We start from the raw sequence: 49,593 nt of genomic DNA, 5'->3' as shown, positions 1-49,593 counted from the left end.
TCTAATTCCATGGCTTTTACACGTAAAAATAAAAGACATTTGATCATGCAAAACATCTTTTTGCAAGATGTGTATAAGATTCAGGGCATACCCTGCCGCTCGCCTGTCCCAACAAACCTTCAAAAACCATAACAGCAAGTCAATGTAGTGCCAACTTGTGCTTGTTCTAACCCACCAATGACACCATCGATGCAAGTAACGTTTGATTTTTAAGGGAGAAACCCCATCGATAACCATCGATTTGACTTGCTCGCGGGCCTTTCTCAAAGTCCTCGGATGAGGAACGATGTTTGATTCCAAGAGAGGCCGCTCTCTAAGAGATCCCCACAAAATTTATACAGTTTAATTTTTCATCATATAGACCATTTTTCTTTATATTTTCAAAATCAGTTTGAGCTAAATATTCCATATAACCACTTTGAATTGATAGTATGGACCATGCTTTTGTTCATCACCTATGGCCTACTCATTTATAGCTTTATAGATGAATAGCCTCTCTTTATAAATGTAACCATTGCTCAATAAGTAATCTATTTCTTTTATCTTACTCTTCGCTTGGATCTTTTTATTCATTTTACGACCAAGCGTATGACTGCAAAGTGAAGTTTAGAGCAAAACTTTGTTACTTTTAGACCTTCCGCTTTTGCGGAAGGAGACGGTATTGAGAGCATCGTCACCCTCTGCGCAAGCAGCTGTCTCTTGATGAGATAGATCAAGAGACAGATCATGAACAGAAAGAATACTTGATTCTTGGTGAAAGGTCGGATTTGAATGCAGTAAAATCCAGTCACTATAGCTCTTCTAAAGAAAAATCATCCTCTCTTAAAACAGGAGATTGGTTATAGAAAGAACACAAAGCATCTCTAAATTTTTTCGCGCGTAGCGATAACCCCTGCTTACAGTAATGGTTGACCTGATTATATACCAATTTTTTGAACAATACTGTATCTGATTCAACACCATTTAAGTTATCAATACTTATATGAAATTTATACCCCGAAGCCTTAGAAAGTATCCATTCTAAGGCTTGTGGCTTTACTTCTACACATTGGAACTCCGCTTGCTGCTCTTCATTTCGCCCATCAGGCATATACCAATAACCAAAATCAACCCGTTTTCTGCGTTCTTCCCCAGCAATTAACCAGTGAGCACATTCATGTAAAGCACTACTGAAAAAACCATGAGCAAAACATAAAGCATGATAAGGACGCTTTGCATCCGCAGGTAAGTAAATAGGTTCATCATCACCTTTTACAAGCTTTGTATTGTATTCATTAGCAAAACAAGTCTCAAAAAGATTGATTAAATCCTGATAATGATGCATAAATGGCTTTTTCTCATTAATTTACACATACTGATTAATTTATACTAATATATTTAGAGAGTCATTAATTTTTATGAGTTTGGATACTCCGACTGGAAAAATGCACAAAAAAACATTGTCGTACCGATTAGGAAAGTTAATTAATAAATTACGTTGGCCCATTATCATTTTTTGGGTACTCGTTATCTTGTCCTGTATTCCCTTTTTGCCACACATCATTGCTCCGTTTAAAACAACAGGTTTCGTTGATGAAAGTTCTCAAAGTGCAAAAGCAGAACTCTATATGGATCAAAAACTCGGCTATGATGATAAAAATCAATTCATTGTCATGTATCACAGTCCCAAACTTTTAGCCACTCGTTCTCTATTTAAGAAGAAAATGAAACGATCATTATCGGAATTAGAAGATTTTCCGATCAAGTATGAAATAATTTATCCTGATGACACACATCAGATCTCAAAGGACAAACATACTGCCTATGTTGCGGTCATCATAAAAACAAATAAACCAATTAGTGATGAGTTACTCAAGCAATTTAAAAACGCTATCAAAAAACCCACCAATATGACCATGCAGATCGGGGGCGAGCCACTTTTTGTACAAAACGTAAACAAGCAAACCCAGACCGACCTGTATAAAGCGGATTTCATTGCTACACCTGTAGCAATCGTTACTCTAGTCGTTGTTTTCGGTTCAGTAGTAGCTGCAACTCTTCCCATTATTTTGGGAGGCGGATGTGCATTAATTATTTTGACTACCCTATACTTTTTAGGTCATTCTTTTACACTTTCCATATTCACAATAAATATTGCTTTATTATTAGGACTTTGTCTTTGTCTGGATTATTCGTTATTTTTTATCAGTCGGTTTAGAGACGAATTGAAAAATGGCTCAAGCATTGAAGAAGCTATTGCAACAAGCCAAGAAACCGCTGGAAAAGCAATTTTCTTTAGCGGTTTAGCGGTTTTCGTGAGCCTTAGTGCCTTATTCCTATTTCCGGTTAATATCCTATTTTCTGTTGCAGTAGGTGGATTAGCTGCTGTGTTTTACGCCGTATTAATTTCGACCATTCTTTTACCAGCAATCCTTGCTGTCTTAAAGACAAAGATAAATTTCCTCTCTGTACGTATTTTTAGAAATAAAAATCATTCCAGTTATTGGCGTTGGTTAGCGGAACGGGTTGTCAACCACCCTTATCGATTTTTCTTTCCCATTCTTATTTTTTTATTATTACTAGGATATCCATTTTTAGAGGCTAATTTCGGAATATCAGATTACCGGATTTTTCCTAAGAACTCAGCAAATAGAGCTTTTTATGATACCTATGCTGAAAAATTTAATATTGGAGAACTCAATCCTATTGTAGTGGTAGTTGAATCACCTTCTTCGTCTATTTTATCTCGGCGCAATCTTTCTAAGATATATGACTTCGTTCATAAATTAGAAAAAAATCCTTTAGTGAAAGAAGTAAATGGCATTATCAGCAGTGATTCAGACGTGAAAAAAAGCCAATATTACACTTTATATCATATGAATAAAAAACTACTCGATGCTCGGGTAAAACAATTGTTAGAGACAACAACAACGAAACATTTAACAGTCATCCGAGTCGTAAGCAAATATCCCCCTGATTCACCCGAAACTAAAAAACTAATTACTCAATTATATCATATGAAAATTGGTTCAGGATTAACATTAGAACTCACTGGAACTGCTGTAAGTAATAGTGATGTGCTAAAAAGTATTTATCATGTTCTCCCCTACGCTATTCTATGGATTATGATATTTTCTTATTTGATACTTCTTCTATTATTACGATCACTATTCTTACCGCTAAAAGCAATTGTGATGACTTTATTAAGTCTTTGCGCCTCATACGGAGCACTAGTGCTGGTATTTCAAGATGGCTATCTGTCGCAAATGCTGAATTTTCAACCCCAAGAAATGTTGGACATTAGTTTATTAGTGATCATATTTTGTGCTTTATTTGGTTTTTCTATGGACTATGAAGTGTTCTTATTATCCCGGATCAAAGAAGCTCATCAGTTAACAAAGCATAATAATAACAGCATCGTTTTTGGAATTGAAAAAAGCAGTCGTATTATTACCAGTGCAGCACTTATCGTTATTGTTATTAGTGGTTCTTTTTTAGTCGCCGATGTATTAATGGTTAAAGCATTTGGACTGGGTATCGCGGTGGCTATTTTCGTAGATGCTTTTTTAATCCGTAGCTTTTTAGTACCGGCAACAATGGCAATTTTTAAAAATTGGGTATGGTACTTACCCAAATGGTTGGATCGAATCCTGCCCAAAATTTAGAGAATAATAATCCATTTAACTTATCCATTTATCATCGATTTCTTTTTGCAGACCATCTGTTTTTCTGATACAGTAAATGCCGCTATAAATATCTATAATTGAGGAGGAGTACGAATGATAAGAACAATATTTGCAGGATTATTATTTCTATTTAGTGCTGTTACTTTTGCGGCTGCTTGTGGTAAAGCCTTACCAATCGACCACCCAGATTTTTGCTCTTCTTTTAAAAAAACTGCAACTTGTTATTGTACCTCTAAAGGATTACCTCTACCTATATGTCAAAACATGCAGGCGTTATATAAGCAAATGACAAGTATATATGGTTCATTAGAAGCAGCATGCTCACGTCAAGTCGAAACTACTCCTGCAGATTGTGTTGCTAATTGGACATGTTATAAATCAGGTCCTAATGACAAAGCTAAAAACTGCGCAAAAGTTTGTGAGCCGTTTTAAATTTATTATTCAATAATAAGCCATTTTCAAGTTGGGCTTCGGCCCCAACGAAAATTCTGATTAGTTTATATTTCTTAGAGTATTTATTGTGCTTGTTAAACTATTGAAATTATCACTATTAGCTTACTTATTTTTATATGCCCCCTTAAGTGTGGCACATAAAGAAACGCCTGTACAACACCCTTTTTATTTTGGAGCTATTGCTGGTTATGGTTCAACTACCTGGGATGGCTTAGTTCCGTCTAAAGAAAATCAAAATGCAGCATTGATGTTATCTACTCCAATAGAAGTTGAAGAAGGAGGGAGTGCCTGGGGTGTTTTAGCAGGATATGAATTTACGCATTATTTTGCGATTGAAGCCAGTTATATGCGCTTTGCTGACGCAAACGTCTACTTTGATCCCTGGAGTCTCTTCAGTTTTTATCATGAAGGAGCAGAAACTTTAACCACCCATACTGAAACACTCAGTTTAATTGGTAAACTGATGGTACCTGTTCCTCATTCTAAAATGAAAATTTTCTCAGGTGCTGGAGTCGCGGGAGTACATCGTAGAGATCTTATAGTGAATGATTGGAATCCTGGACCTACTTTTACTGTTGGAGTAAATTATAATTTTGCGGAACATATTATGGGCGAAATAGCTGGAAACTTCACTGCCGGCTATGGTGAATCTCAACTTAGTCCGGTAGATGCTTATTATCCTTTTCTTTACTCCGTTGCAGCACATCTTATTTATCGCTTTTAAAAATAGCCTGATAATGAGATCAGATAACGTGTTAAGTAAGTAATCTTTATAAATAAGAATCTCATCACCCTCTGCGAAAGCAGGGGGTCTATTCTATCTCCCAAGATCTTGATATGATGAGCATCAGACCTATCATTTAACTACTCTGTTTACCAAGACAATAACTCTGATAGGACTTCTCTAGGGTCCGTTTTAAGTATTCCTGATTATCAAAACCTATTTGGTGAATTAGGGTTAAAGTATGTTTTATATGAGCCGCTTTAGCTTTGGTCGCTTTAAAAGAAACGACAACATCCGATCCTTGATGTGCTAAACTTTTCTCCAATAAGGTTCTTTTACTCATGTCTTGCACATGCTTACTTTCAGACTCTTGATTCGATAAATAATCCTTTTTCTTTACCAGACAACGCATTACTTTATAATAAGTACTGATCTGCTTATAAGTGAGATCCATTTCAATTGAATTATTAGTATTGTACATATCCATGGTTGGATTTCGTAAAAGCGTAGGCCGATGAATCTTAGCTAGTTCAGAATTATTCTCAACCGTCCTATTATCTTCTCTTATAAAAAACTTATTTAATACAAAATAGCCAAGTGGACGAAAAACATAAGTGTATGGAACTAAAAAATTATAATAAACAAAAGTTCTCGCAAGAGCATTGATTAAATTATAAGACGTATTTCGTTTGCGATTATCGTATTCTGCGGCAACATACCTAAACTCCGTTTCTGCAAATCCTGCATAATTTAAACAATGGTCACAAAAGGCATTAGGTCCTTGTTTGTCTTTAGGTGGAGTCACTTGCAGAATTTCCCAGTCTTTTTTCCAGACGCCAAACGCTGAAACCGGATCATCACCTTGTTTTTGTATCACAACTTTTGGCTTTTCAGATAACTCATCCCAGTAATCATAACCGCTTTTAAATAGCGGATCATAAAGACCTGGAGGATTTAATGCATCAATTCTTGATAATTTATAATTCCCTTTGTCAATGGCAAGCAACAAACTTAATGCCCCGCCAAGACTTACTCCACATACGTGAATGGTATTTTCCTGCTGACTTAACCATTCATGTATTCTTTCTCGACCTATTTGGTACAAGGAACTACCTACTGATTCAACACCTTTCGCGTCTGTTCTTATCTGAGTTAAAAAACCTTGACCTGCTGGATAAGTTGTACCCATAAAAATTAAATGAGATTCTGCATTTTTTTGAAAAAGAGGCTCCAAGCCATAAGCAAAAACTCGGTCATGGTCATATATAAATAGACTACGCCAACCTGATGTTGCTGTTAACTCAATTGGAGTAACCTGATATTCAACCAGTTCCCAATGCCCCGCAATATATTGAGGAATTTTAAAAGATTCATAAGGGGTCAAATCGCTATAAGGAAGCATGCACAAACAGTTACTCAAATAAAGCTGAACTTGTTCGCCTTGCTCTGGAGTTAACGCTTTCTCGTGTAACTGTTTAAAAAGCACCAAAAATCCCTGTTGCATGGCAAAACGCACTTCTCGCAATAAATTGGAATTACGTTCTACAAAAAACGAATACAAAACGGATGGTGTCAAAAATTGAGTCCATGACTCTGTCCACCCCATTGTAAAAAAGCGCAATATATTACGTGCAAGAATCGCTTCTTGTTGCGAGGATTCCACACCGTCAACGTCTTCAAATTCCATTTGTTCAAAAAATTTTAACTCAAGACCTCCTTTAAAAACAGCTCCAGTAGGCAAAATAAACCTCCATGTTCTATTTAACGTGAGCTCGACGTAAAATGTGGTATTTCCATATCTTTTACGTCACTAAACGAACGTTACCATTAAGCGTATTTACCCATACGATAGTCCGAATAACTTTTATCCACTACTGACTTTAATCGTTCATGATCAGCACCTAACTTCTGAACAAAAGATAAAGTATGGTGCATGTGTGCTGCTTTAGCCTTAGTCACTTTAAAAGAAATAACAACATCTGCATTTTTAGGATCTTGACTGTTTTCCAGTAAGACTTTTTTGGTCATTCCTTTTACATGCTTGCTTTCTTTTTCTTCACTAGGTAAAAAATCCTTGTTTTTCAAAGAGCGCATCAGCTGATAGTAAGTATGTATTTGTTGATAAGTGAAATCAACCTCTACCGCATTATCCTCATTATAGATATCCATAGTTGGATTTCGAGGAAGAGAAGGATCATGTAATTCTGCAAGTCCTTTTTCTACACAATGGTTCTTAGTAGTAGACTTTTTTGAATCCTTTATTATGGAGGATAGTGTGGAACCTATTAGACTGCTTGCTAATAAACCTCCAGCAACTCCTAAAAAAACGAGTCCGGGTATAATTCCAGCCATTGTAAGACCTGCAGCTACACTAAATGCTAATATATGTGCCGACAATACCCAATTTTGCGCCACTAAGTTAATGAATGGTCGAACTAAATAAGTATAGGGTACTAAAAAGCAATAATAAATTAGACTTCTACCCAGAGAATAAAGCCAAAAATTACGCGCTAAACGTTTGGAGTTATCATGCTCTGCTTTAATGTAGTTAAATTGAGTACCGGCAAAACCCGCATAATTTAGAAAATGATCGCAAAAACTAATCGGACCGCGTTTATCTTTTGGTGGAATGACATGGAAAATATCCCAGTCCTTCTTCCAGATTCCAAAAGCTGAAACAGGATCATCTCCCTGCTTTTGTACTACTACTCTGGGTTTATCACTTAAGTCATCCCAATAGTCATATCGACTTTTAGACCAAGCATCATGAAGTCCTGCAGGATTTAATGCGTCAACTCGTGATAGTTTATAATTCCCTTGATCGATAGCAAGTAATAAACTTAAAGAACCGCCCAGGCTTACCCCGCATACATGGATACTATGTTCTTGCTGGCTTAACCACTCTTGTACTCGTTTTCGACCTGTCCGATATAAGGATTTGCCTACTGTTTCAAAACCTTTGGAATCAGTATTTACTTGGGGTACAAAACCTTGCCCAGCAGGATAAGTTGTACCCATAAAAATTAAATGAGACTCTGCTTTTTTTTGAAAAAGAGGTTCTAGGCCATAAGCAAAAACACGATCTTTGTCTTGGATGAAAAAACGTCGCCAACCTGATACATCTGTTAACTCAATTGGGGTAATTTGATATTCAACCATCTCCCATTTCCCCTCAATATATTGAGGAATTTTAATCGATTCATAAGGAGTTAAATCACCATAAGGCAACAGGGTTAAACAATTACTTAGATACAGCTGAACTTGTTCTTTTTGTTCTTCAGTAAGTTCTTTTTCTTTAAGTTGTTCAAAAATTTCAAAAAAACCGTGCTGAAAAGCAACACGCAATTCCCTTAATAACTCATGATCCCGTTTCAAAAAAACAGCCTTAAGTACAGCTGGAGTCAAAAATTGAGTCCAGGAATCCGTCCATCCCATCATCAAAAATCGTGCAGCATTGCGGGCAATAATCGGTGCCTGTTTTGAAAGCTCAACTCCCTCAGTGGATTCAAATTCACGTTTTGCAAAAAAATTAAGATCTAATCCACCTTGAAAATCAGCTGTTACAGACACGTTTATCTCCGCTAATAAGTTGCCCTAGACTGGCAGTTGAATCTACTACGAGTGCCAACTGCCGAATTTAGGATTACAGTTTTTCCTGTTGTAGTGACATCACAACGGCTGGACGCTCACCCACAACTTTCATAAATCGTTCTAGATGTTTATAGGTTGAAAGATCCATCTTAAAATAATGGGCCCATCTTAGAACGACAAACAAATAAGCATCAGGTAAAGTAAAATGCTCACCCATCAAATAGGGACCTTTTTCCAAGTGTTTATTAATATAGTCCAACCTTGTCATAACTAGAGACATAAATAAGCTTTTTGTTTCTTCCTGCAAATTCGGGTTGAAAAACATACCTACTGTTTTATGTAATTCTGTAGCGACATAATTGACCCATTCCAGGGTATGATAGCGCATGAGATCCCCTACAGGTGCTAAAAGCTTTTGACCTGGGGTGATATCTGCTAAATATTGTAATATGATTTGATTTTCAGTAAGTACATCCCCATTATCCAGACGAAGTGCAGGAACAGCACCTTTAGGGTTAATTTTTAAATAATTCTCTTCTGTTTTTGTTTTTTTCGCCCTTAAATCGACCTCTTCCTCTTGAAAGACATGCCCTAACTCGTTAAGAACGATACGTACCGCTAATGAGCATGCTGATCTAGTGTAATAAAGTTTCATTTCAACTCCTTTGATAATAGTCAATGTAATCAATACAAATAGGTAAATCGCCCCAATTCTTGTACAAAAAATAGATCCAAGAATTCTTGTTTTAGTCAAGCAAGCTAAAAAACAACAATACTTTTTTGGGCACTACCATTAAGTTAAGGAATTGTTTTCCTCGGCCTACGTCCCGCGACTTGTTCCTGAGAGATGGTCACAAAATGTGACCATCTCTCAGGGATAAGCTGCTGTACGGAGGAAAGAGAGGGTTTTCCTTAACTATGGCAGTGACCTTTTTGGGCCACTTGAAGATCGCGCTCCACTTCTTCAATTAAACTCATAGTAGCCGATTTTCGAGTAAAAAATGAATCCCAAAAATATTTTTTTCGTAAGCTAGTTAATATTAATTCATTATCTTGCTTCCAAGTTTGAATACTTTTCAGTAACTCAGTAAGAGATAATTTTTTTTGTGGCCCAATTATATTTAAATATAATTCTTTTAAACGCAAAAACTTATCTTGAGTAGATTGAGAATTGGGTTCAAGCAACAACATATGCTCCATGCGTTGATACAATTTGGTGATTATCTTTGTTTCAGCGTTCCCTAGTTCAGAAAAAGCAGCAGGAGGAGCAGGAAGAACATAAAACGGGATATCATCACTCGGCTTACCGTAATCTAATACTGTTTTATAAGGTAAACTCGTCAAAAAGTGGGAGGATATCAAAGATGCAACAGGTGCATGCTGGGTGGCCTCCACCAAAGCTATTGCAGAATGTCTGCAGGTATTACCGACGTGCAATTCTGTAACATTTTTCTTAATTCGATGTTCTGGTTGAGGAGGAAAAGACAGGTTATTACTAAGCTCAAAAGTAATTTCATTATCATTTGTTGCAACGGGTTTATAGCACAAAAATTTATTATCATCCGTTTGTAATGATTCTAACGTTTGTATAAATTCCAAATATTGAGCATAAGTAATATCATAAGCTTGGTACGTTATAGGCGTTGATCCTTTTTTTGTTCTTGTAACTCCTTCATCCCCTAATTTAGCTTTATTCTTATAAAAAAGGGCATTACACAAAAATTTCGTCACTAAAGCACAATTTGGATCTTTATCCTCATTATCACCAAATTTTCCAACACGACAAAGCAAATGTTTCGCTTTATTTTGATCATAAACACCCAACATTACAAAGGAGTGCACTCCTTGCTTATTGATTGAAATAAAGAATTTATCAGTTTGCTTATTGATTGTAATTGACATATTTGGTCATTTTAAATCTTAAAGGACAAATTGTAGCACATTCAGTAAATGAAAGACTACAATTTGTTTTTATTTAAATCACTTTATAGAATGAACCAATAAAACTCAATCACCAATACAATTTAATTCAGGATAATTTTTCAAGATAATTTTATGTAAATTAACATTCGCTTTTTTAATCGCATCACCCAATTTAGAATCAGGATTCCCCTCCCCGGCTTTGCTATTTAAAGCGACAACGGTGGTCACATTATTACAAGCCTGCCAAGTATACGCGAATCTATACCCCAAAGTACTGCCTTCATAGAACCAAAAACGTTGCTTGAGTTCTTTATCGTAATAATAACCCACACCTAAACCAAATGCTAAAGGATCATTTTCTGTTACCGTAGAAATGGTTTTTCCGGTTTTCATAGATACAACCGATTCCAAATCGGCTAAGGCGCTTTCTCTATAAATAGGATTAATTAATGTTCCGTGATAAAGCAACTGCACCCAATGTAATACCTGTTCGGTATTGCTTACAATTGCTCCAGCAGCACCAGCCCAAGACAAATCATTAGTAATGGTATCAATAAGTTTATTTTTTTCTTCATCATAATAATAACCATGGACTCTTCGCTCTTGAATTGCTTTTGCTCTAGCTTGTCCATCTGGACCCGCTAGATAATACATATCATTTAAGCCATTTTTCTCATTCATAATGCGTAGCTTCAATTGATTTGCAAAAGTATCATGAGTTACTTTTTCGATAACCATGGCGGCCAAAATGTAATTTGAATTAGAGTATTCAAATTGATTCTCTTTTTTGGTAAGTGGCTTTTCAGGATGAGCATAAGAAAGTAATTCTTCATCAGTCCAAACAGTCTCTAAATGAGCCTCCATTTTTTGCGAAAACTCATCATCTTCAGAATAATTCGGAATACCGCTAGTCATATTCAATAATTGACGCAAAGTCACATCTTTCCAATTTTGATATTGTGGCAACCATTTACCCAAATGATCGTCTAAAGACAATTTATTTTCCGTTTGCAATTGCAATAACAGTAATGAAGTAAATGATTTAGTAATACTGCCAATATCAAATAAATTATTTAGAGTAATTGGCTGGGATAACGGCGGATACCCCATAGTTCCGTGTACTACAGTTTGAACCTCTTGCTTATTATTCGCTCGATTCTGAGGAATCAACACCGAAGCAGCAATTGCTGTAAACTTTTCCTTTTCACTATATTCCTTATAATAATTATCAACCTCCTGTTGAAATTGTTGTGTAAGATTAGTTGAAGCATTAGGGCTAGCAGAAAAAGCCGGTGCAATTAAAAAAGTAGAACATGCTGTTACAGCGAAACCCAATTGATGTAATTTTAATTTCATAAGTTTCCATCCGATCTTATTTTTAGTTGTTCCAACGCAGAAGCAAGACGAGTTAATACTTTTTCTCGACCTAATAACGTCAAAGTCATATCAATAGGTGGCGACATACCTGAACCCGTTACCGCTACTCTTAAAGGTTGTGCAATTTTTCCCATATTGATATCAAACTCTGCACTGATGTCATTAATGCATTCTTGCAAATGCTCCTTTTCCCAAAGCTCTACTGTTTTCAAGCGCTCATAAAGTGCAGTTAAAGGAGCTAAGACAACAGGGCGTAAATGTTTTTTTACTGCGGTTTCATCATATTCAATTGAATCAGTATAGAAATACGTACTCATTTGACATATTTCAGCTAAAGTCTTACATCGTTCAGCCTGAATAGTCACCAAATCAGCTAATGCTGGCCCTTGCTCCAGTTTAATTCCTTCCTTTTCAAAATGCCAATACAAAGCTTTGGCCACGTCCTCAACCGGATCATTTTTTTGATAATGTTGATTGAGCCAATATAATTTTTCATAGTTAAAACTAGAAACCCCTCGACTTACGTTCTTTAAATCAAAAGAGGCTATCATCTCTTCGATACTAAAAATCTCCTGATCCCCATGAGACCAACCTAAACGAACTAAATAATTTAATAAAGCATGAGGTAAAATACCTAACTCTTTAAATTGCAATACACTCACTGCACCGTGGCGTTTGGACAAACGTTTACCGTCTTCACCTAAAATCATTGGCAAATGAGCAAATACGGGTATAGGCGCATTTAATGCGTGAAATAAATTTATTTGCCTCGGTGTATTGTTAATATGATCATCACCTCGAATTACATGAGTGATTTTCATATCTATATCATCGATCACCACGGCAAAATTATAGGTAGGATGACCATCGGAACGTATCAAAATTAAGTCATCTAATTCACTATTAGCCACGTGTATTTCACCGTAAACCTGATCATGAAACGATACCATACCTTGATCAGGATTTTTAAACCGAATGACAAAAGGAGCATCAGATACGGGTAAATTTTTATTGCGGCAATGACCATCATAACGAGGCTTTTCTTTAGCAGCTATTTGAGCTTCTCGTAAAGCTTCCAGACGTTCCTTACTGCATTCACATCGGTATGCTTTGCCTTCATCTAATAACTGCTGTACGACACCATTGTATCGATCATAACGTTTTGTTTGATAAAAAGGGCCTTCATCATAATTCATACCCAACCAAGCCATACCCTCCAAAATTGCTTGGACAGATTCTTGAGTAGAGCGCTCCTGGTCCGTATCTTCAATACGTAAAATAAATTCACCACCATGACGTCTTGCATAAAGCCATGAAAATAAAGCAGTTCTTACTCCACCCACGTGTAAATATCCAGTCGGACTTGGTGCAAATCGGGTTCTCACAGTCATAATCGCTTCCACATTGTAAGGAATAAAATAATCGGGCTATAATAACTGACTTTGTAGCCTGGGTGAAAGGGAAAGATTTGTTTTTTCCCGATGAGCTTAAATATAATATCCAAACCATCTGGTGAATTATCTTGAAAAGCATTGGTGTTAAGTATCAACTGAGAATTACTACTCTAATCCCTGCTTTTCTTGTCGCCTTGCTTCTTGCCATTTTTTATAATGGGCTGTTTGGTAATGACTTAAAACAACACATGTCTCGCCTAGGTGAGGCATATATTCGACAGTTACTTCCAGCCGCTCAGTATGCTATGTTGCGTCGTGATGATCGAACCTTACAAGGTTTAATCAATGCATCAACAATTAATCCTGAAGTCAAAGCACTTGCTTTTTACAGTAGCGATGGACAACTCCTTGCTTATCGTGGCGGCAAACACTCACTAAGCAAACCATTTACTCCCCCTAAATTCACTGGCGATTACATTAAAAGTAAACAAATTAACCCTTTTACTATTAATTTTATAGCCCCTGTTACAATTCCAAAATTCAATTTGTACTCCAACTCTTCCTTTAAAAAACTGTTAAGCCCTATGGCCTCTCGTGCTGATGATATTCTTGGGTGGTTGTCTATTGATATCGATACTCGTTCCATGATAATCAAACGTTATCAGATGCTTATTGTCACTATTTTTATTACTTTATTTGGATTATTAGTAGGATTAACCATTCATTACTTTCTCTCGAAACAGATTTATTTACCCATTTCTCGCTTACGACGGAGCATGAAACAAATTTTGCGTAATGAGTTTGAAACAGAAATAAAAACCACCAGCTCCGGTGAATTAGGAATAATTGAGCAAGGTTGTTCCCATCTGCAAAAAAAGTACCTTGAAACCATTCGCGATTTGAATCATCACATCGAAGTAGCCACTGCTGATTTACAGCAAAGCCTAGAACTCCTAGAAGAAAAAAATATTGAACTTTCCCTTGAAAAGAAAAAAATCGAAGAAAAAAGCCGACAAAAATCAGAATTCATTGCCAATATGAGTCATGAAATTCGTACACCAATGAATGGAGTTATTGGTTTCACTAATGTTTTGCTTGAAAGCAAACTCGATCCGCTGCAGTTAGATTATGTAAAAACCATTAAATCTTCAGCCCAAGATTTATTAGGAATTATTAATGACATTCTTGATTTCTCAAAAATTGATGCTGGAAAACTTCATTTGGATTGTATTCCATTAAACATTCGTCATTGTATCGATGAAGTACTCGCACTTGCAGCACCCAATGCTCATAAAAAAGGAATAGATCTAATTCCTATAACCGAACTCAATGTACCTAAAATTGTTTTAGGCGATCCCTTCAGAGTGAAGCAATTTATTAGTAACTTGGTCACTAATGCAGTTAAATTTACCGATCACGGATATGTATTAATTCGCACTAAAGTAGATCAGGAAACCGATAAAGATTACACTTTATGCATTACAATTACTGATACGGGCCTAGGTATTTCGCCAGAAGATCAAGGCAAATTGTTTACCGCGTTTAATCAGGCAGATACAAGCATTACCCGTCGTTACGGTGGCTCAGGGCTGGGTTTGGTTATCTGCAAAAAGCTCTGTGAAGAAATGAAGGGCCGGATCACTTTTGCCAGTGAACTCAATAAAGGCTCTGTTTTTACTGCCTACATTAAAGTTGAAAAATTAGTTGCTTACGAGGTAGAAAAAAATCAAGTGCATCCTTTTGCTTCTTTTAAAATGCTTTGTTTTGACGATAATCCGATACACTTAGAAGCCCTCTGTAATGGTTTAGGCTATTGGGGAATAGAATGTATCGCGGTCAATTCATTGCATCAACTCGCTAATGCTCTGAAAAACAATAAAGACTGCAAGATCGCATTTCTTAATATCAATAAAGGCTACGAACAACAAATTACTAAACTAATAGCGGAACATAATTACTTTCCCTATGTGCTGATCTCCAAATGGCTTATTAATGATTATACAGCACTTGGAGCGCAAGGATTTTTATATAAACCTATTAGCATTCAAAAGCTCCAAGATATTATTGAGTCATTAACAAATCAAGAGAACATTGAAAAATCAGCCACCCATGAGTTAGAGGGTTTAAGAGAGCAATTACGTTTCCTACACCCAGATCTTCTTATAGCAGAGGATAATCCAGTTAACAAAATGCTTCTTGACTCGTTACTAGGTACTCGTGCCAACATTACCTCAGTTGACAATGGAGAAATGGCTGTATCGGTGTGTGATGAAAAGAAATACAGCCTCATCTTACTTGACTTACATATGCCCAAAATAAATGGCCTAGAAGCAGCACGTCTGATCCGCCAAAAATCAGAATTTAACCGTCATACACCCATAGTATTAATTAGTGCCAATGGACGAGATGTAAATGATACGGATTTAAAAAAATCAGGGGTGGATTTTTGTTTGCAAAAACCTATAGATGAGAAACAATTATTGATCCAAATCTTGCGTATTGCAGATAAAGCAAAACACCCTGCAATAGATTGGCAGTTGTGTGTCCAAAAAGCTTCTGGAAATCAAGCGCTTGCAGAAGAATTTTTGACTCGATTTGTAGAAGAGTTGTATAAAAATCGCGAAGAGTTTATCCAACTCATGCATGAAAAAAAGGTGAAGCAATTAGGCGAAGCCGCTCATAAGCTTCATGGAGCCTGTTGTTTTAGCGGTGTACCTACGTTACAAAAAAATGTAGTTCAAGTAGAAAAAATGGCTGCTCATGCAGCCTCGATCGAGGAACTAACCATTCCTTTTGCAGAATTAATTCAAAGCATCGATGCCGTAATTAGTGAATACGAACATCAAAAAATAAAAACTTAGCGCAATGCATCTGCGCATCTCAAATGAATAAGGAGATAGAATGACTATAAAAAATGCGATATATGCTCAATCAGGAGGCGTCACTGCGGTCATTAATGCCTCAGCTTGCGCAGTAATCCAAACAGCGAAACTCTATCCTCAACATATAGGAAAAGTCTATGCTGCCAAAAATGGAATTATCGGAGCGTTACATGAGGAACTTATTGATACATCATTTGAAAGTGATGAAGATATCGCTAAATTATTACAAACTCCTGCTGGTGCTTTTGGATCGTGCCGATACAAACTAAAAAATGATGGGGAGGAATACCAACGATTAATCGAAGTATTCAAAGCACATAATATAGGCTATTTTTTCTATAACGGAGGTGGCGACTCACAAGATACAGCCTATAAAGTATCGCAATTGGGTGCTACTATGGGTTATCCCATCACGTGTATCGGTATACCAAAAACAGTAGATAATGATCTTCCTTTTACAGATGCTTGCCCAGGCTTTGGATCTGTAGCTAAATATGTAGCTGTATCCACCAGAGAAGCGGGGTTTGATGTTGCTTCAATGGCAGCATCGTCAACAAAAGTTTTTATTCTTGAAGTCATGGGACGTCATGCTGGATGGATTGCGGCAGCAAGTGGTTTAGCGAGCCAAAGCCCTAATGAACCACCGCATATTATTTTATTACCTGAAGTCGCTTTTGAACCTACAAAGTTTTTGAGCAAAGTAGATGAATGTGTCAAAACCTATGGTTATTGCGTTATTGTTGTTTCAGAGGGAATTCGTACTACTGAAGGTACGTTTTTAAGCGATGCAGGATTAAAAGACGCTTTTGGTCATGCCCAATTAGGCGGAGTTGCCCCAGTCATTGCTCAGCTCATTAAAACCGAACTTAATTATAAATATCACTGGGCGGTTGCTGATTATCTGCAACGAGCTGCTCGCCATATTGCATCTAAAGTGGATTTGGAACAAGCTTATGCTCTAGGCAAAGCAGCCGTAGAATTTGCCATTAAAGGACATAATGCCATTATGCCTATTATCATTCGTGAGCAAGATGAACCTTATCAATGGTCCATAGGTCATGCTGCCCTAGCTGATGTCGCTAACCAAGAGAAAGCGTTACCCAAAGAATATATTGCCGCAGATGGGATGGGAATTACCGAAGCATGCAAACGTTATTTATCGCCATTGATTCAAGGCGAAGCTTATCCTGATTATATAAATGGACTTCCAGATTATGTGCGTTTAAAGAATAAACTGGTACCTAAGGTACTTCAAATTAAATAGCTTAAAATATCTGGCGAAGCAAAACCGAACCTAATTGCAGTGCAACCTGCTGAAATCTGTATTCGGCAATGGCTTCGTCCATTTACTATTTATTTTTAAAAATGTAACGCCCTACGTCATCTTCACTGCCATTGACTTAAGGAGCTTGCCGTCGTCCTCGCGAAAACGGGGACCTATTTTGATGTGGCACCAGCTCAAATAGAAAAGGATTTCCGCTTTCGCGAAAATGACGAAACCCTTGCCAATAGCAGTGAAGATAACGTAGAGAGTTACCAAAAAATGTATATTTAATATAAATATACAAAGCGCAATAAATGCAAAAATTATGCATATTAGGTATAGCATCTGCTAAACTTAATAATAAAAGAAAAGATCAAATAGGACTTTATCTTTTTCAACCAGGGTAAGGTTTGTTGTATCGTTGTTTAGCCTATTTGTGATGGAGTTGCATTTGATTTGCTTATTTTAAATTAGGGAGCTAACAATGAAGCAGAAGGGTTTTACTTTAATTGAATTGATGATAGTAGTGGCAATAGTAGGAATTCTTGCCGCAATTGCTATTCCAGCATATCAGGATTACGTCGTTAGAGCTCGTGTTACAGAAGGATTAAGCCTCGCCTCTTCGGCAAAAACCACAGTTTCTGAGAATGCATCAAGTGGTGCTGCTAATTTAAGCCAAGGTTGGGTTGCACCTGCAGCAACAGGTAATGTGAATGCTATAGCTGTAAATGCTAATACAGGACAAATTACAATCACTTATACTGCAGCTGCACAAAATGTTGTCATTACATTAACTCCTCAGTCCGGTGGTGCTGCTATTGCTGCAGGGGTTCCACCCACAGGTGCCATTACTTGGACCTGCGCAGTAAACGCAGCTGCAAATAACCGATATGTTCCTGCAAACTGTCGCATTTAATTATTCTCTTTTAAAAAGCTGCTTTCAAGCGGCTTTTTTATTTTATATGATATGAATAAGTTAATAAGTATTTAGAGTTGAATATGTCTCGTAAGTTCCGTATTGAAGAATTATTAAAGCAAGAACTAACCCCTGCTTATTTAAATGTTGAGGATGAGTCAGCCAATCATCATGTTCCAGAAGGAGCGCAAACTCATTTTAAAGTAACTGTGGTATCCTTTCATTTCAATGACTTATCGCGAATTGCTCGACATAGATTATTAAATAAGTTGCTTTACAAAGAATTTGAACTGGGATTACATGCGTTAAGCATGCATTTGTTTACTCCTGATGAATGGGAAAAAAGAAACAACACTGTTGCGCAATCTCCAGCGTGTAGAGGCGGATTTAAAAAGAACGAATCGTAACCTCTCTCCAAGATAATGAATCATTACTGAGCTGAGGAGGAGCACTGCCATTGACTTAAGGGGTCGTCATTTTCGCGAAAGCGGAAATCCATTTCTTTTGAGCAGGGTGCCTCAAAATGGGTCCCCGCTTTCGTCGCGAGGACGACGCCAAATTTCTAAGTCAATGGCAGTAGAGTTGGAGGAAGCATTAGGTCGCCTCGAAGCATTTACTCCTGCTAAAGCTACGGACGATGCTGAAGGATCTCCTCAGCAAAACGGAATCAGGTAAACACTGGACCTAATCTAATAAAATCCTTATCCAGTACTCACAAAAATTTTTCAAAACAGTTAATTTTCTTAAAAAAGAATAAAGATTTTTTGGTAGGATAAAAAATTGTAACATCAATCAATAACTTCCTATATAATGTATATCATTTTAGCAAATAGAATTAATTAATGAACAATTGGTCTTCTGAAAAAATATCTGTGCTTGCGTTGGTCTTATTGATTACTGGTGCAATTGATAGCATCAGAAATCTACCAGGAACAGCTTTATTCGGCTCTTCATTAATTTTTTTCTTTATTTTTTCGGCAATTGTATTTTTAATCCCTGTTGCTTTAGTCTCAGCAGAATTATCATCAACCTGGTCTGATGAAGAAGGGGGAATCTACAGTTGGGTAAAACATGCTTATGGTGAGAATCTAGCCTTTTTTACTATTTGGCTACAATGGATCAATACCTTAGTTTGGTATCCAACTATTTTATCGTTTATTGCGGGAGTACTTGCTTATTTGATCAATCCTGAACTCGCGCAAAATAAGTATTATTTAATTGCTGTTATTCTCATTATATTTTGGTCATTAACTTTTATTGCTTTATCGGGTTTACGTGCTTCAGCCCATTTTGCAGGCCTTTGCGCCATTTTAGGGATGATCATTCCCATGGGATTTATTATTTTTCTTGCGGCTGTTTGGGTCATTAAAGGAAATCCTATAGCCATTGATTTAAGTTTGCCTCATTTATTGCCCCAATGGAGTGACAGCCAATCTTGGGTGTCTCTCACCGCAATTATGACCTCTTTTCTGGGTATGGAGCTTGCAGCAGTTCACGTTCGTAACGTGGATAACCCACAGAAAAATTTTCCCCGAGCGATGTTTTTTTCGGTGTTGCTCATTTTGACTACCATGATTTTTGGTTCTTTAGCAATTGCTTTTGTTCTACCTAAAGAAAAAATCAGTCTTATTGATGGCGTATTACAAGCCTTTAATAACTTTTTATATGCGTATAACTTATCCTGGTTATTACCCATTCTCATCGTCCTTCTGTTATTAGGTAGTCTAGGCAGCATGATCAACTGGATTATTTCACCTGCCAAAGGTTTGCTCATGGCAGCTAATCATAATTTCTTACCTAATTTTTTATGTCAATTAAATAAGCGCGGGGTTGCTTCACGAATTTTAATTATTCAAGCAATTCTAGTAACGCTTCTCTGTAGTGGCTTTCTATTATTTCCAACCGTGAATGCTATTTATTGGTTATTTACAGCATTAAGTACAGAACTTTATATTATGATGTATGTTTTAATGTTTATTGCTGCATGGAAATTAAAGAGTAAATTCGCGCATATGAAAAGACCTTTTGCCATACCTGGTAAAAAAATGGGTTATTATTTAACCTGTATTTTAGGATTGTGCGGTTGCACTATGACGTTAATAGTAGGATTTATTCCTCCAGTTGAATTTATGAATTTCGGCAGTGCAGCGCATTTTAGATTTGTTTTTTCAATGGGAATTATATTAATGATGATTCCTGCATTTTTATTGTATTGGCGCAAAAAATACATTACCAAGAAATAAAAAAATTATTTAATAAGCAATAAATATTATAAATCATAAAGTTATTATCCAATCTTAACAGATTATCTTGTAGTTTAAGGTTTAAACCATTTAAAAATTGCAAAATATATTTGAAATAAAATCAAAATGTCTTAAAATTACCCACTATTAATATAAATAGTTAGCTAATTTCATGTTTTCAGAACTTACCCCCGCGCAAAAATCTCTTTTAATAAAACTTTCTGATGCTCCAGAAAATCAACAAGATTTTTTAATGGCGCAATTAAAAAAATACCTCACCATAGAGCCTGAGGAACAAAACACGCTAGGTAGTCAAAATCCAAAAACAAACAATCAAAACTATTTTCCAATAAATCCTAATCATGGTTATAGTGATCTTTTAAAAACAAAAAAAATCATAGCACCTCATCACCAGATAAAAAAAACAAAAAACCCTATGATGCCTCTGGACACCTCTCCAAAACCTCAAGTGACTCTATATCAAATCATTAATGATTATTACCAACTCGTGCGGGTTAAAGATAAAAATGCAAAAGATATTTTTCTTAAGACTGTCAGTTTTTACGCAGAAACATTTAAATTATCTGTGGATGAACTTACTGAATTAAACCAGTTTGCTCAAACTATAATAGACATTAAAGAGAACAAAAGCCCTTTTATTGATCTTGGATTATTTAAAAAACATTTGATGGAAAGCCATTTGAAAATTATTTTGCGTGAAGCAATATTATATGGAGCAAAAATAAAAGATATTTCTGAACAGCAACGATTAAACACTCAAAATCAATTAACCATTCTCACCGAAGTCTCTTGGGGTACTTTAGGAGATTATAACGCAGCAGCTCGTTTAATCCGGTTATTAAAATCGGCTCATCCTAAATTAACCATTCATTGGATTATTAAAGGGAGAGTTGCAGAAATTCCTGATGAATTAGCAACTTCTGATACTCTTTTCATTGATAAAATAAACAGTTGGGATGAGTTGTTCCTAGAGAAGAAAATCATTACAAATCTTAAGCGAACAGATGCTATTTTAGCGTTCCCTACTTTTCACTTTTTAACCGATAATCATCTGGAACAATTAAAATATCAATTTAAGAAACAAATTATTTCTTGCTTAGAATATTCTTTTGGGGTTAGAAAAACTCAACCTGACGTTATTGAATTAAAAACGGGGCTGGGTGAAGATGAAATGGGTATATTCATTCTTCCTCCTACTGATGGGCATCCTTTAACGCAAATACAAAAGCAACAAATTATTCTTGATGTTCTATTCCCCGAGTGCACTCTAGCTAAAACTCCTATGCCCCAACATGATTCATCAGAAACTGAAGTTCAGTCTACTGCTCAGCCTGGAGTATCTGAGGACCAAGCGAAAGCATATGAGGCAAATCATATGCTATTTTTCGGTTATGCTAATAAAGATGCACTACGAACTGCAAATAAAGGAGCCAATGTCAGTAACTTCGTTCGAATGGCTCTTTCGGTTGCAGAACAAGATAAAAAGAAAGATGTCGATATTGTTGTACCTATTACAAGAGAACAACTGAATGGACTTAATATTGATTATCAGAAATACAGTCAAATCCGCTTTATCACACAAAAAAATAATACGATTCATGAGGAAGCCCTTTATAAAAATCCTTCACCTCAAGATCTTCCTCAATTACGGATTATTAATTTGTTTCGCTTTGAGAATAATACATTTACACAATTAGTTGCCGCCTCTCATCCCTTGAAACTATGCACTGGCGATCAATCCTTATCTGATGTAGTGTCTGTTGAAAATGCCATCGTTTTTTATCAGGTAATGCAATGGAAGCAATGTTTAGCAGAGAATTACTTAGAAATAGCAAAGCAAGCGTTGAAGGCAGCACAAAGAGATTCAGAACAATCTGCGGCAATTTCTTTTCTAACGATCGTAAAGAATATGCAGGAGTTAGATTTAGAAGTACTAAAGCCCTTGCTTATTAATCCTCAATTGTTAGAAGAATTTCAAGTAATTCATCGTTATATTTTCGAGAATAAAAATCTAAATCATATCCTACCAACAAATTTGTTAGCTTTCTTAGACTATTTAAAAATTGAGGAGAGGCTACTCGTATCCGCTCACCAGCAAGTTGCACCAATAATACCGCAAACTTCAAAATTAGGGCTATTTAGTAAATATGAACATAAAATATCGCTAGAAGATACTCCGCAAAAAATGGAATCAAATTGTTTTTTAGGGAGCCCTGGATCTACAGATTAAAAAAAACTTCTCAATACCGTCGCCTTCCGCAAAAGCGGAAGGTCTAAAAGCAACCAATCTTTGCTCTAAACTTCACCTTGCAGTCATACGCTTACGAGACCCCCTGCTTACGCAGAGGGTGACGATGCTCTCAATACCGTCTTCTTCTGCAAAAGAAATAATTGGATCCTGTTTTATTTGCGATAGACAAGATGTGTAGAAGATTCAGATCAAGATCTTGGGACACACAGAATCTACAAATTAAAAGAATGCCAATCGTTCCAGAAACAAAGCGCTCAATATTTAGCAAATTCGTATTAGACCTTCCGCTTTCGCGAAGGGCGATGTTCGGTACAATTTTTCTATAACTTATCTTTTTCTTCCAATGGAATAACTCGAGCTTCATGCTCCAACATTACCGGAATATCATCATGAATAGGAAAAGCCAGCCGATCAAACTTACAGATCAGTTCTTGCTTTTTTAATAGTAATTTTCCTTTACATAGAGGACAAACTAATAGTTCCAATAATTTTTTATCCATGAAAGACTCCTAAGTGACTTTATTTCGGATATACACAGGGTGCGCGGCACCTGCTGAGACCGGTTTTAATGCAGAAAACTGGGCAAATTGAATCATAGCAGCTGCAGAAGGATTTATAAGCAATTTTTCACTAACTTGTGATTTAGTTTTAGAAGTAAAATTTTCCCAGTATAAATCTATCCCTACTCCTGCAAGGATTATAGACTGCTCTTCAGGTATACTCATTTCAGATACGGGATTGACCTTTTCCTCCGCCATCCATTGATCTTTAGCGAAATAAGCCCAATACATTTCATGCATGCGCGCATCCAGTACTGTTAATACAGGTAAATGCGCTCCTTGCCTTTGTTGACGAACTGACCAGGCAATAGCAACTAAATTACTTACTGGAATTAATCCCAAATCATGCGCATAAGCCAACCCTTTTGCAATACTACAAGCAATACGCAAACCCGTGAAACTTCCAGGTCCTCGCCCAAATACAATGCCATCAAGTTGATTCATGTGCAAACCAGCATTTACCATTAACTTATCAATCATAGGCAAAATAAATTGGGTGTGCGTTTTAGGGTTGCTTTGCTCGTCACAAAGTAACTCTTTTCCAGTTAGCAACGCTATACTGGCTATTTCGGTCGATGTATCAATCGCTAATAACTTCATAAGTCAACTCTAATTCTCTAATGAATTGAAGTACTTTGTGTTCTTCTCGGGTTTTCGGTAATTGTGGTAAACTTGCTAATATTCGCCTACCATACTCTCTACCAGTAAGACGAGGATCAGCGATCATCAATACACCTTTATCCGTGTTATCTCGAATTAAGCGCCCCACCCCTTGTTTTAAAGCGATTACGGCACTAGGTAAAGATAACTCATCAAAACCCGATAATCCTTTTTCCTTCAAATAAGCCATTCTACCACGAATTACGGGATCTACTGGGCTAGAAAAAGGTATTTTATCAATAATAACGCAAGATAGCGCCTCCCCTTTTACATCAACGCCTTCCCAAAACGTTGAAGTTCCTAACAAAACTGCATTCCCTAATTGCCTAAAACGTTCTAATAAAATAGGTTTTGCTTCTGTTCCTTGAATAAGTAACGGATAGTTTAAATTATTGGACATTATTTGAGCAACATGTTTTAAAGATCTATGGCTGGTAAATAAAAAAAAGCTACGTCCCCCTAAAGCTTCAATAAGTGGGATAGCGCGTTCGATTAATAATTCATTATAAGAAGCGTTTTTAGGATCAGGTAAACCTCTAGGTAAATACAATAATGCTTGCCGCTGGTAGTTAAAAGGACTAGGCAATACTAAAGTCTTAATTCCATGTAGCCCTAAAGGTTTACAAAAACAATCAAAGGAATCCGCCATTGTTAGCGTTGCAGAAGTAAATACATAAGTACATGATTGTCTTTTTAGTAATTCGCTAAACGACTCAGCAACATCATAGGGTGTAACATGAAAAACTAAAGTATGTTTAAAACGCTCCAACCATCTAATTTTATCCTTAGTTTCCTCAGTAAAAATTAATAGAATTCTAGCAAAATCGATGAGTCGCTCTTTACAACGCGCAAGTCCGGGAAATTCAGCAAGAGCGATCTCATTGAAACACTCCATTAACTCATCGTTCAATGCCAACCAATGTTCCCAAATACTCATAAATGATTTATTTCGCTTTATTTCCTCCCAACTCACTCGCTCCTCTGCAGGTAAGCGTGTTACTAACTCATCCATTAACTGGTCTGCTTTATGGCTTAACGCTTTTAAAGGCTGATTGGCACGATCGAAAACAGGCCATTCCTTAATAAGATCATCCAATAAATCACGAAACTGTCGCGTTCCAATTCGCTCTCCATTAAAATGAGTTGCTATTTCAGCAAGTTGATGTGCCTCATCAAAAACAACGACATCAACTCCGGGTAGTAACTCACCAAATCCTTCTTCTTTTAGACGTGAATCAGCAAAAAAAAGGTGATGGTTGATCACTACTACATCTGCATCTAACGCTCGCTTACGCGCTTTGACTAGAAAACATGTTTCATAGTGAGAGCATTCAACACCCAAGCAATTATCTACGGTTGAAGTTACATAAGGCCAGACCGAAGAATCCTCGCTTAGCTCAGGTAATTCAGAGCGATCCCCATTTTTCATTTGTGATAATTTACTTCGAACATGAGCCACTTCATGAGCACATTGTGGGTTTTGAAATTGTCCTTCCTCCGAATATAACGCGACACGATATTGACAGATATAATTCGCTCTACCTTTGAGATTTTGTACACGTACTGATAATCCTAATGCTCTGACTAAAGTTGGTAAATCTTTTTGATAGAGTTGATCTTGTAACGTTTTAGTAGCAGTAGAAATGAGTGTTTTTTTTCCACTTAATAAGCAAGGTAACAAATAGGCAAATGTCTTACCTGTTCCAGTTCCTGCTTCGGCTACAAGAGTGGATTTTTCATCGATTGCTGCAGCAATCGCTACAGCCAAATCAGATTGTGGTGCACGTGCCATAAACCCAGGAATTGCTGTAGAAAGTCGTCCTTTCTCACCAAGGGCTCGCTGACATGATTGAATGAGTGAGGTGATTTCTACCACTCTTCTTGTAGATATTGAAGTTTATCCTTAATCTGTTCCCAATCTTTAGCATCCGACGGCGCATCTTTTTTAGATGTAATATTAGGCCAATTCGTAACAAGCTTTGCATTTAATTCTTTAAATTGCTGCTGCTCAGGCGTTAAGTCATCTTCAGAAACTATTGCATTAACAGGACATTCCGGTTCACACAAAGCACAGTCAATGCATTCTTCGGGATGAATGGCTAAAAAATTAGGTCCTTCATAAAAGCAATCAACAGGACAAACTTCTACGCAATCCGTATACTTACATTTAATACAACTTTCTGTAACTACAAAAGTCATGACAAACCTTTTTTGAACTTGAAATACTAGTTATTAAAGCATAAAACAAGCTATTTAAGTAGTAATTTTCTCAATAATTGACTAAAACAATTGGTTCTTTATTTTTGAATAAAGATCATAATGGGTAATAAATCGTGATCTTACAACAATCTTTAATTACTTTTTGACCAAAAGCATCAAAATTGTCTATATTTATAAGCAAATTGGATCAATTTTTTCATAAGGACCTAAAACATATGGAGTTGGTACAAAAAAATAGGATTATTAAACGTTTCTTAACAGAAAAAAGTGAAAATCCTATTGCAGTTGATCTAAAGGATGAGGATTTAGAGATTTATGCTGATCTGAATGTTTTATTAAAGCATATTGAACTTCATCACAATGGCTTATTTAATTTTGAAACGCTTGAAACCGATCCAAACCAATGGCACGAGTTGTGTGGCATCATTAAATATTCCGCTACTCTTAAGCCAGGCTCTCCTCCTCTATTAAAGAGGATTAGTCTTAAAAAAGCCGAAGAAGGCATACGTTATACTTTAAATGCACATGATATCGTTGCATTACCCAATGATGATTATTATGCACGCTCAGCCAAAGTGCTTTCCGAAATAGAACCCGAACTAAATGACTTAATTAGAAACAGTAGAGCAAAACTGTATACTTTACTACAAACCGTTCCTGAAGCGATAACTTTTGATGCGTCTAGCTCCTCACAAATTACTTTACAAATTTTACAATTACAAGAAGAAATTAACTTAGTTGATAACAATTCTAAAAAAGAAAAAATACAAAAAAGAGTAACTATCCTCCAGGATCTTAAAAAAATCAATGAATTAAAACAAATAAGTATTACTCAAAACAATGGCTCCACCCTCGATTATTGTATGCTAGAGGAAGATATAGGGGGCGTTACAGAAAAAATCCCATTAGTGAGCTTAAAGAGTGTAAAAAAGCAATTACGCAATCTGTGTGAATGCTCAATTAACCTTCGTATAGATGATTATTATGCGGCAAGAGAACAGTATAAACTTTGTACCGAAGCCATAATAAAGCTGCCTAAACGCGGTGATATTAGAGAAGTTCAACATGAAGCTATGGCACTTAATATTTCTCGCTTATTGGGGCTAGATACAGCCATTACGATCTCTATTACTTATAATGATCATCCGGCGTTATTTATTCTTTTTTCCGACATACGTTTATTAAGTGAATTTTCTTCAGGAAAAACATTTACATCTTGGCTCAGTGGTAAGACCTACACTCATTACTCTACGATTAAACCTATAGGTGAAGGTATAGAAGCAGATTGTTTCATTGATGATTTCAGTAATGCATTGGGTTTGTTCTATATATGTAGTGATCCTGATACCCTAGGCGGCAATTGTCAAAATAAAGCATTAAAGGGGGGGAAGTCTCTTTTTATTTTTGATCAATCGTTAATGGATACGGATAAATTTATTCTTGATTCACGTCTTTGCTTAATACCTGGTGAATTTCTTCGAAAACATACACGTCATGGCATAGGACGTAATCGCACTATTATTGAAGATTCATCATTTAATTCCAAATTTGCAAGCATCATGCGACTTAAAACTCTAAAAGATAAACTCATTCAATATGCAAATCATGTTACATGGCAACATCATCAGAAAATAACTAAAATTCAGCGGAAGCTGCAAAAAAACCAGAGCCATGAAAAATATACTCGTCTCACAACTCAGTTGAACAACTTGATAATTCTTGAAAAAGATGCTGAGATACTTAAAACAAAAATACAAGAACGCATCGCAACAATAGAAAATTTGCTTCCTCAAACAACTGGAGAGATCAATTCTATAGAGATAAGACAAGCATTGATTTTCGAAAAATTGATGCATAATCCAATCTTATTTAGTGATGATGGACGCCCCTATAAAAACCCATGGACCTACAGACAGTTCAATACGATTAAACAAATAGATGACCTACGCAATGGCTACATTCAACTCACTTTTACTGACAAAATTTCTGCAGCTATGGTTGAGTTTATTAAACGTCGCAGCAAAAGTGACTCGATAATCATTAATTCAGTCAAAACAGTACTTATAAGCAAAGAACAATTAATGTTATTAAATGAAAATCTACTTCACCCTGAACATCAATTAATTCTAGATCCCTCTATCAATTACTTAGATCTTATGGATTTAACCGTCATTAAAGAAGCATATAATGTGGGTAATAGGTCTCACGTGATAAATACAATCAACTCCTATCACACAAAGATGGACTGTGACACACTTTCTGTGGATGAAAAAATAACATTGATTGCTGAAACTGAAAATCAACTCAAAGCATACCTCACTACAGCTTATGACAAGGGATTTTGTAAACATGTACTTAAAAAATTCTACTTTGATGTGCAACAACAATTACAGAAATTCATCCCTACTTTAGAGATTCCAGCTCAATTAAATAATGCATTTATTGCTGCATTACAATTGGATAGAATTTCGGAGTTTAATACCGTAGTTATGGAGGCAATAAAATACGATAAAACTAATGATTCTCAATTTATATGCTTTTTGGATAACTGTATTCAAAGGGTAAATAACACAAGAAACTATATAGAGGCACAACAAGAAAGTCGCGAGTTATCAAATACAGCTGAAAAGACAATACATAGTTTACGCACCCCTAAATCGTTTACAGTTTTATTAGCATCACAACAATATAGTGAATTAAATCCAGTTGATCCTATAATTATTAATAGGGCAGATTTAGAAAAAGGACTTTATACTGTTACAAAAGAACCGTTAATGGCAGTAACAAATACCGAGGAAATTAATGAACAAGAACAAATTTCACTCTCTTTTTGAGTCAGATGAATTAATTTTTTCACTAAGGTAGTAAATGGAGCTATTATGCCTATACATGAAAGACGTCAACATTTCCGGGTAGAAGATCACATCTACTTTAATTACCAAATTATAGAACCGGGGGAATTATGTCCTGATCGAGCGGTTGTGGAGCAACTCTTAGGAAAAAACGGGCAACGGTATTTAGAAGCGGCTCATTATTTTCAAGAAATTGATTATGAAATGGCCGAGTTAACCCAAGTTATAGCACTCAAAGAGCCAACCATAGCTCATTATCTTAATCTACTTAATGCAAAAATCGATTATTTATCGAGACAAATGCTCATGACAAATACTATTCATCTACGCAAAGTTAATATAAGTTTAGGTGGAATGGCATTTAAAACTCCTGATCTGATTAAAGAGAAAACGCTTTTAAAGTTAGTCATTTATACCAAACCCAAAATGATACCCATCATTGTTGAAAGTACTGTAGTTTACAGTCAATATCAGAATGAACATAATTACCGTACCGCAGTATCGTTTAATGAATTAACAACTGAACAAGAGCAAATTCTTTCGCAACATATTTTATTAGCTCAAGCCAAACATCGTTCTGACTAAAAAAATAAGCGATTTTAAGTACAAATTTGCCAAATAACACGTAAACTATAGCGGTGTTATGAACTATGAGGCAAATATGACCAGAACAGTACATTGTTGTAAACTAAAACAAGATGCCGAAGGCATGCTAAAACCACCATTCCCAGGATCATTAGGAGAACGAATTTATAATGAAGTATCAAAACAAGCCTGGAATATGTGGTTAAATCATCAAACCATGCTCATTAATGAATATCGCTTGAACTTAATGGAAGCCAAAGCACGGGACTTTTTAAAAGAAGAAATGCAAAAATACTTTTTCGGCGAAGGCTCGGAAAAACCAGCAGGCTATACTCCTGAATAATTATCCTAAATTATAGAATTGGACGATGTCATTTTTTTTGATTTAATTTATTATTTTAAATATAGATACTTAAATAGAAGGTACTCATGAAATTTTTTAAAGGTTTGTTGTTTTTTTTCTTTTGCTTTACTGCCACTGTTTATGCACAAGATCAACCTTTGAAAGTGGGGATAGGACGCTTTTATCCTCCTTTCGTCATGCAAGGAGCAAATAATGAGCTCTTTGGTTTTGATATCGAAATGGCAGCTGACCTTTGTAAAATTATGCGTCGTACTTGCACTTTTCATGCCATGAAATTCAAAGAAATGCTCCCAGCAATAAATAGACAAGAGATTGATATAGCGATCAATGCAATTTCTATCACTCCGGATCGTTTGCGCTTAGTTAATTTCAGTAACCCCTATTTGTTAAGCTATTCCAGATTTCTTACAAACCATAAATATGCGGATCAACCACTGCGTTTAGATCTTTTAAATAACAAACGGATTGGGGTGGATGGAGACTCTATCTTTGAAAATGAAATTAACGAAATGAACATAAAAGGTGCAACTATTGTTCCGTTTTATGGCGTTCATAGTACCGAAGAGATGTTAGAAGCATTGCAGAATGAAAAAATTGATTTTGTAATTATGGATAATCCTTCTGCGCTTTATTGGGCAGCCAATTCATCAGGTGAAGTGCAAACAATAGGCAGACCAATATTATATGGCTATGGTTTGGGAATCGCGGTGAAGCCAAATGACCTTACATTATTACAATTAGTTAATCACGCTTTATTACAATACGAATTCTCACCCCAATATATTAGAAATTACAATAAGTACATCTTACAGTTTTAGAGCATCGACAATTTAGTCCTCATCACCTACGTGCTTCGGCTTATCCGAAGCATAATAGATCTTATATAATTCCTTCCGTAACCCAGGTTAAGTTAAGTACTTGTTGAGATGATCGTTGATCCTTGATTTGCTTTCACCACAACATCATCATCGTCAGCAATAAATTGAGTTTCCTTGCATAATTTGACGTATTCTTTATGGGTGATCAACGCATAAAAAAGAGAGGACATTATTAAGATATAATAAATATTTTGATAAAAATAAATTAACCACAAATAAGTCAGAAAAGGTGTTGATAATACTAATAATGTCGTTACTTTCATTCTCCTTGTGATCTGTATTATTCCGTAAATTATCATCAAAATTGAGATGGATAAGTTCATCTTTAGGAAATCACCAGCAGGCAGAGTACTCATCATCAAACCAAGTACACAAAAGATAATAATCCCAAATATTCTGGTGTTGGGCTTGATAGCTCCCATACTAATTGGTGCAGCCATATAGCCAATTAAATGATAACCAGTAACAATGACCATTAATGAAGCCCAACTATCTGAATTCCAAAGAAATATTGCAGTCAACGTAAAATTAATCAATAACGAGCGACGACACAGATTATATCGAGGATGTAATTTAGTAATAGTTCTTTTTGGCATTTGCCCTTCTTTGGCCATAGCATAGAACATTCGCGAGGCCCCACCTAAATAAGAATATCCTGTCCCTGATGGACTCACAATACTATCAGCGATCAGAATCATTGCTAAAAAATTGACGCCTAGTAACATTGCTAAATTAATTAAAGGTGAATGAAAATTCAGACTACTCCAACCACTAGCTAACATATCGTGAGGCACCGCCCCCATAAACGATAATTGCAATAGCATATAAACACACATCACAATAACAATTGAAAGAATGATTGATAAAGGAATATTCCGTTTTGGATTCTCTATTTCACTCGCAAAAGCCACAGCTAATTGAAATCCATTATAAGAATAAATTAAGCCTGCCGAAATGATTGCAGTAACTGCTGAGCCCACACCATATTGAGAACTTGTATCTAAACTAAAATTGCTCGTGTCGAAACGCATAATTAAAAAAACAATAATAGTAAAAATTGGGCTAAGAATTTTAATTACTGTAACCGTATTATTTATTTTAGCGAGTAACTTAATACCAAAGTAATTGATTAATAAATAAACTACTAAGATACTCAATGCAAACAGTTTACCGCAAAGAGTCAATGAGTGTTCCGTCATCAAAACATCGCTTTTAATTGCAGCAGCTAAATATTGCGTAGTCGCTTGAGCTTCTGTACCAATAGTTACCATCAATCCAAACCAATTGGCAAAGGCAAAAGGCATACCAAAAATATTATTGTGTGACAACGCACTAGAACGAGCAGTTGCTCCTCGAACCGGATAAATTGATGCAACTTGTGCAAGGCATAACCCAACCGCCATCACTAATAATGCCGCCAAAATCCACGCAACAAAAGAATAATTTCCTGCAATTTTAGCGTTTAATTGAGCGCTAAAAAGCCATCCTGATCCAACCATAGCAGTAGCAGAAAGAGCTGTTGCACTAAATAATGAAATTTTGGCATGTTTACCCATAACAAACGACCCTTGAAAAATACATGTTCTTAATAATTGAAAATTAAATACCTATATTGCATATAATTATGACATCGTCAATAGATCTGATACATAGTGATCTAAAAAAAGATATCTCTTTGGTTAAAGTCACTACGGCATAATGGGTGTATTTCTAGATGGCAATTGCTCTTCAACCTATTGTTTTTTATTAAATTTATAGATAAAAAATCATTCCCATACCGCATTTATGGCCCAAGTTTACTCTTACGGAACAATAAATTACAAGCTCCAAAGTAAATTGATTTTTTTACTCCAAAAATTGGATGATATCTTGCAACTCAGATCGTGAACATTATTATGCTCATATGCCCTATTATCTATTTTAAATGATGCCGTTGTCTCAATTGACGCAATTGGATTGGAATTTAAAATTTATTCGTTTAGAACCTGATTTATTATCTGTTGATTACTGGGGAAATTTTTGCTGAAGGTTTAAATGTAAAGAATAGCTTTTATCTTTCAAACACTTGCTTTAGAATCATTCTAATTGTAGGAGATTGTTAGAGACGGTAAGGATTATTTTACTCTCGAATAAATAAAAAATTCATTCAGTTTAGAATCTAAATATGAGGCTCTGCATGCAGTACATACTCAGAAGATTTTACATAACGATCTTTTTATTTGCCGTAAATCCCATTCTTTTTGCAAAAGCAATAATTGATGTTGATGTTCTCGATACTGTCAAACACACCAAAAAATTAGAAATAAAGCATTCTTTATCACTTATCGTGTTTTTGCATCATCTCTCAGAAAAAGAATCATTTATTGATGAAATAAAAAAAATTCAGGGAGTACATGTACAAGATTTAGGTTTCATGCCTGCTGTGGCAATACAACTTCCTAAGGATCGTAATTTGCTCGATCAAATTGCTAATTTTGATGCTGCAGCGCAAATCTCTTCACATAAATCAGCTGAAGTCGAATTAGATATTACTGCCCAAGCTTTAAAACTGGTACCTTCAACTTTTTATCCTCATGCAGAAAATTGGTGGGCTAATGGTTATACAGGTCAAAAAGGAGTTATTGGTATCATCGATACCGGAGTAGATCCTTTACATCTTGCCTTATCTAATAAAAGGTTAATTGTACGTCAAGATGTAGGCTCAGGATATTCTAATCATATTAATGGTGTAAAAGAACCTCATGCAACTGGCGTAGCTTGTATTTATGCGAGCACCAATGAAAAATACAAAGGTATGGCTTATGGAGCATCGACTATTATTTCTGGATTAGCCGGAGAAGAAACAGCAGATCCTACAAGTATTCTACTCACTATGGAAACCTTAGATTGGATGTTGAATCGTGCTGAAGTAAAACCTACCCTCATCAATTACAGTATGGGAAACGGTAGATTAGATTTAAATTGTCCTGCGTGCCCTGAATGGAGTGGGCTTGCAAAAGTGATAGACTACATAGTTAATACTCAAAAAATTCTCTGGGTAAAATCAGCCGGGAATGCTGGATATATAGAAGCAACACAACAAGTTCCTTATGCTTCCACGCTGACTGTGCCAGGTGACAATTATAATGGGCTGACCATAGCCAATATGAATACACTTGTCACTGAAAATAATACTGTGGCTAAATCTGCAGAGAGACAAAAGCACCGTATTAGGAATACCAGCAGTCGAGGACCTACCCCTTTTGGTAGGCGCAAACCTGATTTAACTGCTCCAGGTCATGATACTATGACTTGTGCTCCTGATCCCAAAGTTTATGGTTTTATTTATTCCAATGCGATGAACTACAAAGATGGCTATCGTCTTATGGGTGGAACCAGCTCGGCAGCTCCACATGTAGGTGCTTCAGCACTATTAGTACAAGATGCCGGAATTCAAAATCCTATGGCAATTAAAGCATTACTTATTAATAGTGCTGATACTTGGACTGATGCAGGTACTGAAGACTCCAGACATTCTAAAATCATGGGCTCAGCCTGGAATAGAACTTATGGCTGGGGTTACCTCAACATGGAAAAAGCGTTTAAACAAAGAAAAAATATTGTAGAAGGTGAGCTGACTGTAAAAAATCCAATATGGGAATACCGTACCACACTTACTAGGGGACAAAAAGTTACTTTAGTACATGAACGACGAGTGGGATACACTCCTGAAGGATCGGAGTGGAAACTCAGTCACTTAGAATTAACCGTTTTTGATCTGAAAAATCAAAAAGTGATTGATAAAGACAGTAGCCCTATAGATACAGTTCATCAGGTTGCAAATTGTAAACGTGCCCTGTATGACATAGAATGTTCCGAGGATAGCCAAACTACAGAAGTTTTGATACGAGTTAGGTTATTAAACAAAACCATAGAAGGCAGTTTTAATGAACCTTTTGCCATCGTAGTTCCACCAGCAAAAAAAGAAAAAACCTAATAATCATTAGAGCGTCAACCAAAATTATACAGATAACTTATACCTCACTTATTATTTGCAATCAAAAAGAATTTATTTTAATCAACATGAAAATCTATCATACCAAATGAATCATATTGGATCGATCTTAATATTTCCTTAATGTTTAGAATATATCATACAAGCTCACTATTTAATCTATATGAAATATTTTTGATTAATTGAAATTTTATAATTAAACAAAGTCAGGAGATTAAGTAGATAAAGACTAAAGTATATTGGAGTATTATGATGCCACACCCCCTGACAACTCAGATTTTGAATATATTAGCCGAACATCGAAAAATTCCTGACTACGAAAAAGAAAGTCACGCAGTCACGGAATTTTCAGAGTCGATCATAAATAAAGTAGAAAGTATGGTACTTCAAGGCAAAAAAATTCGACTTGTGGCACCCGCCTTTCCAGAAAAAGCACCAGTACGAGGGAAAACTTTAGGCGATACGCCTGATATGGCCGAATTAGTCTCCTTACAACACTTAAATAATATCTGTAAGAAAATAGGTGACGTTTATGGCCCTGGAGCCGAAATGGTAATCTATTCAGACGGATTTGCATTTGCAGAAGTATTTCCTGATATTCATACTCAAGAAAAACGAGAAAATTATCTATCAAAATTAAATGAAATGATAGAAAAAAACGATTTAAAAAACATTAAAATTATTAACTTAGCAGGTACTGTTGATTTAAATAAATACGCAGAAAGTGAAACAAGCTTCAGACAAAGAATTTCAAAACCTAAAACTGATCAGGATATAAATAGCCTTAATTTATACAGAGGCCAAATTCAATTTTTTACAACTGAACTCAGTATGGGCTATCCGAGTAAATCAAAATCAAGAGTTAAAAAGGAAGCTGAAGTTATTGCTCGTGGTGTAGCACGAATGAGCGATGCACTTAGCAAATATCTATCAATAATTGAGCCTGAAGCACTACGATTATCATGCCATCCTAAAACAATAGCTACCGACAAAATTGGTATCTGGTTTAATGAAGATCATGCTCCCGGCGGTACTCCTTGGCATAACGCAGCTGTTTATGAACTCAATCCAACAACAAATAAATGTGTGGTTTCCTTTATGAAAGCCCAGGAAGCACGTGAAAAGGGTCATATATTAAAATCAGATCAAGAGGGAACTCCAAGCCACTTTGTATCAGAAAGTATCTACCGTCATGCGTGCACATTGCAGTCTTTTTTTAAAGCAGTAGTACATAAAAAAATGTCAACAGAAACTTCCAAAGAACCCATGCAATCAAGTACATTAGAGCATTTTTAATGAAATTCTGGGTTGGTCCTGCCAAGACCAACCTCAAAAATATCTTTTGCTTTATTCAAACCATTTAAGCTAAAGTATCAACATACCCAATGTTTCAAATTAAATCATAAGTTACTTATTAATGTAACGAATGGAAAAACTATTTTGTTAACGGCTTAGATGAGTGACAATTAATGAAGATTTGGATTGATGGTGATGCCTGTCCAAAGGTAATTAAACAAATTTTATTTCGTGCGGCCATGAAACGCCATATCTTGGTAATTATTGTCGCAAACCACTTAGCAACTATTCCCCCTTCGCCGTTTATTAAAAGAGTTAAAGTTGAATCAGGATTTGATGGGGCCGATAAATACATTCTCGCTCAGGTACAAAGCCAAGATCTGGTCATTACAGCGGACATTATTTTGGCGGATCAGATTATTACCAAACAAGCGTTTGCTCTGAACCCACGTGGCATATTTTATTCTGCCAACAATATGAAACAAATTCTCAGTATGCGTCATTTAAATGAATCGCTAAGAGAAAGTGGTTTAATTCGAGGAGGCCTAGATACTCTAAGTTCAAAAGAAATTCAGAGTTTTTCGAACCATTTGGATCGTATTATTACCCAACTGCATCCCTAACCTACTTTTTCTATTTTGATACGCTAAGAATATATAAGTCTTATTTCTTAAAATTGGTTTTTCGCAACCCTCGTGAGCGATTTTTATCATTCTTAAACAGCAGTTGGCCTCGTGATGAGAAAGGCTAACGTGCTGAAATTGGGCTTGGGAATCCTATGCCTGGATATTGATTCTTTACCTTCAACTAATATATAAGCTCTAAAATTGCCTAAAGTCACTTTTCCTAAAGCTTACAGTGAGTTAACATAACGAACAGTCTGGAAATTATATGTTTTCGTCATTACCAACGAAAACATTGTTCTAAAAATGATTTATTTCCATATTGCATAAAAAGACGCTAAGCCTAGATAACTAAAGGGAGGTACAATGGGCATTTTTAGAGAAATTGCAATCCGTTATTGTGAAAAAATATATGATGCCTATAAATTACAGGCGGATGAAAAAACCTATAAAGGTAAGGAAGCTGAATTATTAATCGAAAGAAATGAGTTCGCTCGATGTTTAATCAAAACACTTAAATCAAAAGAACTCAGTGATAATTATAATGAGTATTTTCAACAGCTTTTGAATGAAATTACCACCGCATTAGAGCAAGTTAACACTACTGTTAATGAACATAATAGCAAAAGTGGTACAACATTCACCGCTGATCTGTACGAAACGTTTTTTACCTCCAGTTTGAAAAACTTTTTGAATGCCTTAAACGACTTATATCAAAAAAGCCCTGAAATCATCAAGTGCATTAAGGACAATTCATCGTTTAATAATACTCGAAGTATACCCTGGATTTATCAATTTTCTTTTGTATTATATGAATACATCCTTGAAAAAGAATTTGAGCTTGCTACCAATAAAAACGGTAGAGATATCTTTGATACAAAAATACAATTAATTCTTAAGTACGTCCAAAATGCAGCAAGTCTTTATTCCCGTTTTGAAAATAATGAACATGAGAGCGAATACAAAGAACTTATGAAAATGTTATTACAAAGAATGCAAACGGATGAGAATGATATCCAGCGACGAAAATCTCAACAAAGCAATACCAGCTCCATGTATTCTTATTTTTCACAAACATTTTATAAAGCCAGTGAAACCATAATGGGCAAAAGTCAGTTAGGAGAAAAAATCGATTTCTTGATAAAGGAGTTTAATGAGCGATCAATGACTAAGACGCTTCAGTTTTGTTAATTGGTAAACATCTTCATCACCAATATGGGATTGATTTTAAATTCTTTATAAAACATCGTCCAAAATTAGATGTTTTTTCACCATACAGTACAAAGATGAGATCGAACAATGGAGCGCAGATGAGCTGAGACCCATCAAAATCATCGCAATGCCCATTTCATTTTTAATTATATCAAGCAGATGTGTAACACCTGCTTGTCAAAATGAAGAGGATCACTTAATTAATATTATAAAAATCCTTCGCAGTATCTGCAAAAAGAGCTTGTTGTTCTTGTATTGAGAGGTCTTTAACTATAGCTTGATATGCCTCATAAAGAACCTTAACTCCTTTTGAACATTTAGTAATGGGTAAATGACTGCCAAACATACATCGTGTCGGACTAAAAATATCAATTGTTGCTTTTATCCAAGGAGCAATTTGATTTAAAGACCATTCAAGACCAAAAATACACTCAATGGCAGTGATTTTCACATAGACATTGCGACATTGACTTAAGCGGCGCATATCGTCTTCCCATTTTAAAAAACCGGCTTGGGTTTGATCTAATGGCCAACCCATGCAATGTAACGCAAATTTAATCGTAGGAAATTTTTTTGCATAATCAAGTACTGAGGGTATTTCATGTGCATAAACTTCAAATTCAAAATTAAAGGGATAATCTTGAAGAATTGTAAACGATTCTTGTACGACAGGTTCTAGGAGAATCCCCGCTTTATCCGTATAACATCGATTAGGATTATTAGGATCCCAAAGTAAATGATCGCGGACGGAGCGTATCAAAGGAATCTGAAGATACTCTTTGAGAAGTTGTGAAAGATTTTTATCTCGTAAGCTAATATTTGCAATTGCTGCTGATAGATGCTGACTTTTATTTGCAATGTTCTGAGCAAATTGCATTTCTTTGAGTGGATCGGTTGACACTAATTCAGCCATAACCAGACCTTCTATTTGCATCTCCTCCATATCTCTAAAATAATCGGTAGGAAGATAAGACTCTGGCAATTTTTTCTGGTAATTTCTTCCCCATAATAATTCCAGATTATCATCACAATTTTCTAAAAAAGGGTAATTATTTATTTTCTTATCATAAAAATGAAAATGGGAATCTACAATTTTTAATGCCATTCATGTTCTCCCTGCTTTATTTTAATTTTTCACTGCAATTATAGATGTTATCTAAAATTTCTGATATTAAAGTAAAAACATACATCTGATTTGTACCACCTTCCAAAAATAGCGTAATTTTTTATTTGAATTATTCGAAAAATTGAAGTTTTGGAACAGTCTAAATTCAAAAACTTTTTATTTTGAATATAATCCTAAATTCGGTAATTGCCGAATTTAGGATTATATTTATTTGGCTAAGTTTATGCGATTTACAGTGTCTGATTGGTAAAACCAACATCTAAACTTCGATTAACCCACTTTTTATATTGAACGCATATTGAATAAAGCAGATAAATGAGTTTACCATGAGCGGTTCTGGCGCTCATTTTTATTGAGTAAAATTTTTACAAATAAATAGGCTTGACTAGAAAATGAGGAAGAGTCGTTTTCACGTTACAAAAATACAATTTATCTATTCTATTTTTTTATTATTCATTATTAAAAACTCTTGGGCAGATCATCGCTACGATACCCTAATTATTGGTGCTGGAGTATCTGGATTAACTGCAGCAAAACAATTACATTTAGCACACCAAGATGTACTCATCATTGAAGCCAAAAATCGTCTTGGCGGTAGAGTATATACTAATTACGATTGGGGTTTTCCCATTGAACTAGGGGCATCTTGGATTCATGGGATTGATCACAATCCATTAGTTCCGTTGTTAGGAAAACAATCTGTTGCAAAGACAAGCTATAATAACTCTAATCTAATAGCCATGCTCCGTGATTTTGCTTTATATGATAGCAGGGGAAAACCTGTATCGGAACACGATTTAAATCTATTCTCTAGTTTGACTCATGAGTTCTTACAGTATTGTCATACACGTAACAAACTGATCTCTTTTGAACAAAATTTCATTGAATTCGCGCAACAAAAAAAATTGACCTTGAAGCAAAGCTCTTTGTTGTATTATGCTTTGGATAATATTTATACTTACGAATTTGCGGAGAATTTGCCACATTTATCTCTTAACTCCTATTTTGTTTCTGAAAAATCAATCGTCTCTGGCAAAAACGCCATTGTCCCAGAAGGTTATTTCCAAATTTTCCAACAATTTTCACAACATATTCCTATAACTTTAAATCAAATTGTTCGGGAAATTGATTATGATACAGATGGGGTTACAATTATTACTCAAAATGATACTTATCATGCCAATCAAGTCATCATTACTGTTTCCCTAGGGGTACTCAAATCCAATAAAATTTTATTTCATCCACGCTTACCCAAAGAAAAACGTGATGCAATTGCTCAATTAAAAATGGGGAATTATGAAAAACTTTATTTATTATTTGATAAGGTCTTTTGGGATAAAGACAAGGAATGGATTGGTATGTTACCTAATAATAAAGAAGAAGCCTATAATATCTTCAATCTTTACAAATATACTCAAAAACCGATTCTCATCGTATTTACTAGTGGTAAACTTGCACGCGATATGGAAAAAGTTCAGCTAAGCAAGTGGGTGATGCAGCATCTCAGACAAATTTATGGTAATGATATTCCTGAACCGATAAAAACGAAAAAAACTCATTGGGTTAGCGATCCCTATACCCTCGGTAGTTATTCTTATTTACCTAAAAATATCGATAAAAAGGTACTTGCAACATTGGCTAAGCCTGTAGCGGGGAAACTCTATTTTGCTGGAGAAGCAACCTCTACAACGGATCCAAGTACTGTACATGGCGCTTATTTATCTGGGATTAGGGTTGCACATGAAGTGCTTACCCATGTCAAAAAAAGCAAAAATGATGCTATGTCCAAGAATTAATGCGATCAGTCACGTATGGAAATAAAAACAGCGTTTAAAAATGAGTCGTATTTTCAAGATCCATTCTCTAGGCTTTTCACTCCTAAAAAATGTACTGCTGCAAAAAATCATAAGCTTTCTTTGCATACTCAAGCGGAGGAGCTTTAATTGGATCCTGTTCCGCTTCAACGATCATCCATCCAGTATATTGATGTTTTTCTAGTGCTTTAATAATGGAAGCAAACTCAAGGGAGCCATCCCCTGGTACTGTAAACACACCATTTCGTACCGCATTCATAAAGTTCATTTGTTCCTTCTCAATTTTATTCAGAATTTTTATGCGAACATCCTTCAAATGAACATATAAAATTCGCTCACTGTATTTATTAATTAAATCAACTGGATCTATATCAGCAAATACAGCATGCCCTGTATCCATTAATAAAGAAATTAATTGGGGGCTAGTATTCTCCATTAAAAAATCGATTTCATGCTCATAAAAAACGCCTGTCCCTGCATGATAATGATAAACAAGACGCATATTAAAATCATAGGCAATACGTCCAATAGTATGTAGTCCCTGAATCAGGCTCATCCACTGTTTTTCATTAAACTTAGGTTTATAGGAGCTTAAAATGGGTAATTCTGTTCCTTGAATAGCGTGTCCGCATTCGCAGACATTAATAAAGGATGCGCCCATAGCGTTCATGAAGCTTAAATGTTCCATAAACCGCGATAAAGTATTTTCATATTGTTCTGGCTCAGTAAAAAAAGTACTAAACCAAGCGCTGGATAATTGTAAACCATAATTATTGAGTGCAGCTCTTAAAACAGACGCATCATGAGGGAATTTATTACCTAGTTCTGTACCACTATAACCTGCCTCTGACATCTCACGAATACATTGCTCGAAACTAATCTCTTTACCCAACTCTGGATCATCATCATTACACCAATTAATTGGTGCTATTCCCAGTTTGATATGCATCAATAATTCCTCTATTAAAAATCAAAATAACCCGAGGAAGTAAGATAACTGCTTTTCTTTCACCGAAAAGACATTTTTCTATGCCACAATGCCAATGTTGTGCTCGATTGTTATCCTTCTTCAATATTCCCTGATCTGTTTCAATTGATCACACATCACTTGATGTGCCCTAGTCACTTCTTCAGAATTTGATATTTCTGCAACCGCTACCCGCCACCAAGTTTGATAACCATTACTCATGGTTTTAGGTAATATCGGTAACACAATGACCGCAGAATTTTTTTCATTTTTAGCAGCCTCCACGGCAACACCCAACTGTTCATAAGAGCTCACATAGAAAGACCGAGCCCCTAATCCTTCAGCATACTTACAAAAATCTATAGGTAAATACTCTCCTGATAACCGATTCGTTTTATCCTCTCGGAAACGAAACTCATTGCCAAAACCTTGACTACCCTGGCTTTCCTGTAAATTTCTAATGCATTGAAACCCATGATTATTAAAAATAATAACAATTATTTTCTGATGTTCTTGAATGCAGGTAAGTAGCTCTGAATGCATCATCACAAAACTACCATCACCCACTAAAACATAAACCTCACCTGGATTATTTTCTTTAGCGAGCCTCACACCTAAACCCGCAGCAACTTCATAACCCATGCAAGAATAAGCATATTCCAAATGATAGTCTTTCGGTGTTTTAGAGTGCCAAAATCGATGCAAATCGCCTGGCAAACTCCCCGCTGCACAGATAATGACATCATCTTTAGTCACCATTTCATTTAACAGACTAATAACCTTAACTTGAGATAAACCACTTTCTGAAGCATGGGATGTCACACAAACACGTTTTAATTCTTTCTGCCATTCATTTTGATAATGCGCTACCAATTGCTGGTAGTCTTTAGATGTTTGATAACTTCCCAATTTTTTTCCTAATTGCTCTAAACCAGTTTTTGCATCCCCTTTCAACATGAACCCATTCATTTTTAGTGCATCAAAACGGGAAACATTAAGGTGAATGATCTGACATTCTTCATTTTTAAAACCCCATTTGGACGCTGTAGTAAAATCCTGTAAACGAGATCCGATTACGAAAATCACATCAGCTTGTGATGCAAGAATATTTGCTGCTTCAGAACCCGTAACCCCTATTCCGCCTACATTCATGGGATGACTTTCTGGCAAAGCACTTTTACCAGCCTGTGTTACAGTTACTGGAATCTTATGGTGTTGGGCAAATTGTGATAAGACATTTGTAGCAAAAGAATAATGGACTCCGCCTCCTGCTATAATTAATGGTTTTTTTGCTTTAAGAATAAGTTGAAACGCATCATCAAGCGCACGCTCACTGACAGGCTCTCTATCAATATGCCAAAAACGTTTTTCAAAAAAAGAATCTTCGTAATCATATGCCTCTGATTGTACGTCCTGTGGTAAACATAAAGTAACCGTACCTGTTTCAACCGGATCGGTTAACACCCTCATTGCATTCATACACGCAGTCATTAATTGCTCCGGTCGAGCAATTCTATCCCAATATTTACTTACCGGTTTAAAACAATCATTAACCGATAACGTATAATCATGTGATACTTCGAGTTGTTGTAAAACAGGATCCGGCTGTCTGCAACTAAATACATCGCCAGGCAATAGCAATAAAGGAATTCTATTCGTAGTTGCCGTAGCTGCCGCGGTAATCATATTGGTCGCACCAGGACCTATAGACGAAGTACAGGCAAAAATGCTTAATCTATTTTTCTGTTTTGCATAAGCTGTAGCTGCATGAGCCATTCCCTGTTCATTATGGCCTTGATAATAAGTCAAGCCATAGCTGTCATATTCAAGAGCCTCGCCTAAGCCAGTCACATTGCCATGCCCAAAAATTCCAAATACTCCTGCAATAAATCGATGTTCTTTACCATCCATTACTACGTATTGATTGGCTAAAAATCGCAATAATGCCTGAGCCATAGTTAATCGAATTTTCATCAACACTAATCCTTATTTTTCCATACCCTATTATTTGCTTTACTTGTTCTTGTCCATTTATGCTCTTTTAGGAAAGTTGGAATACTATAAGGATTATCAGGTAAATGACGTATAAACCACAGTGTATAAAGAGCATATCCCGGAGCCGTACAATGGGCATGAGTCTGGCCAGAAGCAATTTGATACGTATCATAATTCTCGATACGTAAGACCTCTTTCCCGTTCTCACCAAACGCATAACCTTGCGGTTCTGAGAAACGATAATGATAAATTTCAGGCTGATCATGATAATGCGAGGGATAACTTGACCAGCGCCCTTGAAAAGTAATAATCTCGCCAACTACTAAATTAGACTCTGGTCTATTACGTTTATCAAATACGGTTCTCACAATCCGATAGGAACTGTCCTCCAAAATATCTTTTCCCCGATTATCCAATTCCAAAAGATTCGATTTATCAAATAATAAAGGCGCAAATGGAATATCATTTTCTGTTTCGATCAACAAAATCTCACAATCAGTCAACGCTTCTACAGATGCTGCTTGACCTGAAGCACAATGTAAAACGATAGGCTCTTGAAGAAAATAATCATATCGATGTACTTGTTGACTGTGTTGTGCATAATGAAAGACTACTTTTCCAGTCATTAATAAAGCAGCAAATTCATAACGTTCATTAAATGAATATTTTTCTCCCACACCTAATTTTAGAACACTAAAATTCATGCTGTCATTTGATCCGGGTTCCATAGTCACAATCGTATGAGATCCTTGATAAAAACCTTGTGGATTTTTAATAAGACGACCTGAGTTTTGTGTACCTTTCTTTTGATGCAGTTGAGTCAAATAAGCGCTTTTCCAAATTTGCGGATGCGCATCAAAATAGTGAATGAAATAATCCAACTCTTCTTTATAGGGCATAGCTGGAGCACAGCCATGGCGGGTGACAACTAATGCACCGCTCGCATTCGCGTAAGTAGTAGCAACTTCCCAAGATTTGCCGTGCAAAAGAGCGGATAAAAGACCTGCCATAAAACCATCTCCTGCACCAAGTACATTAAGCACTTCAACAGGAAAAGGCTTGGCCTTTAAAGGATGACTAGAGTTTGCAAAATAAACAACACAACCTTGTTCACCTTGCTTTACAACCACAGGTGCCTGAGTTAATTCTCTTATTTTTTCTAATGCCCTAAAGACCTCATTGCATCCACCAGCAATACAAATCTCTTCTTCGGTACCCACAATTAAATCACAAAACGACAAAACATATTGATAAGTGTTACTTACTTTTTGACTCTGGGCATATCTCGTTTCCCCATCGCCTATCTGCGTCAAACCCCAAAGAACAGGACGATAGTCCAGATCCAAAATTACTGCTGTTTCAGTGTGTCTTGCACGTTGAATCACTTCCTCAGTTGTTTGTAGCATAGCTGCTGTAGATAAGCCGGTTCCCGTCACTAAAATTGCTTTTGCTTGCTGCAGTACTTCACTATTTAGGTGATGCGCTTTAATTTGCATATCCGCACAATCAGTACGATAAAACATTAAGGGAAACTCTTTGGGCGGTTTTATACCCAGCAATACAAGTCCAGTTAAATGATGCTCCGTTTCTTGTAATAAATCAGTATTTACTCCCTCAGTTTCTAATTCATTTTTTAGAAAATATCCCATCTCATCTTTGCCAATACAAGAAAACATCATGCATTTAAGACCTAGACGAGCCCCACCAACAGCGATATTTCCAGCACAACCTCCTAAATATTTTTTAAAACTTGCTGCATCTCTTAAAGCGACCCCGATTTGTTCTGAATAAAGATCGACAGCTACACGCCCCATACAAATCAAATCTATAGGTCTTTCTGCATCAAAGTAAAATGGTGGGTAAATCATGTCATCCTCAACTCAAAAAAACAGGCAATTTAGTCACTAAAGATTGCTTTGCTGCCTGAGCAATTCGCAAAGCTTGTAAGCCATCCTTTCCAGAAACAGGGCTGGGTTTATTATGCAACCAGGCATCATAAAATGAACGTAGCTCGGCTCTAAATGCTTGATGATAGCGTTCAAGAAAAAAATATTTTGGATTCGCTTGTTCCGTACCTGTATTTGAATAATAAAACACAGAATGCTTTAATTGATTCGTAGTTAATAACATTCCCTCTTTACCAAATACTTCTATACGCTGATCATAGCCATAAACGGCCTGGCGACTGTTATCAATAACTCCCAAAGCACCGTTCGCAAAGCGCATTTGTATTATTGCAGTATCCACATCATGCAATGCTTCAAAATCAGGATTAATAAGTACCGCTCCTGTTGCATACACTTCAACAACTTCTGATTGTGTTAAAAAACGCGCCATATCAAAATCGTGAATGCTCATATCCATAAACATACCACCTGAGTTTTTACAATATTCTTGAGTGGGACAAGCAGGATCACGAGAGGTAATTTTAACTACATGAACAGCACCAATTTCACCAGCTTGCACCTGTTTCTGCAAATAAGCACAATTGGGATCGAAGCGTCGATTGAAACCAATCTGTAATAAGGTGTTATTGGTTTGAATTACATTTAAAGCATCTAGGATTTCCTCTTCACATAAGCCTATAGGCTTTTCACAAAATATCGCCTTATCTGCTTCACTAGCAGCTTTAATTTGCGCTACATGTAAATTTGCCGGTGAAGCAATAAGAACAGCATCCAAATTTTGATGAAAAATCACTTCTTCAGCACGCTCATACTGACCAGCGATTGATAGTTTATTTGCCCACTCTCTATCGAGATAAGGATCTGCGATTGCATGTAACTCATATTCTGGCAAATGGTATTTGATATTTTCTGCATGCAATTTACCAATTCGTCCTGCGCCAATGATACCGATACGACATGTTCTTTGCTGATTTATAAAATCCATTTTAATCTCTCACTAATTCAAATTTTTTCGCTTTTATTGGATTAGATAATTGTTTGCCAATAGATCTAATTTTTTTACCTGCCATCAAATTTTTTTCTATTTTTTCCAAAGAAACTCCTGTAGTTTCAGGTACAAAACGGTAAATAAAGAGAAAAGCACACAGGCATAATGAGCCAAATAAGGCAAAAGTAAGTACTTGCCCTAGATTTTGGTAAATAGCTAAAAAAGATATGGAGATTAAAAAATTAGCCCCCCACTGTACCACTGTGGCAATACTCATCGCTAAGCCACGCACATGTAAAGGGAAAATCTCAGAAATTAAAACCCAAAATAAAGATCCTACACTGATGCAATATCCCATAATGTAGGAGGATAAAAAAGCCAATATCCAGAACTTTTGGCCTGGTATGGCAGAATTAAATAACAAGGCAACTATAAAGAGACTAAACGACGCAATCAGGGTACCACTTAATAATAAAAAACGCCGGCCTAATTTATCGACATAAAACAAAGTAAATACAGTAAATAAAAAATTAACTGCTCCCATGCAAAAAGTTGCCAAAATAGCCTTTGAAATTGGGTAAAAACCTGCTGATTCAAAGATAACTGGCCCGTAATACATCACGGAATTAATCCCTGAAAGTTGCTGAAATACTCCCAAAATAACTCCGACGGCTAAGACGAAAACAATTGGGGGTTTAAGTAATAAATTATAGCTTGGTTGAATTTTCTTTATATGGCTATAAATTTCTTCTATCTCTTGTTGAATGTTATATTCAGAAGGACGAATGCGTTTTAAGGTTTTTACTGCCTCGTCTACTCCATATTGTTTCAGTATCCAACGCGGCGAATGAGGTACAAAATACATTCCTATAAATAATATCAGTGCAGGAATACCGCCTATTGCAAATAAAAATCTCCAGCTATGTATCGAATAATCATGAAGAAAATACCCAATTAAATACGCTATAGCCTGACCAAAGGTAATCGTCAAGCCATTGATCAAAACTAAAGTTCCTCTTCTTTTAGGAGGAGCGATTTCTGCAATAAATAATGGGGCAATATAAGAAGCAATTCCGATGCAAACTCCAATAATGAAGCGTCCAATTAATAACATAATGAAATAATTGGTCAAAACACATAAAATCGTTCCCACAATAAAACCAATAGCGACTGTTTTTAAAAGACAGTGTCGACTTATCTTATCAGCAAAAAAACCACTTACAGGAATACCAAAGATACATCCGAATAAACTAATACTGACTACCTGAGACCATTGCCACTCAGAAAGAGACAATTGAGCCATAACCTGATCTTTAACATCTGCGATGACACTAGAATCAAAACCAAATAAGAAACCACCAAATCCAGCAATTAATGCAACAAAAAAAATAAATGAATTCGCTCCTTTACTCATAAGTACTACTTTCCTTAGCTGATGCTTAATCGTTGATGATGGTATCACCTTCTATGGGGAATAAACAGTGAATAAGTTTCTCCATCTCAGCATATCATGGCTTGTAGACAAAATATCGAGATGGAAGGATTGTACTGGCAACTAACGCATAGAGCTCAATGAATTAGTGAAACTTCATGCCACCGACATGTTCAATAAACTCTTCAAGGTTTTCTTCTTTCTGTTTTATCACATCGTCCATCTCTTTTATAAAATCAACCACATCCGTAAGAATAAAATGCCGTCCATTATATTTTACATAACTTATATATCGTTGGGCTATCTCTCTACATTTTTCTGGAGAATACTCCTCATTCCCACTAAGCCCTTCTTGATACATTTTTCTCAGTGCCTTTGCCACGCTTGGTCCGGTTTGCTTGTTTTCTCGAATATAGCCAGCAATTTCTTCAGGATAAGTCTTGTGAACCGTTACAGAAGATTTTTTAAATAGAGTATGTTGAGAAAATTGACTGACTCCTCCTTTTTGAGATTGAATCGGGCTTTCTTCATTCTTAACTACATCTGAATGTAATAATTCTTTACTCTCAGAAGATTTTGATAACTCCTTACGCTCAGAAGTTTGTGACAACTCTTCAGAAGCAACCATAGGACGTCGTCGTGTTGGGATCAATAATTCACACTGAGCCAATCCTGAACTGATCTTCTTGTCAGCCATCAAAGTGGGGATACATTCAAGTAACGCAGAGAAGAAATGAGTAAGTAAAGTTCTCCAATAGGGATAATTACCTAACGTTGGTATCATCTTACCAAGAATTTGCATCGAATCGCCTATTGCTTTCTCTTTAGCTTCTCGACTCGGATTCTCTTTCATGACTGCCAGTTGGACTCTTAAAGCATGAATCCACTCGTCCGAAACAAGTACCTGTTTTTCCGAGCCTTGCGGTATACTTTCATACTCTCTCTGCATGTCATCCAGTAATTGATGAAGTTTTTGTTCCTGGGGAGTGAATTTCGGTACAAATATTGAATCAGGAATTATCGAAGTCCAGTGAACATTGCTCTTATTATTCACAATCATTTCTGGACCTCCAGATTGAACATAGGGAATCCCATCATTTCGATACAGATGTAGAATAATTTCTCTATCATATAAAATATGAGTTCTCCCCTCATTATTCTTAACAAAATGCTCTCCCTGAATCGCGCGATGCAGTACGAAAAGCGTTTCTTCTGAACCCCATACTCCTTCTTGTTGGAGATGATGAACATATTGATTAAGATGCTTGTCTTCTTCTCCTAAAAAAAACTCAATAGTTTCATTTCTCAGAATATTATCTAAAAGAGTCGTTTTCTGAGATTGAATTTCGCGTTCAGTAAGTTCTTTTTTTTGTTCTAAAAATGCTTGCTCTTTAATAATCCACTGACGCTCGAACT

General features: G+C 36.0%; 38 protein-coding genes and 1 pseudogene (1 of these 39 running past the window's edge). 19 read left to right on the top strand and 20 right to left on the bottom strand.

Annotated elements, in window-relative coordinates:
* Nucleotides 1-300, bottom strand: a pseudogene (locus Lgra_RS18340) (hypothetical protein); the annotation flags it as partial.
* A gap of 490 nt (nt 301-790) precedes the next feature.
* A complete protein-coding gene (locus Lgra_RS12585; RefSeq protein WP_058499618.1) occupies nt 791-1,324 on the bottom strand; it encodes an elongation factor P hydroxylase in 534 nt (177 codons plus the stop codon).
* Nucleotides 1,325-1,397: 73 nt separating this feature from the next.
* Between Lgra_RS12585 and Lgra_RS12580 the strand changes: the two genes are divergently transcribed.
* From Lgra_RS12580 to Lgra_RS12570, 3 genes are all read left to right on the top strand, one after another.
* Complete coding sequence (locus tag Lgra_RS12580; protein ID WP_058499617.1) at nt 1,398-3,644, top strand: MMPL family transporter; 2,247 nt, start codon at nt 1,398-1,400, stop codon at nt 3,642-3,644.
* 114 nt (nt 3,645-3,758) lie between these two features.
* Nucleotides 3,759-4,097, top strand: a complete 339-nt coding sequence (locus tag Lgra_RS12575; protein ID WP_058499616.1) for a hypothetical protein — start codon at nt 3,759-3,761, stop codon at nt 4,095-4,097.
* 88 nt (nt 4,098-4,185) lie between these two features.
* Nucleotides 4,186-4,842, top strand: a complete 657-nt coding sequence (locus Lgra_RS12570; RefSeq protein WP_058499615.1) for an outer membrane beta-barrel protein — start codon at nt 4,186-4,188, stop codon at nt 4,840-4,842.
* Nucleotides 4,843-4,978: 136 nt separating this feature from the next.
* On the opposite strand, the gene Lgra_RS12565 is transcribed toward Lgra_RS12570, so the two are convergent.
* The 6 genes from Lgra_RS12565 to gltX all read right to left on the bottom strand — a co-directional run bounded on the left by Lgra_RS12565 (nt 4,979) and on the right by gltX (nt 13,124).
* Nucleotides 4,979-6,583, bottom strand: coding sequence for a hypothetical protein (locus Lgra_RS12565; protein ID WP_083502907.1), 1,605 nt, complete (start codon nt 6,581-6,583; stop codon nt 4,979-4,981).
* Between the two features lie 86 nt (nt 6,584-6,669).
* A complete protein-coding gene (locus tag Lgra_RS12560; protein WP_058499614.1) occupies nt 6,670-8,412 on the bottom strand; it encodes a hypothetical protein in 1,743 nt (580 codons plus the stop codon).
* Between the two features lie 73 nt (nt 8,413-8,485).
* Nucleotides 8,486-9,088 carry a glutathione transferase GstA gene (gene gstA, locus Lgra_RS12555; protein ID WP_058499613.1) on the bottom strand — a complete coding sequence of 201 codons (603 nt, stop codon included), beginning with the start codon at nt 9,086-9,088 and terminating at the stop codon, nt 8,486-8,488.
* Nucleotides 9,089-9,345: 257 nt separating this feature from the next.
* Complete coding sequence (locus Lgra_RS12550; RefSeq protein ID WP_058499612.1) at nt 9,346-10,335, bottom strand: hypothetical protein; 990 nt, start codon at nt 10,333-10,335, stop codon at nt 9,346-9,348.
* Between the two features lie 105 nt (nt 10,336-10,440).
* Nucleotides 10,441-11,712, bottom strand: coding sequence for a serine hydrolase domain-containing protein (locus Lgra_RS12545; protein ID WP_058499611.1), 1,272 nt, complete (start codon nt 11,710-11,712; stop codon nt 10,441-10,443).
* On the bottom strand, nt 11,709-13,124 hold the full coding sequence (gene gltX, locus Lgra_RS12540; protein ID WP_058499610.1) for a glutamate--tRNA ligase: 1,416 nt from the start codon (nt 13,122-13,124) through the stop codon (nt 11,709-11,711). The genes Lgra_RS12545 and gltX overlap by 4 nt, the downstream gene beginning before the upstream one ends.
* A gap of 128 nt (nt 13,125-13,252) precedes the next feature.
* On the opposite strand from gltX, the gene letS reads away from it, so the two are divergent.
* The 7 genes from letS (at nt 13,253) to Lgra_RS12510 (ending at nt 22,683) form a co-directional block, all read left to right on the top strand.
* The gene (gene letS / locus Lgra_RS12535) at nt 13,253-15,988 is read left to right on the top strand and encodes a two-component system sensor histidine kinase LetS (RefSeq protein ID WP_115385439.1); all 2,736 of its coding nucleotides are present in this window, start codon (nt 13,253-13,255) and stop codon (nt 15,986-15,988) included.
* A gap of 40 nt (nt 15,989-16,028) precedes the next feature.
* Nucleotides 16,029-17,273, top strand: coding sequence for a 6-phosphofructokinase (locus Lgra_RS12530; protein ID WP_058499608.1), 1,245 nt, complete (start codon nt 16,029-16,031; stop codon nt 17,271-17,273).
* 484 nt (nt 17,274-17,757) lie between these two features.
* A complete protein-coding gene (locus tag Lgra_RS12525) occupies nt 17,758-18,189 on the top strand; it encodes a pilin (protein WP_058499607.1) in 432 nt (143 codons plus the stop codon).
* Between the two features lie 83 nt (nt 18,190-18,272).
* Nucleotides 18,273-18,596 (top strand): BolA family protein, encoded by a 324-nt coding sequence (locus Lgra_RS12520; protein ID WP_058499606.1) that lies wholly within the window; start codon nt 18,273-18,275, stop codon nt 18,594-18,596.
* 106 nt (nt 18,597-18,702) lie between these two features.
* The gene (locus Lgra_RS18335) at nt 18,703-18,864 is read left to right on the top strand and encodes a hypothetical protein (protein WP_157068271.1); all 162 of its coding nucleotides are present in this window, start codon (nt 18,703-18,705) and stop codon (nt 18,862-18,864) included.
* A gap of 167 nt (nt 18,865-19,031) precedes the next feature.
* Complete coding sequence (locus tag Lgra_RS12515; RefSeq protein WP_058499605.1) at nt 19,032-20,432, top strand: APC family permease; 1,401 nt, start codon at nt 19,032-19,034, stop codon at nt 20,430-20,432.
* Nucleotides 20,433-20,604: 172 nt separating this feature from the next.
* The gene (locus Lgra_RS12510) at nt 20,605-22,683 is read left to right on the top strand and encodes a hypothetical protein (RefSeq protein WP_058499604.1); all 2,079 of its coding nucleotides are present in this window, start codon (nt 20,605-20,607) and stop codon (nt 22,681-22,683) included.
* Nucleotides 22,684-23,024: 341 nt separating this feature from the next.
* Here the strand turns inward: Lgra_RS12510 and Lgra_RS12505 are convergent, their stop codons facing one another.
* Genes Lgra_RS12505 through fdxA form a run of 4 tightly spaced genes read right to left on the bottom strand, consistent with a single transcriptional unit; the run spans nt 23,025 to nt 26,123 of the window.
* Nucleotides 23,025-23,204 carry a Trm112 family protein gene (locus Lgra_RS12505; protein WP_058499603.1) on the bottom strand — a complete coding sequence of 60 codons (180 nt, stop codon included), beginning with the start codon at nt 23,202-23,204 and terminating at the stop codon, nt 23,025-23,027.
* 9 nt (nt 23,205-23,213) lie between these two features.
* Entirely contained in the window at nt 23,214-23,864 is a 651-nt protein-coding gene (gene tsaB, locus Lgra_RS12500; protein ID WP_058499602.1) for a tRNA (adenosine(37)-N6)-threonylcarbamoyltransferase complex dimerization subunit type 1 TsaB, read from the bottom strand.
* Entirely contained in the window at nt 23,845-25,800 is a 1,956-nt protein-coding gene (locus tag Lgra_RS12495; protein ID WP_058499601.1) for a DNA repair helicase YoaA, read from the bottom strand. The genes tsaB and Lgra_RS12495 overlap by 20 nt, the downstream gene beginning before the upstream one ends.
* Nucleotides 25,794-26,123, bottom strand: coding sequence for a ferredoxin FdxA (gene fdxA, locus Lgra_RS12490; RefSeq protein ID WP_058499600.1), 330 nt, complete (start codon nt 26,121-26,123; stop codon nt 25,794-25,796). The genes Lgra_RS12495 and fdxA overlap by 7 nt, the downstream gene beginning before the upstream one ends.
* 236 nt (nt 26,124-26,359) lie before the next feature.
* Here fdxA and Lgra_RS12485 point away from each other — a divergent pair, with 236 nt between their 5' ends.
* From Lgra_RS12485 to Lgra_RS12470, 4 genes are all read left to right on the top strand, one after another.
* A complete protein-coding gene (locus tag Lgra_RS12485) occupies nt 26,360-28,978 on the top strand; it encodes a hypothetical protein (protein ID WP_058499599.1) in 2,619 nt (872 codons plus the stop codon).
* 45 nt (nt 28,979-29,023) lie between these two features.
* On the top strand, nt 29,024-29,581 hold the full coding sequence (locus Lgra_RS12480) for a PilZ domain-containing protein (protein WP_058499598.1): 558 nt from the start codon (nt 29,024-29,026) through the stop codon (nt 29,579-29,581).
* A 76-nt stretch (nt 29,582-29,657) separates the two neighbouring features.
* Nucleotides 29,658-29,924 (top strand): oxidative damage protection protein, encoded by a 267-nt coding sequence (locus Lgra_RS12475; protein WP_058499597.1) that lies wholly within the window; start codon nt 29,658-29,660, stop codon nt 29,922-29,924.
* A gap of 86 nt (nt 29,925-30,010) precedes the next feature.
* Nucleotides 30,011-30,763: a transporter substrate-binding domain-containing protein gene (locus tag Lgra_RS12470; RefSeq protein ID WP_058499596.1), complete on the top strand. Its 753-nt coding sequence runs from the start codon at nt 30,011-30,013 to the stop codon at nt 30,761-30,763.
* A gap of 92 nt (nt 30,764-30,855) precedes the next feature.
* Here the strand turns inward: Lgra_RS12470 and Lgra_RS12465 are convergent, their stop codons facing one another.
* Nucleotides 30,856-32,379, bottom strand: coding sequence for an APC family permease (locus tag Lgra_RS12465; RefSeq protein ID WP_058499595.1), 1,524 nt, complete (start codon nt 32,377-32,379; stop codon nt 30,856-30,858).
* 620 nt (nt 32,380-32,999) lie between these two features.
* On the opposite strand from Lgra_RS12465, the gene Lgra_RS12460 reads away from it, so the two are divergent.
* The 4 genes from Lgra_RS12460 (at nt 33,000) to Lgra_RS12445 (ending at nt 37,927) form a co-directional block, all read left to right on the top strand.
* Complete coding sequence (locus Lgra_RS12460; RefSeq protein WP_058499594.1) at nt 33,000-34,799, top strand: S8 family serine peptidase; 1,800 nt, start codon at nt 33,000-33,002, stop codon at nt 34,797-34,799.
* 267 nt (nt 34,800-35,066) lie between these two features.
* Nucleotides 35,067-36,113, top strand: coding sequence for an L-tyrosine/L-tryptophan isonitrile synthase family protein (locus tag Lgra_RS12455; RefSeq protein WP_238584443.1), 1,047 nt, complete (start codon nt 35,067-35,069; stop codon nt 36,111-36,113).
* Between the two features lie 173 nt (nt 36,114-36,286).
* The gene (locus tag Lgra_RS12450) at nt 36,287-36,736 is read left to right on the top strand and encodes a YaiI/YqxD family protein (protein WP_058499592.1); all 450 of its coding nucleotides are present in this window, start codon (nt 36,287-36,289) and stop codon (nt 36,734-36,736) included.
* A gap of 366 nt (nt 36,737-37,102) precedes the next feature.
* Nucleotides 37,103-37,927: a hypothetical protein gene (locus Lgra_RS12445; protein ID WP_058499591.1), complete on the top strand. Its 825-nt coding sequence runs from the start codon at nt 37,103-37,105 to the stop codon at nt 37,925-37,927.
* Nucleotides 37,928-38,144: 217 nt separating this feature from the next.
* Here Lgra_RS12445 and Lgra_RS12440 read toward each other — a convergent pair whose 3' ends face one another.
* Nucleotides 38,145-39,053, bottom strand: coding sequence for an amidohydrolase family protein (locus Lgra_RS12440; protein ID WP_058499590.1), 909 nt, complete (start codon nt 39,051-39,053; stop codon nt 38,145-38,147).
* Nucleotides 39,054-39,466: 413 nt separating this feature from the next.
* On the opposite strand from Lgra_RS12440, the gene Lgra_RS12435 reads away from it, so the two are divergent.
* Entirely contained in the window at nt 39,467-40,870 is a 1,404-nt protein-coding gene (locus tag Lgra_RS12435; RefSeq protein WP_058499589.1) for an FAD-dependent oxidoreductase, read from the top strand.
* Nucleotides 40,871-40,952: 82 nt separating this feature from the next.
* On the opposite strand, the gene iolE is transcribed toward Lgra_RS12435, so the two are convergent.
* The 6 genes from iolE to Lgra_RS12405 form a co-directional block, all read right to left on the bottom strand.
* A complete protein-coding gene (iolE, locus tag Lgra_RS12430; RefSeq protein WP_058499588.1) occupies nt 40,953-41,837 on the bottom strand; it encodes a myo-inosose-2 dehydratase in 885 nt (294 codons plus the stop codon).
* A 120-nt stretch (nt 41,838-41,957) separates the two neighbouring features.
* Nucleotides 41,958-43,829, bottom strand: coding sequence for a 3D-(3,5/4)-trihydroxycyclohexane-1,2-dione acylhydrolase (decyclizing) (gene iolD, locus Lgra_RS12425; RefSeq protein ID WP_058499587.1), 1,872 nt, complete (start codon nt 43,827-43,829; stop codon nt 41,958-41,960).
* Between the two features lie 5 nt (nt 43,830-43,834).
* Nucleotides 43,835-45,718, bottom strand: coding sequence for a 5-dehydro-2-deoxygluconokinase (gene iolC, locus Lgra_RS12420; protein WP_058499586.1), 1,884 nt, complete (start codon nt 45,716-45,718; stop codon nt 43,835-43,837).
* A 7-nt stretch (nt 45,719-45,725) separates the two neighbouring features.
* A complete protein-coding gene (gene iolG, locus Lgra_RS12415) occupies nt 45,726-46,742 on the bottom strand; it encodes an inositol 2-dehydrogenase (protein WP_058499585.1) in 1,017 nt (338 codons plus the stop codon).
* 1 nt (nt 46,743) lies between these two features.
* Nucleotides 46,744-48,159 carry a sugar porter family MFS transporter gene (locus Lgra_RS12410; protein ID WP_058499584.1) on the bottom strand — a complete coding sequence of 472 codons (1,416 nt, stop codon included), beginning with the start codon at nt 48,157-48,159 and terminating at the stop codon, nt 46,744-46,746.
* Nucleotides 48,160-48,322: 163 nt separating this feature from the next.
* Nucleotides 48,323-49,593, bottom strand: partial view of a hypothetical protein gene (locus Lgra_RS12405; protein WP_058499583.1) — the 3' portion only. The gene runs 496 nt beyond the window's last position; only the last 1,271 of its 1,767 coding nucleotides appear in the window; its start codon lies off the right edge, out of view; it ends in the stop codon at nt 48,323-48,325.

This window comes from Legionella gratiana (assembly GCF_001467695.1).
Classification (GTDB): Bacteria; Pseudomonadota; Gammaproteobacteria; order Legionellales; family Legionellaceae; genus Legionella; species Legionella gratiana.
This window is presented reverse-complemented; position numbering and strand designations above follow the sequence as displayed.

Coding starts and splice junctions, on each gene's coding strand:
- Lgra_RS12585 (WP_058499618.1), bottom strand. CDS start 1,324: ATGCATCATTATCAGGATTTAATCAATCTTTTTGAGACTTGTTTTGCT.
- Lgra_RS12580 (WP_058499617.1), top strand. CDS start 1,398: ATGAGTTTGGATACTCCGACTGGAAAAATGCACAAAAAAACATTGTCG.
- Lgra_RS12575 (WP_058499616.1), top strand. CDS start 3,759: ATGATAAGAACAATATTTGCAGGATTATTATTTCTATTTAGTGCTGTT.
- gstA (WP_058499613.1), bottom strand. CDS start 9,088: ATGAAACTTTATTACACTAGATCAGCATGCTCATTAGCGGTACGTATC.
- Lgra_RS12550 (WP_058499612.1), bottom strand. CDS start 10,335: ATGTCAATTACAATCAATAAGCAAACTGATAAATTCTTTATTTCAATC.
- Lgra_RS12545 (WP_058499611.1), bottom strand. CDS start 11,712: ATGAAATTAAAATTACATCAATTGGGTTTCGCTGTAACAGCATGTTCT.
- gltX (WP_058499610.1), bottom strand. CDS start 13,124: ATGACTGTGAGAACCCGATTTGCACCAAGTCCGACTGGATATTTACAC.
- Lgra_RS12530 (WP_058499608.1), top strand. CDS start 16,029: ATGACTATAAAAAATGCGATATATGCTCAATCAGGAGGCGTCACTGCG.
- Lgra_RS12525 (WP_058499607.1), top strand. CDS start 17,758: ATGAAGCAGAAGGGTTTTACTTTAATTGAATTGATGATAGTAGTGGCA.
- Lgra_RS12520 (WP_058499606.1), top strand. CDS start 18,273: ATGTCTCGTAAGTTCCGTATTGAAGAATTATTAAAGCAAGAACTAACC.
- Lgra_RS12515 (WP_058499605.1), top strand. CDS start 19,032: ATGAACAATTGGTCTTCTGAAAAAATATCTGTGCTTGCGTTGGTCTTA.
- Lgra_RS12510 (WP_058499604.1), top strand. CDS start 20,605: ATGTTTTCAGAACTTACCCCCGCGCAAAAATCTCTTTTAATAAAACTT.
- Lgra_RS12505 (WP_058499603.1), bottom strand. CDS start 23,204: ATGGATAAAAAATTATTGGAACTATTAGTTTGTCCTCTATGTAAAGGA.
- tsaB (WP_058499602.1), bottom strand. CDS start 23,864: ATGAAGTTATTAGCGATTGATACATCGACCGAAATAGCCAGTATAGCG.
- fdxA (WP_058499600.1), bottom strand. CDS start 26,123: ATGACTTTTGTAGTTACAGAAAGTTGTATTAAATGTAAGTATACGGAT.
- Lgra_RS12485 (WP_058499599.1), top strand. CDS start 26,360: ATGGAGTTGGTACAAAAAAATAGGATTATTAAACGTTTCTTAACAGAA.
- Lgra_RS12480 (WP_058499598.1), top strand. CDS start 29,024: ATGCCTATACATGAAAGACGTCAACATTTCCGGGTAGAAGATCACATC.
- Lgra_RS12475 (WP_058499597.1), top strand. CDS start 29,658: ATGACCAGAACAGTACATTGTTGTAAACTAAAACAAGATGCCGAAGGC.
- Lgra_RS12470 (WP_058499596.1), top strand. CDS start 30,011: ATGAAATTTTTTAAAGGTTTGTTGTTTTTTTTCTTTTGCTTTACTGCC.
- Lgra_RS12465 (WP_058499595.1), bottom strand. CDS start 32,379: ATGGGTAAACATGCCAAAATTTCATTATTTAGTGCAACAGCTCTTTCT.
- Lgra_RS12460 (WP_058499594.1), top strand. CDS start 33,000: ATGCAGTACATACTCAGAAGATTTTACATAACGATCTTTTTATTTGCC.
- Lgra_RS12455 (WP_238584443.1), top strand. CDS start 35,067: ATGATGCCACACCCCCTGACAACTCAGATTTTGAATATATTAGCCGAA.
- Lgra_RS12450 (WP_058499592.1), top strand. CDS start 36,287: ATGAAGATTTGGATTGATGGTGATGCCTGTCCAAAGGTAATTAAACAA.
- Lgra_RS12445 (WP_058499591.1), top strand. CDS start 37,103: ATGGGCATTTTTAGAGAAATTGCAATCCGTTATTGTGAAAAAATATAT.
- Lgra_RS12440 (WP_058499590.1), bottom strand. CDS start 39,053: ATGGCATTAAAAATTGTAGATTCCCATTTTCATTTTTATGATAAGAAA.
- Lgra_RS12435 (WP_058499589.1), top strand. CDS start 39,467: ATGAGGAAGAGTCGTTTTCACGTTACAAAAATACAATTTATCTATTCT.
- iolE (WP_058499588.1), bottom strand. CDS start 41,837: ATGCATATCAAACTGGGAATAGCACCAATTAATTGGTGTAATGATGAT.
- iolD (WP_058499587.1), bottom strand. CDS start 43,829: ATGAAAATTCGATTAACTATGGCTCAGGCATTATTGCGATTTTTAGCC.
- iolC (WP_058499586.1), bottom strand. CDS start 45,718: ATGATTTACCCACCATTTTACTTTGATGCAGAAAGACCTATAGATTTG.
- iolG (WP_058499585.1), bottom strand. CDS start 46,742: ATGGATTTTATAAATCAGCAAAGAACATGTCGTATCGGTATCATTGGC.
- Lgra_RS12410 (WP_058499584.1), bottom strand. CDS start 48,159: ATGAGTAAAGGAGCGAATTCATTTATTTTTTTTGTTGCATTAATTGCT.